Origin of the sequence: Burkholderia sp. BCC0322 (genome assembly GCF_902833045.1) — a bacterium.
GTDB lineage: Bacteria > Pseudomonadota > Gammaproteobacteria > Burkholderiales > Burkholderiaceae > Burkholderia.
In genome coordinates this window covers 1-56,562 of sequence record NZ_CADFDU010000020.1, presented here as the reverse complement: position 1 = coordinate 56,562, position 56,562 = coordinate 1, and the positions used below count along the sequence as shown (strand labels likewise).

At 67.5% G+C, this 56,562-nt stretch carries 54 protein-coding genes and 1 pseudogene (1 of these 55 only partly in view); 21 read left to right on the top strand and 34 right to left on the bottom strand.

The features are described from left to right. The 3 genes from HWX39_RS33440 to HWX39_RS33430 form a co-directional block, all read right to left on the bottom strand. Positions 1–476: the beginning of a sugar kinase gene (locus HWX39_RS33440; RefSeq protein ID WP_175971842.1), read on the bottom strand. 517 nt of this gene lie to the left of the window's left edge; 476 of the gene's 993 nt are visible here — the first part of the coding sequence; its start codon is at positions 474–476; its stop codon lies beyond the left edge, outside the window. A gap of 28 nt (positions 477–504) precedes the next feature. Then, complete coding sequence (locus HWX39_RS33435; RefSeq protein WP_175971841.1) at positions 505–1,269, bottom strand: TIM barrel protein; 765 nt, start codon at positions 1,267–1,269, stop codon at positions 505–507. A gap of 160 nt (positions 1,270–1,429) precedes the next feature. Continuing rightward, on the bottom strand, positions 1,430–2,323 hold the full coding sequence (locus HWX39_RS33430; RefSeq protein WP_175971840.1) for a LysR family transcriptional regulator: 894 nt from the start codon (positions 2,321–2,323) through the stop codon (positions 1,430–1,432). 112 nt (positions 2,324–2,435) lie between these two features. On the opposite strand from HWX39_RS33430, the gene HWX39_RS33425 reads away from it, so the two are divergent. Next, complete coding sequence (locus HWX39_RS33425; RefSeq protein ID WP_175971839.1) at positions 2,436–3,503, top strand: YeiH family protein; 1,068 nt, start codon at positions 2,436–2,438, stop codon at positions 3,501–3,503. Positions 3,504–3,611: 108 nt separating this feature from the next. Further along, positions 3,612–5,345 carry a ClcB-like voltage-gated chloride channel protein gene (locus tag HWX39_RS33420; protein WP_175971838.1) on the top strand — a complete coding sequence of 578 codons (1,734 nt, stop codon included), beginning with the start codon at positions 3,612–3,614 and terminating at the stop codon, positions 5,343–5,345. A 100-nt stretch (positions 5,346–5,445) separates the two neighbouring features. Here HWX39_RS33420 and HWX39_RS33415 read toward each other — a convergent pair whose 3' ends face one another. Continuing rightward, positions 5,446–6,066, bottom strand: a complete 621-nt coding sequence (locus HWX39_RS33415; protein WP_175956151.1) for a TetR family transcriptional regulator — start codon at positions 6,064–6,066, stop codon at positions 5,446–5,448. Between the two features lie 187 nt (positions 6,067–6,253). On the opposite strand from HWX39_RS33415, the gene HWX39_RS33410 reads away from it, so the two are divergent. From HWX39_RS33410 to HWX39_RS33395, 4 genes are all read left to right on the top strand, one after another. After that, a complete protein-coding gene (locus HWX39_RS33410) occupies positions 6,254–7,363 on the top strand; it encodes an efflux RND transporter periplasmic adaptor subunit (RefSeq protein ID WP_175971837.1) in 1,110 nt (369 codons plus the stop codon). Further along, the gene (locus tag HWX39_RS33405) at positions 7,360–10,509 is read left to right on the top strand and encodes an efflux RND transporter permease subunit (RefSeq protein ID WP_175971836.1); all 3,150 of its coding nucleotides are present in this window, start codon (positions 7,360–7,362) and stop codon (positions 10,507–10,509) included. The genes HWX39_RS33410 and HWX39_RS33405 overlap by 4 nt, the downstream gene beginning before the upstream one ends. Before the next feature lie 2 nt (positions 10,510–10,511). Continuing rightward, positions 10,512–12,086, top strand: coding sequence for an efflux transporter outer membrane subunit (locus tag HWX39_RS33400; RefSeq protein WP_175971835.1), 1,575 nt, complete (start codon positions 10,512–10,514; stop codon positions 12,084–12,086). Positions 12,087–12,206: 120 nt separating this feature from the next. Further along, positions 12,207–13,235, top strand: coding sequence for a MerR family transcriptional regulator (locus HWX39_RS33395; RefSeq protein ID WP_175971834.1), 1,029 nt, complete (start codon positions 12,207–12,209; stop codon positions 13,233–13,235). Between the two features lie 8 nt (positions 13,236–13,243). Here HWX39_RS33395 and HWX39_RS33390 read toward each other — a convergent pair whose 3' ends face one another. Then, positions 13,244–13,774 carry a DUF4124 domain-containing protein gene (locus tag HWX39_RS33390; RefSeq protein WP_175971833.1) on the bottom strand — a complete coding sequence of 177 codons (531 nt, stop codon included), beginning with the start codon at positions 13,772–13,774 and terminating at the stop codon, positions 13,244–13,246. A gap of 72 nt (positions 13,775–13,846) precedes the next feature. Further along, positions 13,847–15,244: a sigma 54-interacting transcriptional regulator gene (locus HWX39_RS33385; protein WP_175971832.1), complete on the bottom strand. Its 1,398-nt coding sequence runs from the start codon at positions 15,242–15,244 to the stop codon at positions 13,847–13,849. Between the two features lie 250 nt (positions 15,245–15,494). Between HWX39_RS33385 and HWX39_RS33380 the strand changes: the two genes are divergently transcribed. The 3 genes from HWX39_RS33380 to HWX39_RS33370 are packed head-to-tail and all read left to right on the top strand — an operon-like array spanning position 15,495 to position 18,905. Continuing rightward, on the top strand, positions 15,495–16,379 hold the full coding sequence (locus tag HWX39_RS33380; protein WP_175971831.1) for an MBL fold metallo-hydrolase: 885 nt from the start codon (positions 15,495–15,497) through the stop codon (positions 16,377–16,379). Between the two features lie 30 nt (positions 16,380–16,409). Continuing rightward, a complete protein-coding gene (locus HWX39_RS33375; protein ID WP_175971830.1) occupies positions 16,410–18,080 on the top strand; it encodes a bifunctional protein tyrosine phosphatase family protein/NAD(P)/FAD-dependent oxidoreductase in 1,671 nt (556 codons plus the stop codon). Between the two features lie 18 nt (positions 18,081–18,098). Then, complete coding sequence (locus tag HWX39_RS33370) at positions 18,099–18,905, top strand: sulfite exporter TauE/SafE family protein (RefSeq protein WP_175971829.1); 807 nt, start codon at positions 18,099–18,101, stop codon at positions 18,903–18,905. Between the two features lie 172 nt (positions 18,906–19,077). Here HWX39_RS33370 and HWX39_RS33365 read toward each other — a convergent pair whose 3' ends face one another. The 4 genes from HWX39_RS33365 to HWX39_RS33350 all read right to left on the bottom strand — a co-directional run bounded on the left by HWX39_RS33365 (position 19,078) and on the right by HWX39_RS33350 (position 23,159). Next, on the bottom strand, positions 19,078–19,899 hold the full coding sequence (locus tag HWX39_RS33365) for an ABC transporter permease subunit (protein ID WP_175971828.1): 822 nt from the start codon (positions 19,897–19,899) through the stop codon (positions 19,078–19,080). After that, the gene (locus HWX39_RS33360) at positions 19,896–20,822 is read right to left on the bottom strand and encodes an ABC transporter permease subunit (RefSeq protein ID WP_111016956.1); all 927 of its coding nucleotides are present in this window, start codon (positions 20,820–20,822) and stop codon (positions 19,896–19,898) included. The genes HWX39_RS33365 and HWX39_RS33360 overlap by 4 nt, the downstream gene beginning before the upstream one ends. After that, positions 20,819–21,979, bottom strand: a complete 1,161-nt coding sequence (potA, locus tag HWX39_RS33355; RefSeq protein ID WP_175971827.1) for a polyamine ABC transporter ATP-binding protein — start codon at positions 21,977–21,979, stop codon at positions 20,819–20,821. Before potA ends, HWX39_RS33360 begins: the two co-directional genes overlap by 4 nt. Positions 21,980–22,064: 85 nt before the next feature. After that, positions 22,065–23,159 carry a polyamine ABC transporter substrate-binding protein gene (locus tag HWX39_RS33350; protein WP_175971826.1) on the bottom strand — a complete coding sequence of 365 codons (1,095 nt, stop codon included), beginning with the start codon at positions 23,157–23,159 and terminating at the stop codon, positions 22,065–22,067. 424 nt (positions 23,160–23,583) lie between these two features. Between HWX39_RS33350 and HWX39_RS33345 the strand changes: the two genes are divergently transcribed. Beyond that, positions 23,584–23,787: a DUF1289 domain-containing protein gene (locus HWX39_RS33345; RefSeq protein WP_021159754.1), complete on the top strand. Its 204-nt coding sequence runs from the start codon at positions 23,584–23,586 to the stop codon at positions 23,785–23,787. Between the two features lie 75 nt (positions 23,788–23,862). On the opposite strand, the gene HWX39_RS33340 is transcribed toward HWX39_RS33345, so the two are convergent. From HWX39_RS33340 to HWX39_RS33330, 3 genes are all read right to left on the bottom strand, one after another. Beyond that, complete coding sequence (locus HWX39_RS33340; RefSeq protein WP_175971825.1) at positions 23,863–24,504, bottom strand: OmpW family outer membrane protein; 642 nt, start codon at positions 24,502–24,504, stop codon at positions 23,863–23,865. A gap of 65 nt (positions 24,505–24,569) precedes the next feature. Then, positions 24,570–25,760 (bottom strand): nitronate monooxygenase family protein, encoded by a 1,191-nt coding sequence (locus HWX39_RS33335; protein WP_175971824.1) that lies wholly within the window; start codon positions 25,758–25,760, stop codon positions 24,570–24,572. Positions 25,761–25,883: 123 nt separating this feature from the next. Beyond that, the gene (locus HWX39_RS33330; RefSeq protein ID WP_175971823.1) at positions 25,884–27,320 is read right to left on the bottom strand and encodes an aldehyde dehydrogenase family protein; all 1,437 of its coding nucleotides are present in this window, start codon (positions 27,318–27,320) and stop codon (positions 25,884–25,886) included. Between the two features lie 124 nt (positions 27,321–27,444). On the opposite strand from HWX39_RS33330, the gene HWX39_RS33325 reads away from it, so the two are divergent. Together HWX39_RS33325 and HWX39_RS33320 are read left to right on the top strand one after the other, a co-directional pair. After that, positions 27,445–28,206, top strand: a complete 762-nt coding sequence (locus tag HWX39_RS33325; protein WP_175971822.1) for a hypothetical protein — start codon at positions 27,445–27,447, stop codon at positions 28,204–28,206. Between the two features lie 313 nt (positions 28,207–28,519). Then, positions 28,520–28,885, top strand: a complete 366-nt coding sequence (locus HWX39_RS33320; RefSeq protein WP_059234078.1) for a hypothetical protein — start codon at positions 28,520–28,522, stop codon at positions 28,883–28,885. Positions 28,886–29,028: 143 nt separating this feature from the next. On the opposite strand, the gene HWX39_RS33315 is transcribed toward HWX39_RS33320, so the two are convergent. Continuing rightward, positions 29,029–29,508, bottom strand: coding sequence for a DUF2501 domain-containing protein (locus HWX39_RS33315; protein ID WP_175971821.1), 480 nt, complete (start codon positions 29,506–29,508; stop codon positions 29,029–29,031). A gap of 284 nt (positions 29,509–29,792) precedes the next feature. On the opposite strand from HWX39_RS33315, the gene HWX39_RS33310 reads away from it, so the two are divergent. Next, positions 29,793–30,341: a hypothetical protein gene (locus tag HWX39_RS33310; RefSeq protein ID WP_175971820.1), complete on the top strand. Its 549-nt coding sequence runs from the start codon at positions 29,793–29,795 to the stop codon at positions 30,339–30,341. Between the two features lie 85 nt (positions 30,342–30,426). Further along, on the top strand, positions 30,427–31,002 hold the full coding sequence (locus HWX39_RS33305) for a polysaccharide deacetylase family protein (protein ID WP_175971819.1): 576 nt from the start codon (positions 30,427–30,429) through the stop codon (positions 31,000–31,002). A 12-nt stretch (positions 31,003–31,014) separates the two neighbouring features. On the opposite strand, the gene HWX39_RS33300 is transcribed toward HWX39_RS33305, so the two are convergent. Then, positions 31,015–31,980: a phosphotransferase gene (locus tag HWX39_RS33300; protein ID WP_244135143.1), complete on the bottom strand. Its 966-nt coding sequence runs from the start codon at positions 31,978–31,980 to the stop codon at positions 31,015–31,017. Positions 31,981–32,005: 25 nt separating this feature from the next. Between HWX39_RS33300 and HWX39_RS33295 the strand changes: the two genes are divergently transcribed. Then, the gene (locus HWX39_RS33295) at positions 32,006–32,695 is read left to right on the top strand and encodes a CmcI family methyltransferase (protein ID WP_175971817.1); all 690 of its coding nucleotides are present in this window, start codon (positions 32,006–32,008) and stop codon (positions 32,693–32,695) included. Here HWX39_RS33295 and HWX39_RS33290 read toward each other — a convergent pair. From HWX39_RS33290 to HWX39_RS33265, 6 genes are all read right to left on the bottom strand, one after another. Beyond that, on the bottom strand, positions 32,652–33,860 hold the full coding sequence (locus HWX39_RS33290) for a glycosyltransferase (RefSeq protein WP_175971816.1): 1,209 nt from the start codon (positions 33,858–33,860) through the stop codon (positions 32,652–32,654). The two genes, HWX39_RS33295 and HWX39_RS33290, sit on opposite strands and share 44 nt — an antisense overlap. Before the next feature lie 7 nt (positions 33,861–33,867). After that, entirely contained in the window at positions 33,868–34,929 is a 1,062-nt protein-coding gene (locus HWX39_RS33285; protein WP_175971815.1) for an asparagine synthase-related protein, read from the bottom strand. Beyond that, positions 34,926–35,804: a 4Fe-4S cluster-binding domain-containing protein gene (locus HWX39_RS33280; RefSeq protein ID WP_175971814.1), complete on the bottom strand. Its 879-nt coding sequence runs from the start codon at positions 35,802–35,804 to the stop codon at positions 34,926–34,928. The genes HWX39_RS33285 and HWX39_RS33280 overlap by 4 nt, the downstream gene beginning before the upstream one ends. A 1-nt stretch (position 35,805) precedes the next feature. Beyond that, the gene (locus HWX39_RS33275; protein ID WP_175971813.1) at positions 35,806–36,798 is read right to left on the bottom strand and encodes a phosphotransferase; all 993 of its coding nucleotides are present in this window, start codon (positions 36,796–36,798) and stop codon (positions 35,806–35,808) included. Continuing rightward, positions 36,799–37,548: an FkbM family methyltransferase gene (locus HWX39_RS33270; protein ID WP_175971812.1), complete on the bottom strand. Its 750-nt coding sequence runs from the start codon at positions 37,546–37,548 to the stop codon at positions 36,799–36,801. A 244-nt stretch (positions 37,549–37,792) separates the two neighbouring features. Then, on the bottom strand, positions 37,793–39,385 hold the full coding sequence (locus tag HWX39_RS33265) for an ABC-F family ATPase (RefSeq protein ID WP_175956236.1): 1,593 nt from the start codon (positions 39,383–39,385) through the stop codon (positions 37,793–37,795). Positions 39,386–39,553: 168 nt separating this feature from the next. On the opposite strand from HWX39_RS33265, the gene HWX39_RS33260 reads away from it, so the two are divergent. After that, on the top strand, positions 39,554–40,012 hold the full coding sequence (locus HWX39_RS33260) for a lipocalin-like domain-containing protein (RefSeq protein WP_175971811.1): 459 nt from the start codon (positions 39,554–39,556) through the stop codon (positions 40,010–40,012). Positions 40,013–40,018: 6 nt separating this feature from the next. Here the strand turns inward: HWX39_RS33260 and HWX39_RS33255 are convergent, their stop codons facing one another. Continuing rightward, entirely contained in the window at positions 40,019–42,313 is a 2,295-nt protein-coding gene (locus HWX39_RS33255; protein ID WP_175971810.1) for an AsmA family protein, read from the bottom strand. 152 nt (positions 42,314–42,465) lie between these two features. On the opposite strand from HWX39_RS33255, the gene HWX39_RS33250 reads away from it, so the two are divergent. Both HWX39_RS33250 and fetB read left to right on the top strand, forming a co-directional pair. Then, positions 42,466–43,167, top strand: coding sequence for an ATP-binding cassette domain-containing protein (locus HWX39_RS33250; protein ID WP_175971809.1), 702 nt, complete (start codon positions 42,466–42,468; stop codon positions 43,165–43,167). Beyond that, the gene (gene fetB / locus HWX39_RS33245) at positions 43,164–43,967 is read left to right on the top strand and encodes an iron export ABC transporter permease subunit FetB (RefSeq protein WP_175971808.1); all 804 of its coding nucleotides are present in this window, start codon (positions 43,164–43,166) and stop codon (positions 43,965–43,967) included. Before HWX39_RS33250 ends, fetB begins: the two co-directional genes overlap by 4 nt. A 41-nt stretch (positions 43,968–44,008) precedes the next feature. On the opposite strand, the gene HWX39_RS33240 is transcribed toward fetB, so the two are convergent. The 3 genes from HWX39_RS33240 to HWX39_RS33230 form a co-directional block, all read right to left on the bottom strand. Beyond that, a complete protein-coding gene (locus tag HWX39_RS33240) occupies positions 44,009–44,482 on the bottom strand; it encodes a PliI family lysozyme inhibitor of I-type lysozyme (protein WP_175971807.1) in 474 nt (157 codons plus the stop codon). Positions 44,483–44,731: 249 nt separating this feature from the next. Then, the gene (locus tag HWX39_RS33235) at positions 44,732–45,337 is read right to left on the bottom strand and encodes a DUF6013 family protein (RefSeq protein WP_244135142.1); all 606 of its coding nucleotides are present in this window, start codon (positions 45,335–45,337) and stop codon (positions 44,732–44,734) included. A 105-nt stretch (positions 45,338–45,442) separates the two neighbouring features. Further along, positions 45,443–46,459 (bottom strand): zinc-binding alcohol dehydrogenase family protein, encoded by a 1,017-nt coding sequence (locus tag HWX39_RS33230; protein ID WP_175971805.1) that lies wholly within the window; start codon positions 46,457–46,459, stop codon positions 45,443–45,445. Positions 46,460–46,581: 122 nt separating this feature from the next. Here HWX39_RS33230 and HWX39_RS33225 point away from each other — a divergent pair, with 122 nt between their 5' ends. Together HWX39_RS33225 and serB are read left to right on the top strand one after the other, a co-directional pair. Further along, on the top strand, positions 46,582–47,523 hold the full coding sequence (locus HWX39_RS33225; protein ID WP_175971804.1) for a LysR family transcriptional regulator: 942 nt from the start codon (positions 46,582–46,584) through the stop codon (positions 47,521–47,523). Between the two features lie 167 nt (positions 47,524–47,690). Beyond that, positions 47,691–48,536 (top strand): phosphoserine phosphatase SerB, encoded by an 846-nt coding sequence (serB, locus tag HWX39_RS33220; protein ID WP_175971803.1) that lies wholly within the window; start codon positions 47,691–47,693, stop codon positions 48,534–48,536. Positions 48,537–48,623: 87 nt separating this feature from the next. On the opposite strand, the gene HWX39_RS33215 is transcribed toward serB, so the two are convergent. The 5 genes and pseudogenes from HWX39_RS33215 to rimO form a co-directional block, all read right to left on the bottom strand. Then, positions 48,624–49,805 carry a cystathionine beta-lyase gene (locus tag HWX39_RS33215; protein WP_175971802.1) on the bottom strand — a complete coding sequence of 394 codons (1,182 nt, stop codon included), beginning with the start codon at positions 49,803–49,805 and terminating at the stop codon, positions 48,624–48,626. Between the two features lie 113 nt (positions 49,806–49,918). Beyond that, a complete protein-coding gene (locus tag HWX39_RS33210; protein ID WP_175971801.1) occupies positions 49,919–50,461 on the bottom strand; it encodes a hypothetical protein in 543 nt (180 codons plus the stop codon). A gap of 18 nt (positions 50,462–50,479) precedes the next feature. Then, positions 50,480–50,608, bottom strand: a pseudogene (locus HWX39_RS33205) (acetyl-CoA C-acyltransferase); the annotation flags it as partial. Between the two features lie 96 nt (positions 50,609–50,704). Further along, positions 50,705–51,631, bottom strand: a complete 927-nt coding sequence (locus HWX39_RS33200) for a sugar kinase (RefSeq protein ID WP_175971800.1) — start codon at positions 51,629–51,631, stop codon at positions 50,705–50,707. Between the two features lie 3 nt (positions 51,632–51,634). Further along, the gene (gene rimO / locus HWX39_RS33195; RefSeq protein WP_175021131.1) at positions 51,635–52,996 is read right to left on the bottom strand and encodes a 30S ribosomal protein S12 methylthiotransferase RimO; all 1,362 of its coding nucleotides are present in this window, start codon (positions 52,994–52,996) and stop codon (positions 51,635–51,637) included. A gap of 284 nt (positions 52,997–53,280) precedes the next feature. On the opposite strand from rimO, the gene HWX39_RS33190 reads away from it, so the two are divergent. Further along, positions 53,281–53,517, top strand: a complete 237-nt coding sequence (locus HWX39_RS33190; protein ID WP_175971799.1) for a hypothetical protein — start codon at positions 53,281–53,283, stop codon at positions 53,515–53,517. A 141-nt stretch (positions 53,518–53,658) separates the two neighbouring features. Here the strand turns inward: HWX39_RS33190 and HWX39_RS33185 are convergent, their stop codons facing one another. From HWX39_RS33185 to HWX39_RS33170, 4 genes are all read right to left on the bottom strand, one after another. Next, positions 53,659–54,480, bottom strand: a complete 822-nt coding sequence (locus HWX39_RS33185; RefSeq protein ID WP_244135141.1) for a lysozyme inhibitor LprI family protein — start codon at positions 54,478–54,480, stop codon at positions 53,659–53,661. A gap of 431 nt (positions 54,481–54,911) precedes the next feature. Then, on the bottom strand, positions 54,912–55,478 hold the full coding sequence (phaR, locus tag HWX39_RS33180; protein WP_006485265.1) for a polyhydroxyalkanoate synthesis repressor PhaR: 567 nt from the start codon (positions 55,476–55,478) through the stop codon (positions 54,912–54,914). 119 nt (positions 55,479–55,597) lie between these two features. Next, complete coding sequence (locus HWX39_RS33175; protein WP_175956262.1) at positions 55,598–56,338, bottom strand: 3-ketoacyl-ACP reductase; 741 nt, start codon at positions 56,336–56,338, stop codon at positions 55,598–55,600. A gap of 121 nt (positions 56,339–56,459) precedes the next feature. Beyond that, a partial coding sequence (locus HWX39_RS33170; RefSeq protein WP_146229717.1) for a hypothetical protein occupies positions 56,460–56,562 on the bottom strand: 103 nt, incomplete at its 5' end.

The following is a 56,562-nucleotide window of genomic DNA, read 5'->3' as shown; positions in this document are numbered from 1 at the left end:
CGCATTTCGCGCGCGAGCTTGAACGCGAGCTCGCACGACGTCGCGGAGATCGCCGGCGCGACGCCCGTCAGGTGCAGGTGGCGCGCGCCGAGCACATAGTCGGCCACGTAGTCGTCGCACGACAGGTGGCTCGCGGCCGAGCCCTTGCGAAAATATTCGACGGTCGGGTCGCTGCCGTCGTCGTTGCGGGACTTCAGCTGGAAGCCGGTCAGATAACGCGGGTCGACCGTCACGCACGACGCGTCGATGCCCTCGCGCGCCAGCGTGTCGAGCACGTAGCCGCCGAACGAATCGCGACCGACACGGCTCATCCAGCCGACCCGGAAGCCGAGCCGCGACAGGCCGATCGCGACGTTCAGGTCGGCGCCCGCGATCCGCTTCGTGAATTGCGTCGCGTGCGCGAGATGGCCGGGCTCGGTCGCGACGAACATCGCCATCGCTTCGCCGTAGGTCACGACATCGAGTGCTGCTTTCATGAATGAACTCTCCAGGATCCTTCCGCCGTCACGCGGTCGCGAGCCACGCGACGCGCCGGCATGCGTCGCCCGCCAGGTCGGCCGCGTCGAACGGGAACTCGATACCGCGCGGCGCCTGCCGCGGCAGCGCCGCGAGCACGCCGGTCACGAGCGGGTCGTTCGGCGCTGGCGCGGCGGCGAAACGGCGCGCACCCTCGCCCGCGACCGCCTTGCAATGAATGTATTCCACATGCGGCGCGAGCACTTGCGCGCAGTCAAGCGGCGCTTCGCCCGGCCACTGCCAGTTGCCGATGTCGAAGGTCATCCCGAGCGCATCGGGCGTGCCCGCCGCGGCCAACGCCGCGAACAGCTCGCGGAACTGCGCGAGCGCGCCGCCCACCGGAAGCTGGCCGTTCTCGACCACCACACGGGCCCGCGCGCCGCGCGACAGCGCGACGATGTCCGCGGCGTGCGCGTCGCCGGCGAAGCCGCCGAGCTGGAATTTCACGAAGCGCGCACCGAGCGCGTCGGCTTCCGCAAGCGCGCTGCGCAACGCGTCCGCATCGAGCGCACCCGTTTCCGTGTACAGGTTGGCCGGCGTCGAATAGACCGACCACAGCCCGTGGCTCGCCAGTTGCGCGCCGAGCGCGGCCAGCGCGGCGGGTGCGGCTTCCGCTTCGGACGCGAACAGTTCGCGCCGCACCTCGAAGCCGGCCGCACCGGATGCCGCCGCGGTCGCGATGAATGCGCCGTGGCCCTCCTGACGCACGCGATCCATCCCGAATGCGCTCGCCACGATCACGATATCTGTCATTTTGCCCTTTTTCACCGGAATGGAACCGGTTCCATTTGCTTGAGACGGATGGTGCGCTTCGCGTCAGACCCACGCCATAGAGAAAATCCCTAAGATGGGGCATCACGAAATCGCGCACCTGACGGTTCGCATCGCGCGTTCCCGGGCCGGATCCGGCCGTTCACGCGATGTCGTGCGCGAGGCTCATTTCGAGGAATTGGGCGGCGACCCGCGACGGCGCGCCGCCATGCGGCACGAGGATGGAAAAGTGGCGTGTGAGCGACGCGGGCGCGAGCGAGCGCAGGACGAGCGCGGCATCGTCGTGACGCAGCGACATCGCCGATACGAACCCGACGCCCATCCCGGCCCGCACGGCTTCCTTCACCGCCTCGACGCCCGCGATCTCGAACGCGACGCGCATCGGCGCCGCGCCTTGCGCGAACGCGCGCTCGACGAGTTGCCGCACGGCGGAGCCCGCCTCGCGCAGTACGAGCGGATGGGCCGCCAGCGCGTCGAGCGTGACCCCCGGCGCATATTCGGGCGCGGCCAGCGGATGACCGGCCGGCACGATCGCCACGATCTCGTCCTCGCGCCACGCATGCACCACGGTGCCCGGCGGCAGTGCCTCGCCGGGCGGCCCTTCGATCATCGCGATATCGAGCGACGGCAGCGCCGCGACCACGTCGGCCGTGTTGCCGCTCATCGTATGGATCGCCACGCGTGGCGCGCGCGGCTGGAACGCCGCGATCAAGTACGGCAGCAGGTAGCTCGCGGGGGTCGTGCTCGCGCCGATGCGCAGCGTGCCGGCCTCGAGGCCGCGTACCGCGTCACGAAACGCGCGCGCCTGCGCAAAGGTGTCGCGCTGCGCCCTCGCGTACTGCGCGAGCTGTTCGCCGACCGGGGTCAGGCGGATGCCGCGGCCTTCGCGCTGGTACAGCGGCTCGCCGAATTCGTCCTGCAACAGCCGCAACTGGCCCGACACGGCCGGCTGCGACAGATGCAGCGACACGGCGGCGTGGCTGATGTTCAGGTGTTCGGCGACGGCGGCGAACGTTATCAGTTGATCCGGGGTCATGAGGAAGAATTATCGGCTTTCCGGATAGTTTACGTCACAAATCACAATTTTTCATATCGATATAACGAAATTAGGATTACAGCATCGCAACACGCTCCATCACGGTGCTCCCATGTCCACTGCCCCGACTCCCCATCTCAGCCCCGCCGCGCCGTCGATGCGCGGCCAATTGAACGGCGTGCTGTTCGTCGCGCTGTTCGCCGCCGCCGTCACGAGCCTGTCCCAGCTTCCCGCGATCGCGGGGCTCGGCCTGTCGCCGCTGATCGTCGGCATCGTCGCCGGTGCGCTGTACGGCAACGCGCTGCGCGACGGCATGCCGGCCAGCTGGGCGGCCGGCGTCAATTTCTCCGCGCGCAAGCTGCTGCGCATCGCGGTCGCGTTCTTCGGGTTGCGCGTGAGCCTGCAGGAAATCGCGCAGGTCGGGCTGCCGGGCCTGACGGTGTCGGTACTGGTCGTCGTCAGCACGCTCGTGATCGGCACCTGGGCCGGCATGAAGATCATGAAGCTCGACCGCGACTCCGCCTTGCTGACCGCCGCAGGCAGCGCGATCTGCGGCGCGGCCGCCGTGCTCGCGTTCGAGTCGACGCTGCAGTCGAAGCCGCACCAGAGCGCGATGGCCGTGGGCAGTGTCGTGCTGTTCGGCACGCTGTCGATGTTCCTGTACCCGCTCGCGTATCACGCCGGGCTGCTGAATCTCGATCCGGCCGGCCTCGGCCTGTTCTTCGGCGGCACGATCCACGAGGTCGCGCAGGTGGTCGGCGCGGCGAGCGACATCAGCCCGCAGGTCGCGCACGTCGCGACGATCGTCAAGATGACCCGCGTGATGCTGCTCGTGCCGGTGCTGCTGGTGCTCGGCTGGTGGCTCGCCCGCTCGGCGCATGCCACCGCCGGCGGCGCGCAAGGCAAGCGCAAGGTGGCCGTGCCCTGGTTCGCGCTCGGTTTCCTCGGCTTCGTGATCGTCAACTCGCTGAACGTGCTGCCCGCCGACGTCACGCACACGCTGAACGTGCTCGACACCTTCGCGCTGACGATGGCGATGACCGCGCTCGGCATCGAAACCCGCGTCGCGCAGATCCGCGCAGCCGGCCCCCGTGCGCTGATGACCGGCCTGATCCTGTACGTCTGGCTGATCGCCGGCGGCTACGGGATCACCTGGGCCGTGCAGCACTGGCTTGGCTGAGTTGCCCGCCCGTGACACTTCGCGCGCCGCGCCCGACGGGATGGTTCCGCGGGCGCGGCGCAGTGCTATGCTTCGCGTCGTTTTCCATCGCCTTCTTTCAGTTCAGCCGTGCTCTCGTTCCTGCTGAAGCTGCGCACTCGCGCCCAAACGCTGTTCCGCCTGTCGGACGCCCATACGATGCTGATCTGGTCGGCCATCGTCGGCGTCGGCGGCGCCTTTGCCACGATGGCGTTCCGCGAAGGCATCGACCTGATGCAGCGCATGATCTCCGGGCACAGCGGCAGCTTCGTGCAGATGGCGAAGAGCCTGCCGTGGTACGTGCGGTTCTGGATGCCGGCCGCGGGCGGCTTCCTCGCCGGCTGCGTGCTGCTGCTCGCGACGCGCGACGACAAGAAGGCCGGCAAGACCGACTACATGGAATCGGTCGCGCTCGGCAACGGCATCGTGCCGGTCCGCCAGAGCCTGTGGCGCAGCGTGTCGTCGCTGCTGACGATCGGCAGCGGCGGCTCGATCGGCCGCGAAGGCCCGATGGTGCAGCTCGCGGCGCTCGCCGCGTCGCTCGTCGGCCGCTTCGCGCACTTCGACCCGCCGCGCCTGCGCCTGCTGGTCGCCTGCGGGGCGGCGGCCGGCATCACGTCCGCCTACAACGCGCCGATCGCCGGCGCCTTCTTCGTATCTGAGATCGTGCTCGGCACGATCGCGATGGAGAGTTTCGGGCCGATGGTCGTCGCGTCGGTCGTCGCGAACATCGTGATGCGCGAATTCGTCGGCTACCGTCCGCCGTACGAGATGCCGGTGTTTCCGGCCGTCACCGGCCCCGAGGTGCTGCTGTTCGTCGTGCTCGGCGCGCTGTGCGGCGTGCTCGCGCCGCAGTTCCTGCACCTGCTCGACGCGTCGAAGAACCAGTTCAAGCGGCTGCCGGTGCCGTTGCCCGCGCGGCTCGCGCTCGGCGGCCTCGTCGTCGGCGTGATCTCGGTGTGGACTCCGGACGTGTGGGGCAACGGCTACAGCGTCGTGAACCATATCCTCCATTCGCCATGGACCTGGCAGGCGCTCGTCGCGGTGCTCGTGTTCAAGGTGATCGCCACCGCCGCGACCGCCGGCTCGGGCGCGATCGGCGGCGTCTTCACGCCGACGCTGTTCGTCGGCGCGGTGTTCGGTTCGTTGTTCGGGCTCGTGATGGAAGCGCTGTGGCCCGGCCATACGTCGGCGTACTTCGCGTATGCGATCGTCGGGATGGGCGCGTTCATGGCGGGCGCCACGCAGGCGCCGCTGATGGCGATCCTGATGATCTTCGAGATGACGCTGAGCTACCAGGTCGTGCTGCCGCTGCTGGTGTCGTGCGTGTTCGCGTATTTCGTCGCCCGTGCGACGGGCACGACGTCGATGTACGAGATCACGCTGCACCACTACCAGGACGCGCAGGAGCGGATGCGGCTGCGCACCACGCAGATGCGCGAGCTGATCCAGCCCGCGCAGACGGTCGTGCCGCTCTCGGCGAGCGTCGCGGACATGACGCGCGTGTTCCTCGAATATCCGGTGAAGTACCTGTACGTGACCGACGACGCCGGGCGCTTTCGCGGCGCGGTCGCGCTGAAGGACATCACGTCGGACCTGCTCGACAAGCGCGACACGACCGACAAGACGGCCGCACACTACGCGCACACGCCGTTTCCGCTCCTCACGCCCGACATGCCGCTGGCCACCGCGCTCGAACGCTTCATGGCGTTCCAGGGCGAACGGCTGCCGGTGATCGAGAGCGAGGCCGAGCCGACGCTCGCGGGGGTGGTCTACAAGACGTCGCTGCTCGACGCGTATCGGCGGATGACGGGCGAGCGCTGACGCGCGTGGCGCGGCGCGCGCCGCACCGCTTCATCGCATGCCGCCTGCCGTCTGCCGTCTGCCGCGGGCGAGCACGACGCCCGTGCACCCGCCGCCCCGCTCAGTCCGGCGCGCGGCCCAGCACGACCCGCGCGAAGAACCCGGCGAGCACCGCTTCGGCCGAGTCGGCCGACACATGCTGCGGATCGGCCGTGTAAAACGACTGCACACCGTCGCACAGGCACATCAGGCCGAACGCGAGCGTCTCGGCCGGCAAGAGCAGCGGCGTGCCCGCGCGCTCGGCGAAGCGCTGGATGAACTCGGCCATCTGCAGCCGCTTGGCGTGCAGGAACTGGTTGAAGCGCACGCGAAACTTCGCGTCGCGCGCCGCTTGCAGCTTCGCCTCGCCCCATAGCAGCGAATATTCGTCGTCGCGAAACAGCGTCCGGTAGTACGCGAGCGCCATCGACTCCATCTGCTCGCGCGGGCCGCCTTCCTCGAAGATCGCTTCGAAATCGGCCCGCACCGAATCATGGTCGCGCGCGAGCAGTTCGAGCAGCAGTTCCGACTTGCTGCGGAAATTCGAGTAGAACGCACCGCGCGTAAAGCCCGCCGCGGCCGCAATGTCCTCGACGCTCGCGGCCACAAAGCCTTTCTTCAGAAAAATACGATGCGCGGCATTCAGCAGACGTTCGCGCGTCTGGTCCCTGCTCTGCTCGCGGGTTAAGCGCTGAGGTTTCATGGCGCGCAGTCTAGCACCAATCCCCTTTCGGATTCATCTTTGCATTCAGATACAGGTGTGTATTAGAATTCGCCACAGTTTCTGAAAGATGGTGTCCGCGCGCCCGTGCCCGGCGCCGCTCGGGGCAAGCGCCCGCCGCGCTTGCCGGCTTCGTTCCGCTCTCGCTCTCACCTCATCTGGGGGTTTCGTGAATCGCTCCGGTTCCCGCGCCGCGCTGTTGGTCGGCGCCGCGCTCGTCCTCGCCGCCTGTCATCCGAAAGAATCCGCGCCGCCCGCGCCGCGCCCCGTCGTCGCACTGCCCGCCCATGCCGACGGCGCCGCCGTCGCCAGCACGCTCCCCGGCGAGATCCAGCCTCGCTATGCCACCCCGCTGTCGTTCCGCATCGCCGGCAAGATCATCGAGCGCAAGGTACGCCTCGGCGATACGGTCAAGGTCGGCCAGGTCGTCGCGCTGCTCGATCCGTCCGACGTCGAGAAGAACGCCGCGAGCGCGCAGGCGCAACTCGATGCCGCGACGCACAGCCTCGCGTTCGCGAAGCAGCAGCTCGACCGCGATCGCGCGCAGGCGCGCGAAAACCTGATCGCCACCGCGCAGCTCGAGCAGACCGAGAACAGCTACACGTCGGCGCTCGCGCAGCACGACCAGGCGCAGCAGCAGCTCGCGCTCGCGAAGAACCAGCTCCGCTACGCCACGCTCGTCGCCGATCACGCGGGCACCATCACCGCCGAACAGGCCGATACCGGCCAGAACGTGTCGGCCGGCCAGGCCGTCTACCAGCTCGCGTGGTCCGGCGACGTCGACGTGATCAGCGACGTGCCCGAGGCCGCGCTTGCGTCGCTCACGCCCGGCCACGCGGCTAGCGTCACACTGCCGTCGCTGCCGGGCCGCTCGTTCGCCGCGAAGGTGCGCGAAATCGCGCCGGCCGCCGATCCGCAAAGCCGCACCTATCGCGTGAAGCTCACGCTCGCCGCGCCCGATCCGGCAATCAAGCTCGGCATGACGGCCAGCGTCGCGTTCGACGGCGCGCCGGCCGCCGGCGCCGCGCCGTCGATCACGCTGCCCGCGACCGCGCTGTTCCACGATGGCCAGCAACCGGCCGTATGGGTCGTACGCACGAAGGACGACACGCTCGAGCTGCGCCGCGTCGACGTCGCGCGCTTCAACGAGCGCACGGTGACGGTGTCGCACGGGCTGCAGCCCGGCGAACGCGTGGTGCTGCAGGGTGTGCACACGGTCAGCGCGGGCGAGAAGGTACGCGCGATCGCGCCGCTGCATCCGGAGGACTTCGCATCGTGAGCGTTTCCTACGAAGAAGGCCGCTTCAACCTGTCGGCGTGGGCGCTGCGCCACCAGGCGCTGGTCGTCTACCTGATCGCGCTCGCGACGCTCGCGGGCATCCTCGCTTACACGCGCCTCGCGCAGTCCGAAGACCCGCCGTTCACGTTCCGCGTGATGGTGATCCGCACGTTCTGGCCCGGCGCGAGCGCGCGGCAGGTGCAGGAACAGGTGACCGACCGGATCGGCCGCAAGCTGCAGGAAACGCCGGCCATCGACTTCCTGCGCAGCTATTCGCGCCCCGGCGAATCGCTGATCTTCTTCACGATGAAGGATTCGGCGCTCGTGAAGGACGTGCCCGAGACCTGGTACCAGATCCGCAAGAAGGTCGGCGACATCGGCTATACGCTGCCGCCCGGCGTGCAGGGCCCGTTCTTCAACGATGAATTCGGCGACGTCTACACCAACATCTGGACCCTCGAGGGCGACGGCTTCACGCCCGCGCAGCTGCACGACTACGCCGACCAGCTCCGCACCGTGCTGCTGCGCGTGCCGGGCGTCGGCAAGGTCAACTATTTCGGCGACCCCGACCAGCGGATCTTCATCGAGGTCAACAACGCGCAGCTCACGCGCCTCGGCATCTCGCCGCAGCAGCTCGGGCAGGCGATCAACGCGCAGAACGACATCTCGTCGGCAGGCACGCTGACGACCGCCGACGACCGCGTGTTCGTGCGGCCGAGCGGCCAGTTCGACAACGTCGGCGCGATCGCCGACACGCTGATCCGCATCAACGGTCGCACGTTCCGGCTCGGCGATCTCGCGACGGTGACGCGCGGCTACGACGATCCGGCCGTCACGCAGATGCGCGCGAACGGCAAGGCAGTGCTCGGCATCGGCGTCACGATGCAGCCGGGCGGCGACGTGATCCGGCTCGGCAAGGCGCTCGACGAGGAATCGAAGGACCTGCAGGCGCAACTGCCGGCCGGCCTCAAGCTGACGCTGGTATCAAGCATGCCGCACGCGGTCGCGCATTCGGTCGACGACTTCCTCGAGGCCGTCGCGGAAGCGGTCGCGATCGTGCTGGTCGTGAGCCTCGTGTCGCTCGGCCTGCGCACCGGGATGGTGGTCGTGATCTCGATTCCCGTCGTGCTCGCGGTCACCGCCCTCTTCATGTACCTGTTCGACATCGGGCTGCACAAGGTGTCGCTCGGCACGCTCGTGCTCGCGCTCGGGCTGCTCGTCGACGATGCGATCATCGCGGTCGAGATGATGGCCGTGAAGCTCGAGCAGGGCTACACCCGCGCACGCGCCGCCGCGTTCGCCTATACGAGCACCGCGTTCCCGATGCTGACCGGCACGCTCGTTACCGTGTCGGGCTTTCTGCCGATCGCGCTCGCGAAATCGAGCACCGGCGAATACACGCGCTCGATCTTCGAGGTGTCGGCGATCGCGCTGATCGCGTCGTGGTTCGCGGCGGTCGTGCTGATCCCGCTGCTCGGCTTCCACCTGCTGCCCGAGCGCAAGCGGCAGGCGCACGAGGCGCACCTGCCCGACGACCACGAGCACGACATCTACGACACGCGTTTCTACCGGCGGCTGCGCGGCTGGATCGACTGGTGCATCGAGCGGCGCTTCGTCGTGCTGCTGATCACGGGCGCGCTCTTCGTCGTGGCGATGATGGGTTTCTCGCTCGTGCCGCAGCAGTTCTTCCCGAGTTCCGATCGCCCCGAACTGCTGGTCGACCTGCGGCTGCCCGAAGGCGCATCGTTCGCGGCGACGCTGCGCGAGACCGAACGCCTCGAGAAAGTGATCGACAAACGCCCCGAGATCGATCATTCGGTGAACTTCGTCGGCAGCGGCGCGCCGCGCTTCTACCTGCCGCTCGACCAGCAGCTTCAGTTGCCGAACTTCGCGCAGTTCGTGATCACCGCGCACTCGGTGAAGGACCGCGAGAAGCTCGCGACCTGGCTCGAAACCACGTTGCGCGAGCAGTTCCCGGCCGTGCGCTGGCGGCTGTCGCGGCTCGAGAACGGCCCGCCGGTCGGCTATCCGGTGCAGTTCCGCGTGAGCGGCGACAGCATCGCGACGGTCCGCTCGATCGCCGAGAAGGTCGCGGCGACGATGCGCGGCGACGCACGCACGGTCAACGTGCAGTTCGACTGGGACGAGCCGGCCGAGCGTTCGGTACGCTTCGAGATCGACCAGAAGAAGGCGCGCGAGCTGAACGTCACGTCGCAGGACGTCTCGAGCTTCCTCGCGATGACGCTGTCCGGCACGACCGTCACGCAATACCGCGAGCGCGACAAGCTGATCGCGGTCGACCTGCGCGCGCCAAAGGCCGACCGAGTCGATCCCGCGAAGCTCGCCGGCCTCGCGCTGCCGACCCCGAACGGCCCGGTGCCGCTCGGCTCGCTCGGCCGCTTCAAGCCGACGCTCGAATACGGCGTCGTGTGGGAACGCGACCGCCAGCCGACCATCACCGTGCAGTCGGACGTGCGCGCCGGCGCGCAGGGCATCGACGTCACGCATGCGGTCGACGCCAAGCTGAACACGTTGCGCGCGCAACTGCCGGTCGGCTATCAGATCAACATCGGCGGCTCGGTCGAGGAAAGCGCGAAGGCGCAGAAATCGATCAATGCGCAAATGCCGTTGATGGCGATCGCCGTGTTCACGCTGCTGATGATCCAGCTGCAGAGCTTCTCGCGCGTGCTGATGGTCGTGCTGACCGCACCGCTCGGGTTGATCGGTGTGGTTGCCACGCTGCTGCTGTTCGGCCAGCCGTTCGGCTTCGTCGCGATGCTCGGCGTGATCGCGATGTTCGGGATCATCATGCGCAACTCGGTGATCCTCGTCGACCAGATCGAACAGGACATCGCGGCCGGCCACCGGCGTATTGACGCGATCATCGGCGCGACCGTGCGGCGCTTCCGCCCGATCACGCTGACGGCCGCGGCCGCCGTGCTCGCGCTGATCCCGCTGTTGCGCTCGAACTTCTTCGGGCCGATGGCGACCGCGCTGATGGGCGGCATCACGAGTGCGACCGTGCTGACGCTGTTCTACCTGCCCGCGCTGTATGCGACGTGGTTCCGCGTGAAGCGCGACGAACGCGACCCGCAGGACGGCCCGCCGCCTCGCGGCGGCACGCCGGCGGCGCCGTCGGGAGCCTGACCATGGATCGATCGATGAACCTGAAAACCCAAGCCGTGCGGGCACTCGCCGTGGCGAGCCTCGCCGGCCCGCTCGCGGGCTGCGCCTGGTTCGCGCCGAGCGGCGAGCCGCCCGCGATGCCGTCGCCCGCGCATTACGGCACCACGCCGCAAGCCCAGCAGACCGTGTCCGCGCAAGGCGTCGCACAGCAGTTCGAGGTCGGCGCGCAACCGGTGCCCGACTGGTGGAAGCAGTACCGCTCCGACGCGCTGAACGCGCTCGTCGACGAAGGGCTGCGCAACAGCCCGACGTTGAGCGCGGCATCGCACTCGCTCGATGCCGCGCGCGAACAGTTGCGCGGGCAGATCGGCAGCTCGATGCTGCCGTCGATCGACGCGGGCGGCCAGGCCACGCGCCAGCGTGCGCTCGGCGTGCCGATTCCCGCGCTCGGCGCGCCGACGCTGTTGTACGACACGTTCGTCGGCCAACTGCAGGCGAGCTACACGATCGACCTGTTCGGCGCGTCGCGTTTCGCGAACCGTGCGCTGGCGCGGCGCGTCGACGTCAGCGCGTTCCAGCTCGAATCCGCGCGGCGCGCGCTGGCCGCGAACATCGTCACCGCGTCGATCACGGTATCGGTGCTCAACGCGCAGATCAGCACGACCGAGCGGCTCGTCGCGCTCGCGAACGACCAGGCGCACGATGCCGAACGCCGCTACGCGCTCGGTTCGGCCTCGCGCAGCGACGCGCTGAACGCACGGCAAAGCGCCGACACGTTCGCGGCGAGCCTGCCCGCGCTGCGCCAGCAGCGCGACTCGGCGCGCCATGCGCTCGCGGTGCTGATCGGCCGCACGCCCGACCAACCGCCGGCCGATCTCACGCTCGCCGACCTGCACCTGCCCGAGCAAGTGCCCGTCGTCGTGCCGTCCGACCTGCTGCAAAGCCGCCCGGACATCCAGGCAGCCGACGCGGGGCTGAAGGCCGCCGCGGCCGAAGTGGGGCTCGCGACCGCGCAGATGTTCCCGCAGCTGTCGCTGTCGGCCGCGATGGGCAAAGGCGGCTTCAGCTGGCCGGCGATGCTGTCGGGCGCCGGCGCGATCTGGAACGTCGGCGCGTCGCTGAGCCAGCCGATCTTCCATGGCGGCGCACTGCTCGCGCAGCGCCGCGCGGCGAAGGCGACCTACGAGGCCGCCGTCGACCAGTACAAGCAGGCCGTGCTCGGCGCGTTTCAGAACGTCGCCGATTCGCTCGCGGCGCTCGAGCATGACGCGGAGGCGCTCGACGCGTCGTCGCGTGCCGCACTGTCCGCGCGCGGCGCGTACGACGACGCGGCGGCCCGCGTGCGGCTCGGCGCGCTGCCACCGTCGGCCGCGCGCGCCAGCGAGCTGCAGTACCGCAACGCGCGGCTCGACGAGATCCGCGCGACCGGCGCGCGGTTCGCGGATACTGCGCGGCTTTACCAGGCGATGGGCACGCCGCCGGTCGACCAGGCCGGCCGGTCCGGCCGGTCCGGCAAGACCGACCCGGCAGCCGGCGACGCCGCAACCGGTCAGCAAGCGCGCGCCGCCACCGCGGGCGCCCCGCCTTCGCCGCAATAAGCCGGCCCTGCCGTCGGGTGCGCGCGGCATTTCCCCGCGCACCCGATTCCCGATCTTCCGCTTGACCCTCACGTAGCGTAACGTTCGAGACTCCAGTGTGCGACCCGAACGGAGGAACGAATGCGACTGAAAGTGGGAGAACTGGCGAAACGCAGCGGGCTGACCGTCCGCACGCTTCATCACTATCACGCGATCGGTCTGCTGACGCCTTCGGCGCGCGCCGACAACGGCTACCGGCTGTACGACCGCCACGACATCGCCCGGCTCCACCAGATCCAGGCGCTGCGTCGCTTCGGCCTGTCGCTCGCCGAAATCGGCGACCACCTGAACCAGCCCGACACCCCGCTCGTCGAGATCGTCGCGAAGCAGATCGCGCTGCTCGACCGTCAGCTCGCGCAGACCGCGCAGCTGCGCGAACGGCTCGTGAGCCTGCACGCGCAGCTCGCCGCGGGCACGGAGCCGGAGCTGGCCGATTGGCTCACCACACTGGAGTTGATGACCGTGTACGACAAATATTTTTCCGCGGAAGAACTCGCGCGCCTGCCGATGTACCAGAAGAGCCAGGCGGGCGACGCCGAATGGATCGCACTCGTCGACGAGGTGCGTGCGCTGCACGATGCGGGCGTACCCGCCGAGGACGAACGCACCCGTGCGCTCGCCAGCAGCTGGATGTCGCTGCTCGTGCGCGACACGAACAACGACCCGCGGCTGCTGGCGAAGCTGAACCTGATGCACGAGCACGAACCGGCGATGCAGTCGAAGATCGGCATTTCGACCGCGCTGCGCGACTATGTGCTGCGCGCGTCGTCGGAAACCAAGATGCGGATCTTCGAGAAGTATCTCGCGCCGGACGAGATTCGCTTCATGCGCGCCCACTACGGTGAAAGCGCGATGGCATGGCCGCAACTGATGGGCGACGTACGCGACGCGATCGATGCGGGCGCCAGGCCGGATTCACCGGAGGGCCGCGCGCTCGCGCAGCGCTGGCTCGCGCTGTTCTGCAGCTATGCCGGCAACGATCCGGCCACGCATGCGAAATTCCGCCAGGCGCTGATGAACGAGCCGTCGCTGACGCAGGATTCGTGGATCGACGACACGCTGATCGGCTTCGTGCGGGAGGCGATGGCGCAGCTCGCGCCTGCGCGTTGAGTGCGCGCCTATCGATAGTCGCGCACGCTGATCCCGTGCCAATGCTTCGTCATGTAGCGCAGAAACGCGGGTTGGGCTTTCAGGTCCGCATTCGGCACGGGCGCCGCGCCGCCGTCCATGAACTTGCCGTTGACCGTGACGGTTTCCTCGCCGCGGAGCACGTACTTCGTGCCCTGGTCGACCAGGAAGTACTTGACCTGGTCGGCACTGACGTCGCCGCGGCAGCCGATCTTGTACGCGAACAGGAACTGCTTGCGGCCGTTGCCGAGCAGGTCGCGCATTTCGATCGACGCGGGCACGACGTCGAGGATCACGTCGACCGGGCAGGCCTTCACGTAGTCGCGTACGGTCCAGTCGGGCCGGCCGTCGAGCGTCGCGGCCACCTTGAGTTCGACGTCGTCGCCGGATTCGGTCCTGGCGAGCGTCACCGCATGGGCGCCGGCCGCGTCGGTCCATGTGTATTGGGCGGCGGCTTGTGCCGGATTGCACAGCGCAGTGGCCGCAAGAAACAGACCGGGCGAAAGGAAGCGTGTCTTCATCGTTGACGTGGAGGCAGGATCGAACGCGCCATTATCGACAAAGCCGCCTGCCGCTGCCAGCCGCCCTCCCGTTCAGCGCTCGCGCGATCCGAGCCCGAGCGCTTTCATCCGCCGGTACAACGTCCGCTCGCTCATGCCGACCTGTTCGGCGAGCGCCTTGCGCGTGCCGTCGAACGTGTGCGCGATCCGCACCAGCTCCGCGTCCGACACGCCGCGCGCATCGGCCGTATGGTCCTGCGGCGCCGCCGATGCGGCGACCAGCTCCGCTGGCAGGTGCTCGATGCGGATCGTCCCGTCGTCCGCGAACAGGCACGCGCGCTCGAGCACGTTGCGCAGCTCGCGGATGTTGCCCGGCCATCCATACGCTTCGAGGCACGCCCGTGCGGGCTCGGTCAGCACGAACGGCCGGGCCGCGAACGGCCGGGCGCTCGCGTCGCCCGCGCCGGTACGCGCATTCGCGATCCGCCGCAGGATCGATTCGGCCAGCAGCGCGACGTCGCCGCGCCGGTCGCGCAGCGCCGGCAACGGAATCGGAAACGCGTTGATCCGGTAATAGAGATCCTGCCGGAACCGGCCGTCGTCGATCATCTCGCGCAGCGGCTTGTGCGTGGCCGCGACGAGCCGGAAATCCGCGCGCAGCGCCTCGACGCCGCCGACGCGCCGGAACGTGCCCGACTCGATCAGCCGCAGCAGCTTCACCTGCATCGGCAGCGGCACGTCGCCGATCTCGTCGAGAAACAGCGTGCCGCCCTGCGCGGTCTCGACGAGGCCCGGCTTGCGCTGGTTCGCGCCGGTGAACGCGCCCTTCTCGTAGCCGAACAGTTCGCTCTCGAACAGCGTCTCGGCGATCCCCGAGCAATCGACGACGACGAACGGCCCCATTGCGCGGTCGCTCGCCTCGTGCAGCGCGCGGGCGAACAGTTCCTTGCCGGTGCCCGATTCGCCGAGCAGCAGCACCGGCAGCATCGAGGGCGCGACGCGCTGCAATGCGCCGAGCGCCGCATTGAACGCGTCCGCGCCGCCGACGAGCCCTTCCGCACTCGGCTGCGCGGACGCGCTGCGCACCGTCGTCAGCCGCTCGACGTACGCGATCACGTTGCCCTGCGCATCGAAGATCGGCCGCAATTCGACGTCGACATGCTCGGGGCCGCGCGGCGTGTGGTGGATGTGCAGCACGCGGTTCAGCCCGCGCGATTCGAGCGCCTGCTTCATCGGGCAATGCTCGCCGGCCTGGTCGCACGGCACGTCGTAGTGATGCGAGACCTGGAAGCAGTGCCGGCCCACGTGCTCGACGCCCGCGACGCCGAACTGGCGCCGGTACGCATCGTTCGCCGCGAGGATGCGGTAGTCGGGATCGACGACGATCATCGGCTGCGGATCCTGCTCGAGATACGCGACGAGCGCGCGCACGTCGGGCATGACGTCGCGGCGCGGCGCGGGGACGATCGGGATGGTGTCGTGCGGATTCATGCGGACGCTCGGTGTAGGGGCTGCCTGACGAACTGCCACGCAGACTGCCAATTCTGCCACGGCACTGCCAGTTGTGGCAGTTCACCGTGGCGAACCGGTGCCGCCGACACCTGCGCATCGCCGCGGTTGCACCGAAAATCCGAGCCGAATCAAGTCCCTGGCAGATCGGCCGGTACCACGATGCAGGCTGGCACGCTTCTTGAGTTACCGATCCCGATTGCAGATGCAGAACCTGATCGAGGATACCCCCGTGAGCAACGCCCCCACGCTGTCGGTCGAAGGCTTTTTCGACCCGGCGACCCACACCGTCAGCTATCTGCTGCTCGATACCGCGAGCCGCGCATGCGCGCTGATCGACAGCGTGCTCGACTACGACCCTAAATCCGGCCGCACGCACACGGCGAGCGCCGACCGGCTGATCGCCCGCGTCGCCGAACTCGGCGCGGACGTTCACTGGCTGCTCGAAACCCATGTGCACGCCGACCACCTGTCGGCCGCACCGTACCTGAAGGAACACGTCGGCGGCCAGATCGCGATCGGTTCGCACGTGCGCCGCGTGCAGCACGTGTTCGGCACGCTGTTCAACGCAGGCCCCGGCTTCGCGCACGACGGCCGCCAGTTCGACCGGCTGCTCGACGACGGCGACACGCTCGCGCTCGGCGCGCTGACGATCCGCGCGCTGCATACGCCGGGCCATACGCCAGCATGCATGACCTACTGCGTCGACGATGCGACGCAGCACGCGGCATTCGTCGGCGACACGCTGTTCATGCCCGACTACGGCACGGCCCGCTGCGACTTCCCCGGCGGCGACGCGCGCACGCTGTACCGCTCGATCGCCCGCGTGCTCGCGCTGCCGCCCGACACGCGCCTGTACCTGTGCCACGACTACCAGCCGGGCGGCCGCGACGTGCGGTTCGAGACGACCGTGGCCGAGCAGCGCCGCGCGAACGTGCACGTGAAGGACGGCGTGACCGAGGACGATTTCGTCGCGATGCGCACCGCACGCGACGCCACGCTCGCGATGCCCGTGCTGATGCTGCCGTCCGTGCAGGTCAACATGCGCGCCGGCCACCTGCCCGAGCCCGAAAACAACGGCGTGCGCTACCTGAAGATCCCGCTCGACGCGATCTGAGCGCCGCCGCCCCCAACCGAGAACCCCGACATGACCACCATCCGCAAGCTGACCGACACGCTGTCGGTCTCGCCGCAGATCGCGGCGGCCGACCTGCCCGCGCTTCACGCAACCGGCATCCGCGCGATCATCTGCAACCGCCCCGACGGAGAAGGCCCCGACCAGCCGACCGTCACCGAGATCCGCGCGGCCGCCGTGCCGCTCGGCATCGACGTGCACTACCTGCCGGTCGATACGGGCAAGGTGACCGACGACCAGGCCGCGCAGTTCGGCGCGCTCCTCGCGTCGCTCGAAGGCCCGGTGCTCGCGTATTGCCGCAGCGGCACGCGCTCGGCCACGCTGTGGGCGCTGTCGCAAGCCGGCCTGCGGCCGCTGAACGACATCGTCGCGACGGCCGGCGCAGCCGGCTACGACCTGCGCGCGCTCGCCTCGCGTGTCGTGCAAGGCGGCAGGCAGGCGGCACCGGCCGTCGATGCGCGGCACGACATCGTGATCGTCGGCGCGGGCGCTGCCGGCATCGCGGTCGCGTCGAGCCTGCTCGCGCGCGATGCGTCGCTCGACATCGCGGTGATCGACCCGGCCGACGTCCACTACTACCAGCCCGGCTGGACGATGGTCGGCGCGGGCGTGTTCCGGCCCGAGACCACCGCACGCCGAATGACCGACGTGCTGCCGCGTGGCGTGCAGCGGATCCAGGCCGCCGTCGCGGGCTTCGAGCCCGACGCGCACACCGTCGTCCTCGACGGCTGTCGCCGCATCGGGTATCGCAAGCTCGTCGTGTGTCCGGGGCTCAAGCTCGACTGGCACGCGATCGAAGGGCTCGCCGACACGCTCGGCCGCAACGGCGTCACGTCCAACTACCGCTACGATCTCGCGCCGTACACGTGGGAGCTCGTGCGCGCGTTCCGCGGCGGCAACGCGCTCTTCACGCAACCGCCGATGCCGATCAAGTGCGCGGGCGCGCCACAGAAGGCGATGTACCTGTCGTGCGATCACTGGCGGCGCGCGGGCCGCCTCGAAGCCGCGAACGTCGAGTTCCTGAATGCGGGCGCCGCGCTGTTCGGTGTCGCCGACTACGTGCCCGCGCTGATGGAGTATGTGAAAAGCTATGACATCGCGCTGTCGTTCGGCCACAACCTCGTGTCGATCGACGGGCCCGCGCGCCGCGCGACGTTCGCGCGCGCGCTGCCGGACGGCGGCAAGGAAACCGTCGTGCGCGCGTTCGACATGATCCACGTCGTGCCGCCGCAGAAGGCGCCCGACTTCGTGCGTTCGAGCCCGCTCGCCGACGCGGCCGGCTGGATCGACGTCGATCCGGCGACACTGCGCCACAAGCAGTTTCCGGACATCTACGCGCTCGGCGACGCCACCAACACGACCAATGCGAAAACGGCCGCGGCCGCCCGCAAGCAGGCACCGGTGGTGGCACACAACCTGCTCGCGTCGCTCGGCCACGCACACGGCGACGCCGCGTACGACGGCTATGGCTCATGCCCGCTCACGGTTGAGCGCGGCAAGATCGTGCTCGCCGAATTCCTGTACGGCGGCAAGGTCGCACCGACCTTCCCCGCGTGGCTGATCGACGGCAAGCGTCCGTCGCGCCTCGCGTGGCTGCTCAAGGAACGCGTGCTGCCGCCGCTCTACTGGAAGGCGATGCTCAAGGGCCGCGAATGGCTCGCGAAGCCCGCGATCGCACGTTGACCGGAGCGCGATGACGTCATGCTGATTTCCCTCGTACTGGGCGGTTTCGTCGGCGCCGTGCTCGGCCTGACCGGCGCCGGCGGTGGCATCCTCGCGGTGCCCGCGCTCGTCGTCGGCATGGGCTGGCCGATGCAGCAGGCCACGCCCGTCGCGCTCGTCGCGGTGGCGGGCAGCGCCGCGCTCGGCGCGCTCGAAGGTTTCCGCCGCGGGCTCGTGCGCTACCGCGCGGCGCTGCTGATGGCCGTGGCCGGCGTGCCGCTGACCACGCTCGGCGTACGGCTCGCGCATGTGCTGCCGCAACGCCTGCTGCTCGCGCTGTTCGCGCTGACGATGCTGGTCGTCGCCGGCCGCCTGTTGTTGCAGGCGCTGCGGCACGCGCCGGTCGACGCGGCAGCGTCGCCGCTGTGCGTCGGCCGCGTGAATCCCGATACGGGCCGGCTCGTCTGGTCCTGGCCGGTCGGCGTCGCGCTTGCGTCGACCGGTGCGATGACGGGCCTGATGACGGGGCTGCTCGGCGTGGGCGGCGGCTTCGTGATCGTGCCGATGCTGCGCAAGTTCACGAACGTGTCGATGCACGGCGTCGTCGCGACGTCGCTGATGGTGATCGCGCTCGTCGGCACCGGCGGTGTCATCGCCACGCTCGTGTCGGGCACGCGCGCACCGCTCGACGTGACGTTGTGGTTCACCGTCGCGACCGCGCTCGGCATGGCCGCCGGTCGCGGCGCGTCACGCCACCTCGCCGCCCGGCACGTGCAGGCCGGATTCGCGGCCGTGCTCGTGTGCGTCGCGCTCGGGCTGCTGGCGAAGGCGGCGTTCCACGCATGAGGCGGCCACGGTCGGGCACGGACATCGAACCCATGCCGTGGCGCTGGCGCCCTTCGTCCGTCGCAATCGCATCCTGACCGGCGCCGATCCGCACGCAGCGCCACCCAACAAAACGCCCGGCCCGACTCGTCGTCGGCACCGGGCGTTTTCCATGGCGATCATGACCTGAACGTCAGGTCGCGAACCCCGCCATCCGCTTGCGCTCCTGCCGCAGCATCACGAAGTTCGCGATCACGACGCCGGCCGTCACCGCAACGATGAACAGCGTCGCGAGCGCGTTCATTTCCGGGTTCAGCCCGAGGCGCACGCGCGAGAACACGACGAGCGGCAGCGTCGTCGAGCCGGGGCCCGACAGGAACGCCGACAGCACGAGGTCGTCGATCGACAGCGTGAACGACAGCAGCCAGCCCGCGATCAGCGCCTGCGAGATCAGCGGCAGCGTGATCGTGAAGAACACTTTCAGCGGCGTCGCGCCGAGATCGAGCGCGGCCTCTTCCAGCGACGGATTCAGCTCGCGCACACGCGACTGCACGATGATCGCGACGTACGAGATGCACAGCATCACGTGGCCGAGCCAGATCGTGAAGATGCCGCGCTCGGCCGGCCAGCCGATCCACTTCGCCAGCTCGATGAACAGCAGCAGCAGCGAGATCCCCTGGATCACCTCGGGGATCACGAGCGGCGCGTTGATCATCCCGCTGAACAGCGCGAAACCGCGAAAGCGCCCCATCCGCGCGAGCACGAAGCCGGCCCACGTGCCGATGAACACCGACGCGAACGCGGTCAGCACGCCGATCTTCAGCGACAGCCACGCGGCGGTCAGCAACTCGTCGTCCTCGACGAGCGCCGAGTACCACTTGAACGAGAAACCCGACCACACGGTGACGAGCTTCGACTCGTTGAACGAATAGACGATCAGGCTGATGATCGGGATGTACAGGAACGCAAAGCCGGCAAACAGCGCCGCGAACTGCAGGTAACGATTCGGCTTCATCGACGGCCCCCCTGCTCCTTCGCCTGGAAGTGCTGGAACATCGCCATCGGCACGAGCAGCAGCAGCACCATTGCGCAGGTCACCGCCGACGCCATCGGCCAGTCTGCGTTGTTGAAGAACTCATTCCACATCACGCGGCCGATCATCAGCGTGTTCGCGCCGCCGAGCAGCTCGGGAATCACGTACTCGCCCACCGCCGGGATGAACACGAGCAGGCAGCCCGCGATGATCCCGTTCTTCGACAGCGGCAGCGTGATCTGCACGAACGCCTTCCAGGGCTTGGCGCCCAGGTCGTACGCGGCTTCGAGCAGGCGCAGGTCCATCTTCACGAGGTGCGCGTAGAGCGGCATCACGAGGAACGGCAGGTACGAATAGACCATCCCGATGTACACCGCGTAGTTGGTGCGATACAGCTCGATCGGCGTATGCGTGAGGCCGATCCACATCAGGAAGTTGTTCAGCAGCCCGTTGTTCTTCAGGATGCCGATCCACGCGTACACGCGGATCAGGAACGACGTCCAGAACGGCAGCATCACGCCCATCATCAGCAGGTTGCGGGTCGCCGGGTTCGAGCGCGCGATGTAGTACGCCATCGGATAGCCGATCAGCAGACACAGCAGCGTCGTCACGGCGGCCACCCACACCGAGTTCACGTAGGTCGCGAAATACAGGCTGTCGGTGAACAGGAACGCATAGTGCGACAGGTTCAGCGCGACGTGCACGACGCCGTCCGCGTACGACGCGAGCTCCGTGTACGGCGGGATGCCGAGCTGCAGTTCCGCGAAGCTGATCTTGACGACCAGCACGAACGGCACGAGGAAGAACAGCACGAGCCACGTGAACGGCCCGGCGACGACCGCCGTGGCGCCCGTCAGGTTGAAGCGCCGCACCGGCCACTCGAGCAGGGACTTGAACGCGCTCATGACGTCAGCACCACGCCGGCCGTCGCGCTCCAGCGCACGTAGATCTCGTCGCCGAGCGCCGGTGTGTCGAGCTCCGAAATCGCGAGGCTCGACACGTTCGCGATCACCGTCTTGCCCGCATCGAGCTTCACGTGATACAGCGAATAGCCGCCCATGTACGCGACGTTGCTGATCCGGCCGCGCGCCCAGTTGAACGCGCCTTCGGGCGGCTTGCGCGTCAGCGCGATCCGTTCGGGGCGCACCGACACCGTGACCGGCATCCCGAGCGGGCCCGAAATCCCGTGGCTCACGTACAGCCGGCTCGGCAGCTCCGGCGACTCGATATACACGTGGTCGGGTTCGTCCTCGACCGTCACGCCGTCGAACAGGTTCGTCGAGCCGATGAATTCGGCCGAGAAGCGGCTGTTCGGATATTCGTACACTTCGTTCGGCGAGCCGATCTGCACGATCTGCCCTTCGCTCATCACCGCGAGGCGATTGGCCATCGTCATCGCCTCTTCCTGGTCGTGCGTGACCATGATGCAGGTGACGCCGACCTTGTTCAGGATGTTGACGAGCTCGATCTGCGTGCGCTGGCGGATCTGCTTGTCGAGCGCGGACATCGGCTCGTCGAGCAGCAGCAGCTTCGGCCGCTTGACCAGCGAGCGCGCGAGCGCGACGCGCTGCTGCTGGCCGCCGGACAGCTGATGCGGCTTGCGCTTCGCGTACTTGCTCATCTGCACGAGTTCGAGCGCCGAAGCGACACGCTCCTTCAGCTCGGCCTTCGGCGTGCCTTCCTGCTTGAGACCGAACGCGACGTTCGACTCGACCGACATGTGCGGGAACAGCGCATACGACTGGAACATCATGTTCACGGGCCGCTTGTACGGCGGCATCTGCGCGAGGTCCTCGCCGTCGATCAGGATCTTGCCCGACGTGACCGTCTCGAGGCCCGCGAGCATCCGCAGCAACGTCGACTTGCCGCAGCCCGAGCTGCCGAGCAGCGCGAACAGCTCGCCCTGGCGCACGGTCAGGTTGACGCTGCGCACGGCTTCGGTGTCGCCGAACTTCTTGACGACGTCGACGATCTGGACAAAGTTCTCGGCGCGCGCATCGGCGCCGGAGGAGGAAACGGAGGACGATGCGCCCGCGACCGGCGCACCCGACTGGCTATTCATGATGTGCTGCTTCTCTCCTGCGTTGAACGAACAAAGCCCCCGGGGGCACCAGGGGCTTCATGACTGCTGGGAACATCGGCGCGTATCAGCGGCCCGACTTCAGCTCGGTCCACAGACGCGTCTGCAGACGCTGGACTTCCGGCGGCAACGGCTTGAGCAGGAACAACGTCTTCACGACGTCGGCCGGCGGATAGACGGCCGGGTCGTTCGCGACGTCGGGCCGCACGTACTTGCGAGCCTCGGCGTTGGCGCTCGGGTAGTACACCGCGTTCGTGATCGCCGCGTGGACCTTCGGGTCCTCGATGTAGTTGATCCACTCGAGGGCCGCTTCCTTGTTCTTCGCGTCCTTCGGAATCGCCATCACGTCGAACCAGACCGGCGCGCCGCCCTTCGGAATGTAGTACTCGATCTTGTACGGCTTCTTCGCCTCGATCGCGCGATGCTTCGCGATCACGACGTCGCCCGACCAGCCGAACGCGAAGCAGATGTCGCCGCCGACCAGGTCGTTGATGTAGCCCGACGAGTTGAATTGCGTGATGAACGGGCGGATCTTCTTCAGCACGTCCATCGCGGCCTTGTAGTCGGCCGGGTTCGTGCTCATCGGATCCTTGCCGATGTAGTGCAGCGCCGCCGCGAACATCTGGTCGGGCGCGTCGAGCACCGACACGCCGCAGCTCTTGAGCTTCGACAGGTTTTCCGGCTTGAACAGGATGTCCCAGTTGTCGAGCGGGACCTTGCCGAGCGCCTGCTGCGCCTTCGTCAGGTTGTAGGCGAGACCGGTCGTGCCGTATGCCCAGGGCACCGAGTACTTGTTGCCCGGGTCCGCGCCGGCGACGAGCGCCATCAGTTGCGGATCGAGGTACTTGAGGTTCGGCAGCTTCGACTTGTCGAGCGGCGCGAAGATGCCGGCGGCGATCTGCTTGCCCGCGTAGTTGCTGGTCGGCACGACGATGTCGTAGCCCGAGCTGCCCGTCAGCAGCTTCGCCTGCAGCGTGTCGTCGCTGTCGTAGTTGTCGTAGCGGACCTTGACCCCCGTCTGCTTCTCGAAGTTCGGGATCGTGTCCTTCGCAATGTAGTCCGACCAGTTATAGACATTGAGCTGCGTATCCTTCGCCGCTGCCGCCGATGCACCCACGCACAGCGCGAGCGCTGCGAACCGGCCCACTACCTTTGCTTTCATCCCGTTCTCCCTCCGGCCGGACCGTGTGTCCGGCTGCCGTCTGCCTCGTCATGGCGGCGCATTCTGGCGCGCCGCCCCTCGAAAACCCCGAAAACTACCATCATTCGCGCGCCGTCACAAAAAAATCATACCGATGTCGCGCAAACGGAACAGATTCCCGCCGCCGGCCAGGCTGGCCGCCCGTGCGGCGGGGTGTTCCCGGGGAATTCTATCGGGTAATCGGCGGCTGTCCACCGGGAAAAACGGGCGGCGGCGAAACCGCGTGCGCCGGCCGGCTGCGAACCGCCTGGCGGCTGTGCCCGAACCCGGCCGCACTGTCGAGTCACGGCACCGGTGCGGCATGCCGGCCGCACCCGTCCGACCGCCCGCCCGCCCGCGATGCATTAAAATGGCGGCTGACGATTCAACTGCGCGCACCCTTCCGATGGCCTCCAATCTCCACGACCTTCCCGACAGCCCCTGCATCGGCGTGTGCTCGACCCTCTTCGACGAAGTCTGCAAGGGCTGCGGCCGCACGGCCGCCGAGGTGTCGAACTGGGTGTTCCTGAGCGACGACGAAAAGCGCGCGGTGTGGGAGCGCATCCAGCGCGAAGGCACCGCGATGCGCTTCCAGTACGACAAGCTGTAAATCCGCCGCGCATAAAAAAAGCGGCATGCCGACCGCCATGCCGCCAACCCCAACTCTGTTCTTTTCCGAACGCGCCTAGAACTTCATCCCGACGCCCACCCCGACGATCAGCGGATCGATGTGCAGCGTGCCGATGCCCTTGTCGCCGAGCGTCGCATCGGTGCTCATCCAGATCTTCTTCACGTCGACGTTCATGAACACCTTCTTCGTCAACTGCACGTCAACGCCGAACTGCAGCGCCGGGCCGAAGCTGCTCTTGTTGATCGACACGCCCTCCCCGCCGACGTTGAGCCCGTTGTTGTAGAAGTACGTGTAGTTCACCCCCGCGCCGACGTACGGACGCACCTTGCCGGCGTGGTTGAAGTGGTACTGCAGCAGCAGCGTCGGCGGCAGCACGCCCACGCCGCCGAGATTGCCGAGGCTCGACGTCAGCTGGTGCCTCGACGTGCCGAGGATCAGCTCGACGCCGAGGTAGTCGCGGATCATGTACGTGAAGTCGAGCTCGGGCACGATCGCGTTGTTCACGCCGACGTTCAGCGCGCCCAGCGTATCGCTCGCGCGTTCGTTCGGCTGGATGCTGATCGCACGCAGCCGGACCAGGACGTCGCCCTGGTTGATGCCGTCGCCGGGAGAGGCCGCGTGCGACAGCGAAGGCATCGCGGCGAAAGCAGCCGCAACGGCGGCAGCGACAACACAAGTTCGAATCGTTTTATGCATGGTACGGACCCCCAAAGAATGGTTTCCATTCTCCTCGTAGGGTCTTTTCGTCATGTTGATATCCGTCAAGCCAGCGTAAACGTGGGACGGTTTGCCGCAGGCTCGGTCGCACAGCCCGTCAGCAGCAGATCGAGCAAATCGCGCACGCTGCGGATCGCACGACCGAACGGCAGCGCTTCGCGGCCACGGAAGAACAGCCCGTTCGCGACGTCGCCGCGCAATGCAGCCGCGAGCCGCGTATCGATGCAGAAATGGCCGAACTTCTCGATGCCGTCGCGCAAGCCGCATACGCTCAGGCATTCGAGCGCGGTCGGGCAACGCTGCTTCAGCGCACCGAGCTTGGTGCGGATGCGCGTCTCGTTGCGCAGGTAACGATCGAGCCACGGCGTCTTCACCGCACGTGCAGGCAGCCCCGTCACGCTGACGAATTCGACGATGTCGTCGGGCGTCGCATCAGCCAGCACGCGCTTGAAGTGCGGATGCGCATCGCCTTCTTCCGTCACCGCGAACGGTGTCCCGACCTGCACGCCGTTCGCGCCGGCCTCGAGCGCCGCGCGCACCGCGTCATGACTGTTGATTCCGCCCGCAACGATCAACGGAATCGTTTCGCGCGCGAGCCCGAGCGATGCCATCACCTGAGCGGTTTCGTCGAGCACGCGCGCGAAATCGAATCGAAGGTCGTGCATGTCGTCGATCTGCGTGACGCCGAGATGGCCGCCCGCATGCGCCGGATGCTCGATCACGATCGCGTCGGGCAGGCGCCCCTTCTTCATCCACTTCTTCAGCACGAGCGCGATCCCGCGGCTGTCCGACAGGATCGGGATCAGCGCGATGTCGTGTCCTTGCGTCAGGTCGGGCAGGTCGAGCGGCAGGCCCGCGCCCATCACGATCGCGTCCGCGCCCTCGTCACACGCCACCCGCACGTAGTCCGCATGCGCGCTCACGGCCTTCATCACGTTGACCGCGATCATCCCGCGCCCTTCGCTGTAGGTCTTCGCAAGGCGGATCTCGCGTGCGAGCGCCTCGAGGTTCGCGGCCTCGAGCGTCGCGCGATCGGGTTGCGCGCGGCAACGCGCGAGCAGGTCCGCATGATGGTGACGCAGGTCGATGCTCGCGATCGTGCCGACCGCGCCTTCGCGCGCGACGCTGCCCGCCAGCCGGTGCGCGGAGATACCGACGCCCATGCCGCCCTGCACGACGGGCAGCAAGGTGCGGCCGCGAATCGTCAGCGGCGGAAAGGAAGTGCGTACGGTCATCTGAAACCTCATCGGAACATCGGAACCGCGATGATCGACGATCCACCGACGCGCACCTTGACGGCCGTCAATAAAAAAACGGCACGCGAGCGTGCCATTTCCGGTTCGGGCCGTGAGAAACGCTCAGGCCGGCTTCGCGGGCTTGAGCTGCATCGACTTGTACTCGAGATATTCCTCGAGCCCGTACACGCCGTTCTCGCGGCCGTGCCCCGACTGCTTGTAGCCGCCGAACGGCGCGGCCATGTTCCACGTGCCGCCGTTGATGTCGACCTGCCCGGTACGGATGCGGCGCGCGATGCGCATCGCGCGTTCGTCGCTGCCGGCCCACACCGCGCCGCCGAGCCCGTACGGCGAATCGTTCGCGATTCGCACGGCCTCGTCTTCATCGCGATACGTGATGATCGACAGCACGGGCCCGAAGATTTCTTCCTGCGCGATCGTCGATTTCGGGTCGACCCGGCCGAACACGGTCGGCTTCACGAAGAAGCCCTTCGCGAGCCCTTCCGGCATGCCCGTGCCGCCCGTCACGAGTTCCGCGCCTTCGTCGATCCCGCGCTGGATGTAGTCCTGTACACGCTGCTGCTGGACAGCCGATGCAAGCGCCCCAAGGCGCGTCGCATCCTGCCGCGGATCACCGGCGACGTAGGTTTCGGCCGCCGCCTTTGCGATCTCGCGCGCCTCTTCGTAGCGCGCTTCCGGCACCAGCATCCGCGTGTGCGCCGAGCAGGTCTGCCCCGCGTTCAGGTAGCACGCGTTGACGGTGCCCTTCACCGCCGTCGCGAAATCGGCATCGTCGAGGATCACCGACGCCGACTTGCCGCCCAGTTCGAGCGCGACGCGCTTGACGCCCGCGGCCGCCAGCTCGGCCACGCGCTTGCCGGCGCGCGTCGAGCCGGTGAACGACACCATGTCGACGTCCGGGTCGGTGGCCAGCACCTCGCCGACCACCGGGCCGTAGCCGCACACGAGGTTGAACACGCCGGCCGGCAGCCCGGCTTCGTGAATCGCTTCGGCGAGCATGAACGCGTTGAGCGGCGCGACTTCGGACGGCTTCAGGACGACCGTGCAGCCGGCTGCGAGCGCCGGCGCGACCTTCAGCGTCACCTGGTTGAGCGGGTAGTTCCACGGCGTGATCGCCGCGACGACGCCAACCGGCTCGCGCACGACGAGCGAGTTGCCGACCTGTGCCTCGAACTCGAACGACTCCGCAAGCTTCGCGTACGCCTTCCAGTTGTAGATCGGGCCGCCGACTTGGATCGCACGCGACAGCTTGATCGGCATCCCGACTTCGCCGGTGATCGACTGCGCGAGTTCCTCGCTGCGCGCCTGCAGATGCTCGACGATCTTGCGCAGGTAGCCCGCGCGCGTCGCGGCGGGCGTGGCCGCCCAGGCATCGAAGGCTGCGCGCGCCGCGCGGATCGCGTCCTGCGCGTCGGACGCGACGCCTTCCGGAATCCGGCCGATCACGGCTTCGGTGCCCGAGTCGATCACGTCGATCGTGCCGGTGCCGGCCGGTTTGCGCCACGCGCCGTCGATATAGAACTGGTCGTAGATTTTCATCGCTTTCCGCCTCCAGGAAAGCCGACATTCTAGCGAGCGTTTCAGTCCGCCGGTGTGACGATTGACAGCCATTGGAAAGGTCTTTAGCCTCGGCGCCTCATTCATCATAAGAAAGGAGAATGCCTTGAGCATCCTGACCAAAATCGAGGGCGGCTATCTTCAGGTACTGCGCGTGATCGTGCTGTTGTTCGCGACCGCAGTCCTGATCGGCGGGGTCATTTTCGGCGCGATCGCACTCGATGCACGCCTCTCGAAACCGCCGAAGGTCGATTCGGCCATCCAGGTCGATCCAGCATCGTTCGCGTGGGAGAACGACGCACCCGCCAAGGCCACGCCGGCCGCCGACGGCGCGGCAGCCAAGGACGACGACGCGTCGCCCGCGCTGCGCCTGTCGACGCGCCTGTCGGGCATCGTGCAGAAGCACGGCCGGGCGGCCCTGTCGCCAGACTACGCGGTCGATCGCGACGCGTACGAGCCGTCGTTCCAGCGCGTGCTCGGCGACGACGACCATCCGGACGTCGCGTACTACGAGCAGCAGATCGCGTATCTCGACAAGGTGCTGTCGCGCGCGGACGTCGCGGCCAGCGTCAAGAAGAAGGTCTCCGGGCACGGCGACGAATATGCGCGCGAGCAGGCTTACACCGACGTCGTGTCGGCGGTCATGCGCGACTTCTCCGAGCGCTACGATGCGCGCCGGACCGCGATCGACAACGAGAAGAAGGCCGCGGAAGAAACGGCTGCCGAGAATGGCCAGACCGCGCGCTACGCGGGCGTCGCCGCGCTCGTCGCACTGTATTCGTTCGTGTCGCTCGCGGTGCTGATCATCCTGATCCGCGTCGAGCGCAGCATCCGCTCGATCGCGCGCGCCACGCACCCGACGGCCTGATCCCGCTCATCCGCAGCCCGCGCGCCGGGCTGCGGCGGGCACGGCCACCGGCCCGCGGCGCGGCGCAAGCGGCCGGTTCCGGGCCGCTTCTTCCCGCGCGGTTCCTCATGCGTTCGCGCGCTTCCCGTTCCCGCTCCCCCCTCGCTCTGCCGTCGGCCACCCACGCCGGCGCAGCGTCCACTTCGCCACCGCTATGTCAGCATCCGCCCGGGTGCGCGGCCGGGCCCGCGTCGTGCTATGTTTTTATTATCGGCACCGGCCCATTGCAACCAACCGGCGCCGCCCGGAATCGACGAATTTCGTGAGCGCTGCCATGTCCGACGCACCCCATACCCTCGGCTCGCAAGACCGCCTGGAACTGCTTTGCTGGCTCACCTGCGGCAATCTCGGCGCGTTTTACCTCAACGAATCGTGGCCGGACGCCACGTTCCAGGTCCAGGCCGCGCACCGCTGGCTCGACCGCCATCACCGCCAGGCCGACTGGCTGGCCGTTGCCAAGCTCGCGGCGCTCGCGCAGGACATCGCGAAGCGGCATGCCGGGTTCGTGGATGCGTCGTGGGCGCGCGACGCGGTCGAGGAAATCGTCGATACCGACGATCTCGACTATCGGGCGAAACTCGTGCAATGGGTGTACGAAGACTGCTGCAAGGCGCTCGCCGACAAGCGGCTGGCCGATTGAGTCCATGCGTGCGGGCCGCGGCATCGCGCGGCCGCCCGTCCGTTCGTCGATGTGCACGTGGCAGTCGCGATCGCCGACTGGCGCGGAACACCTCGCACCGCACCTCGTGTTGCGCAACGCGCAACCGCCACGCGCCGAGACGCTTACAACAGCGACTTCGCCTGCGTCAGCACCTTGTCGCAGATCTGCTTGGTGACCTGCTGCTTCAGCCCACCGCCGCTCAGGTCGAGCTTGCCGCCGTTGCCGGCATCGAGAATCCCGCTTGCGCCGCTGGTATACCCGCTGTCGGACGACGCGTTGCCGCCGAGCTTGCCCATCAGCGCGTCCTTCACCGACGACGCGCCGCCGGACGCCCCGCCGAGATAATTGTTCTGGATGCAGAACTGCAGGATGCCCGCGACGTTGCCGGTGCTGCCCGGCATCAGCGATGCACCGCCCCCGCCCGTCAGCGCACCGCCGAGGCCACCGAGATTGCCGAGCGCACCGCCCGCGCTGCCGCCTGAATCGCCACCGCCGCCGACCTGCTTCAGGACATCGCCAAGCTGCGCATGCGCCACCGAAAACGGTGCGAGCAATCCGATCAGCGCGCCGGCAACGGTCGCGCGGTATAGACGTGCATTCATGTGAAGCCTCCCGGTTGTGACTGCATGAGTACCGCGAATCGAATCCAAGGATACTCAATCAACCCGTGCAATACAGCCTTCGAATGCGCGCTGAAACGTCAGGTATCGTGAGATCGCCGCAATTTGACAAAGCTTGACGGCGGGCCGTGCGCGGAAGGCCGGGGATTGCACCCAATCGCGATCGCCGCTCCGGATCGCCGGCGCGCGAAGCGTCATAGAATCGTCGTCGCCGGCCGTTCGGATCCTCCGGCCCGATCCCCATCCCGAACATGAAGGATGCTCGCGTGACGCCTGCCCATCGATTTCTGCTGATCGCCGGCGCATCGGCCGCGCTGCTTTGCGGCGCAGGCGCCGCTCGCGCGGCGGCGGCCACATCCGCCGCCGCATGCCCGTCGCCTTCGTTCGACCGCTATCCGGCACCGTCGGCAAGCGCGCCGCGCAAGCCGGTCACGGCGCCACGCCTGACCAGCAAGGAAGCCCGCCTCTACCGCACCGTCATTCGCGACGAATTCACGCAACCGGCCAATTTTGCCGGCCACTACCGGGTCGCGATCTGGGGTTGCGGAACGGATTGCCGGAATTTCGCGATCGTCGACAAATACACGGGCGCGACGTATACGATGCCCGGCGTGCAGGCCATTGCGGGCGTGATGGGCAACGACGAGGAGCGCGTCGATTTCCGGCCCGGCAGCAGGCTGCTGATCGTCGCGGGCTGCTTCAACGACGATTGCGACGACAGCAACACGAAGGCCGCCCGGTTCTTCTATGAGTGGACCGGCACGCAATTGCGCCGGATCGGCACCTGTCCGCTGGCGGTCGAGCCGCTCCACTAGCAGGCCAACGGATGCGCGAGCCGCCGCTCGCCACGACTTGCGCTATTGTTCCTCCGGTACACCTCGAAAGGCGCTCCCACCCGCGATGTCCATTCGCCTCAGTTTCGACGACGGCCCCGGCCCTTCGACGCTCCCCTTGCTCGACGTCCTGCGCGCCGCCTCCTGCCACGCGACCTTCTTCCTCCTCGGCCAGAATCTCGCAGGCGCGCTCGACGTCGCCGCGAGAATGGCGAGTGACGGCCATCCACTCGGCAATCACACCCATTCGCACGCGAAGCCCGGCGTGCTGGCGGACGACGCGCTGATCGACGAGATCGAGACGACTGATACGCTGATCCGCGAAGCCTATCGCCGCGCCGGTGTTCCGGCTCCGGACACGATCCCGCTACGCCTGCCTTATGGACTGGTGCCGCAGGACAACCGCGCCGGCGTGCTGACGCGGCTGCAGCGCGAACACACGGGCTGGACCGCGATACTGGACGACTGGCAGCGACCCGCGCCGTCGCCGCAGGCGCTATTCGACGCGATGTGCGCGCATGTCGACGCCAGCGCGGCACGGCAGCGCGACGTGCTGTTTTGCCTGCACGACGGATCGCGGCACGGCGAGGCGCGGCCCAACACGGTCGAAGCGGTGCGCCTGTTCCTGAATCGGTCGCGTTGACGCAGCGGCCGGCTAGCGTCCGGGCGTCGCACCATCCAGCAACTGCCACCAGCCGCCGAGAAACCCGATGCCGGGCCCCGGCGTCCACAGGCCGCGCTGCGCGGCTTCGAGATGGATCAGCGTCTGGTCCACGCAAAACAGGGCCATCAGCGCATCGCGGCGCTCATGCATCCAGTCCGGTGCGGCATCGGGACGCGTCGCGGCATAGGCTTGCAGGCCGGCCTCCCAGCGCTGCGCATCGAATACGAAGCGATCGTCCCTGCCCGCATCGCGCGACAGCGCGAACAGCGCAAAGGCCGCTTCGAGCCACTGCGCGCCCTGCCCGACATCGTCGAAATCGAGCACGCCGTTCACCGCGTGCCCGACGTACAGCAAGTTGCCCGCGTGATAATCGCCGTGCAGCCAGTGCGCCGCCCCTGTCAGCCAGCGCGCGGCAGCGTCGAGATGTGCACCGATCCGGCGAATCATCGTCTCGTAGTGGCCGCTCAAGTCACCCGGCAACGACGGAGCGGCACGCGCCGCTACGCGTGCGTGGCGTGCCGACAGCCAGGCCAGCGGCGCCGATTCGGTCGTGGGTATCGCCGCCATCGCCGCATGCAGGTGCGCAAGCGCACGCATCGCATCGATCGCGCCCGCCTCCGCATCGTCCGGCAGGCCGGGGCTGCCGTCGATATGCTCGAACAAATGCAGCCAGCGCCCGTCGGGCAGTTGCACACCGGATTGCCCATCCACGGTCGGCCGCAGGCGCGGCAGCACGGGCAGCCTCGGCGCCGTGCGCGGGTGGCCGAGGTGGCCGAGTATCGCCGCCTCGCGATGCACCTGTTCGGCCGCCTTGCCGGACCACGACACGCGCAGCACCGCGCGCCTCGCATCACACTCGACGAGATACGTTTTGTTAGTATGGCCCGACGCCAGCGCCTGCAGGTGCGCCGGCCCGATGTTCCAGCACCGGTGAAGCCACGGTTCCAGCGTTTTCACGTCACTCCTACTCGTTGCATTGACCATGTCAGAGCGTCCCTCGGCCCGCATGCGGGACATCAATATCGATTGGCTGACGCGCGCCGCCGAATTCGACCATCTGTTCCAGACGCGCTGGCTCGGCGAGCGCTTCTTCCATCTGCCCGGCGACATGCTCGCGCTCCAGGAACTGATCTGGCGCGCGCGTCCCGACTGCATCGTGCAGACCGGCATCGCGGCGGGCGGCGGCGTCGTGTTCTCCGCGTCGATGCTGGAACTGGCGGGCGGCAGCGGCCGCGTCGTCGCGATCGAACCGCGCCTGCGCGACGAAGTCAGGCAGCGCCTGCAATCGCACCGGCTCGCCCATCGCATGACACTGCTCGAAGGCGAATCGTGCGCGGCCGACACGCTCGCGTCGGTGCGCGCACAGATCGGCGACGGCGCGCGCGTGATGGCGATCCTCGATCTCACGCATACGCACGCGCACGTGCTGCGCGAACTCGAATGCTATGCGCCGCTCGTGACGCCCGGCAGCTATGCGATCGTGATGGACACCATCATGGAGTACCTGCCCGCGTCGATGTTCGACGGCAAGCCGTACGGCAAAGGCAATAACCCGGCCACCGCCGCGCATGAATTCCTCGCCCGCGACGACCGGTTCGAGGTCGACTACGACATCGAGGACCGCGTCCTCATGACGCTGTCGCCCGGCGGTTTCCTGAAGCGAGTGCGCTGATCAGGCGCGCCGCCTCGGCCGAACCGTCGCGCGCAGCATAGCTCGCGCGGACCCGCGCCGCCTGCTCGCGCAACGATCCGGGCCGCAACAGCCGTTCGAGCGCGTCGGTGATGTCCGCCACGCCGGCCTGCTGCAGATCCAGCACGCACCCCGCACCGGCCCGCTCGACGAAGTGCGCCGAATGGAACTGGTCGTTGCAGAACGGCGACAGCAGCATCGGCACGCCGCAGGCAAGCGACTCCATCACCGAATTCGCGCCGCCATGACTGACGAACGCGTGCGTGCGACGCAGCAGCGCCAGTTGCGGCACGTAACGCACCGCGACCACGCGCTCGTCGCCGGCCGGCAGCAGATCCGAATCGACCAGCTCGCCCACCGACAGCACCAGTTGCGCCGACGTCGCGCGCGTCGCGTCGATGACCTTCGCAAACACGTCGGGATGGTAGTAGAGCTGGCTGCCGAGCGACATGTAGACGAGCGGACGACCGGCATCGAGGCGCTCCCACGGAAACGGCGCCTCATCGCCGCGCGGGCCGGACGGCATTGCCGGGCCGACCAGCTCGACGCCGGGCGGCGGCGCACCGACCAGCGCGTCGGTCGTGAATGCGAGCGTCAGGTGCGGCGACAGGACGTCGCAACCGCGAAAACGCGCATCGAGCCCGTAGCGCGCGAACAGCCGCGTGCGCTCCGGCGCGAGCCATCGCACCGTGCGCAGCAGTTCCGAATCGAGATCGTCCGGCAGCACCGGATTCAGCGAATTCGACATCGAAACCCACGGCAGCCCTTCCAGCTCCGCGGCGATCGCCGCCGCATAGAGCAGCGGGTCGATCACGACCACGTCGGGCTGCCAGTCGCGCAGCACCGCGCGAATGCCGTCTACCTGCGCGGGTGCAAGATCGATCAGCAGCGTGCGGATCCAGTGCCGCAGCCAGTCCGCGTCGCGAATGTTCGCGGCAAAGCTCGCGCCGCGCGACAGGTCGTGGCGCTCGGGCGTCTCGCGCGGCCCGACGAACGCGAAGCCGCCCGCGCCGTCGAGCTGGGCGCTGATATCGGCCGGCGCGTAGAACGCGACGTCGCAACCGGCGGCGCGCAGATGCTGGGCCGGGCCGATGCACGGATTGACGTGCCCTTTCTCGGGCACCACGCAGAACAGGATGCGTTTCATGAACGACTCAGGTTGGGCGATGCACGGCATCGCGTGGGTCGAAATGATCGAGGATCAGCGACAGCGTCGTCCACAGCACGCGTTCGTTGTCCGTCTGCAGCGCAGGTGCGGCCAGACCCAGTTTGTCGGCCAGCGCGTGCGTGCGGTCGCGATCGAGCAGCGCCGCGAGGTCCATCGCCGGGGCGAGCCGCCCACGCTTGGGGCCATGCACGAGCCGGTCCGGCAAATTCAGGCGCGCACCGAGATCGCGCAGGCATTGCTTGTCCGGATCGGGCGCGATGCTCGTCAAATGCGCGACGACGGCATCGTCGACGAACGGCGGATGCAGCTCGACCGACGCCGCGTCGAACAGCGCATGGCACAGCGGCAGGTAGTTGGCCGACCGGTCGCGACGCAGCACCTGGTCCGCGCCGTCGCCGGTAATGGCCACCTCGACGCCGTCCGCGGCCATCGCCTCGGCGAGCAACAGCTTCGCGACCGGATGCAGGTTGAACATCGGCTCCTCGACCGCATGCGTCGTTCTCGGCAGCGCCGCGACGAAATCGGCCTCGTTCGCGCGCACGATCTTCACGTTCGCCTGCATCTGCTCGGCAAGTTCGAGTGCGGCATCGCGTTCGCAATAGTCCGGCATGTCGGTCACGAGCACGTAGGACGTCACGTGCCGCTGCGCACCGAGTTCGCGCAGCAACGCGAGCAGCAGCGCCGAATCGAGCCCGCCGCTCAACGCCAGCGCGGCACGCTTGCCGCTGTCGAGCGCGCGCTGCAGCGATGCGCGCAGCACGGTTTCCAGATCGGCTTGCCGCGGCCGCTCGGGCGCCGGCTGCACGGTCAGCCCTTGCGGTGAGCGGACCAGCGCATGGCCGGGCGGCACCGCGCGCACGTCGCGCAGCACGGTGCGGCCGATCGGCCGATCGCCGCTCAGGTAGCCGGCGATGGCCGCCACGTCCGGCTCGCCGGCCGGTTGCCCCGCTGCGTGCAGGACGGCCCGGATGCCGGACGCCGTCGCACCGCTGCGTGGATGGTAGTGAAGCCGGTCGAAGCCGAACAGGTCGCGCGTGCCGACGATCATGGATAACGAGCCTTCAAGGCGTGTACTTCAATGCGTTTGAGGATGCGGTGCGGCGCCACCGGCGCGCTGCCGCCCTGGCAATGCAGGCACGCTTCGAGCGGCGCCTCGCGTTGCAGATAGGCGAGCATCGCGTCGAGCATGCCGGCGTCGTCGCGCAGCGGCAGGCCGTCGGCTTGAAAATCCTTCTCGCCCTTGTAGAGCGTATGGAAATGCGCCGGACGCGTGCATGTGTAGAACATGCCGTCGCGAATCATGTGGCAGCGCTCGCGTATCCAGCAATCGTGATAAAGGCGCTGCGCGGCGTCGCGATCGGTGCCGGGCTCCGCGCGGTTCATCGTCGTGAACACATCCTGCACCTTCCAGTTCAGGCGCACGTCGAAGCGCGCGGCCTGGCGCTCGATGTGCGCGACCAGGTCGGGCGACAGCGCCGGCTTCGGATAGCGCGAGATCGTCAGCGCATCCACCGCCTGCCAGAACGCGTCCGTCATCTCGCCGAGCTTCAGGCCGTTCGTCGTGACGGAGATCACCGGCGCGATGCCCGTGGCACGCACCCGCTGGACAAGTTCGACGAGCGCCGGATGCAGCAGCGGCTCGCCGCCGACCAGCTTGAACAGGCGCGGGCGCAGCACCTTCGCCGCCTTGCGCAGATCGGCCTCGAGCGATTCGGGGCGCGCGTACCACTCGGGCAGCAACGGCGACAGCGAGCAGCATTCCGCGCAGGTCAGGTTGCAGTGATCGACGACATGCGCTTCCAGCGAGCGCGTCAGCACGCGCCCGTCTTCGACGCGGTAATCGCGATCCAGCGGCGGCGGAAACACATGCTGCCGCTCGGCCGGCGGCGTCGGATTCGACATCCGGTTCAGATTCGCATTCACTTCAGCGTCCTGTTTCCACACAACGGGAAAAGAAATCGACCAGATGGTCGCGCGCATCCACCATCGCGGACGCCATCGTCACCGCGCCGTTCAGATGCGATGCAAAGCGCGACGGATCGTCGAGCCAGCCTTGCACGATCCAGAGCTTGAGCGCGTGCTGCAGACACGCGGCATCGACCGCCCATGCGATACGTGCGGGATCCACCGGCCGGGTCCGCCGGTATGCCAGCACGAACGCTGCCGCCAGATGCGGCGCCTCCAGCGGCAGATGGTTCAGGCAACGCACCAGTTCGTATTCGCGCGGTGCGCCGATCGACGCTTCCCAGTCGAGAATGAGCGGTGGCAGGGTGCCGGTGAACAGATAGTTGAACTGGTTGTAGTCGTTGTGGATCGGGCATTGCGGATCGCCGGCGGGAAACGCGTCGATGCTGCCCGGATAGTAGCGCTCGAGCAGGCGCAGCGCGAGATCGACGTAGCGGCGCAGGTTCTCCGCGCCGTCGTTCGAGCGGCCGCGATCCAGCGCGTCGAGCAGGCTGCTGCGCACCGCGTCCGCGTCGATCGCGGTCAGCCGTGCGCGGATCGTGTCGACCTGCGGTAGATGAAGCTGCTCGAGGCTCAGATGCAACGCCGCCAGACTCTCGCCGAGCGCATCCCATTCGGCCGGTGAAAACGTGTCGTAGGTTCTGCACTGCCCGGTTTCCCAACGCGTCAGCATCGCGTGGGCAGTCGACCCCGTCCAGAGCGGTGCGCCGGCTGCCGTGCGTTTCAGCGCCTGCACATGGAAACGCGCATCGCCGTGCGTCTCGAAGTGCGCAAGGACGGCCGCTTCCTTGGCCGCACGCGCATGGTGTTCGGACGCGTAGAGCTTGACCGCTACGCCGCCGTCATCGGTCGGCAGGCGCCACACGCGTTCGCCGACCTGGCGCGGCTGCCCGCTTCGGCCCAATGCATAGGCCTCGCGGATCTCGTCGAAGGTCGCGGCGAGCGGGCCCATTCAGATGTGCTCGGCCGGCCCGTATCGATACGGATGGCCGCTCAGGAACGTGTTGTGCCCGACATAGCGCACCTTGTACATCGCCGGGCGGAACAGCACCGACGAAGCGTTGTTCGCGATGCCGAGCAGCGGATACAGGTCCTGCCGCACGAAGAACGCGTTGTTGCCCATGTCGTCGCAGCAGACGAGTTCATAGCCCTTCTGCCTGCCGAGATGGACGAGCGATTCGAGGCTCGCGCCGTAGTACGTCGAACCGTCCCATTCGTGGTCCGGGTTGAAGCACATGACCCAACGCTCGGGCGGTGTGTAGTACGGGTTGTATTCGATCACGACGATGCGCGGCTGGAATGCCTGCAGGCCGCGCCAGACCCAGTAGTCGTTGCCGTCGATGTCGATCGACAGCAGGTCGAAGTCGGTTGGCGTGTTCGCATCGGCGAGCAACGTGTCGATCGTGTCGGGCTGAACGCGGTCATGGTGCAAGCGGACGCGATCCGCGCCCGCGTAGTGGGCCGCCAGCTTGCCGAAACGGTATGCGCTGCCTTCCACCAGCACGCCGGACCAATCCTGTTCGCGAAGCAACCGCGCGGTGTTGCTGTTGCGCAGGCCGTCGCTTGCACCGATATCGACGCAGAAGCGGTGGGTCGGCGCGATCCGCTCCATCAGGCGCGACAGGATGCCTTCCTCGGTGCCCTGCGCGTACAGGCTTTGCGCAAGGCCGGACAGGTCGAGCGGGAGAGGATGGTCCTGCATCGAGGGGGCGGCTCCGGGTCGGAATTGAGATAAGTATTCGGAGCGTAATTTACCCGAAGTCGATCGAGGGAAGGAAACGAGAATGCGGAAGACTGCCGTGCTGCACCGGCATGGAAATGAAAAAGCCCGCATCGACAATGCGGTCGATGCGGGCCCGATGCGTTTGCGGCGGCTTCGCGCTGCTAGGCGCGCCGGCTTCGTACTGCTGCCTGGCCGCGACACATGAACGGAAGCGTCAGGGCAATTATTCCTGCCCCTGGCTCGTCAGGAACTCCTCGTAATTGCCGCCGAAGTCGAACAGCGTGCCGTCCGTGCGCACTTCGATGATCCGGTTCGCCAGCCCGCTCACGAACTCACGGTCGTGCGACACGAAGATCAGCGTGCCTTCGAACTGCTCGAGCGCAATCTGCAGCGACTCGATGGATTCCATGTCCATGTGGTTGGTCGGCTCGTCCATCAGCAGCACGTTGTGGCGGCCGAGCATCAGCTTGCCCCAGATCATGCGGCCCTTCTCGCCGCCCGACAGCACCTTCACCGACTTCTTGATGTCGTCCGACGAGAACAGCAGGCGGCCCAGCGTGCCGCGCACCATCGTTTCGTCGTCGCCGTCCTTGCGGTACTGGTCGATCCAGTCCATCAGCGTGATGTCGTTCGGGAACTCCTCGTACGTGTCCTGCGGCATGTAGCCGACATTCGCGTTCTCCGACCACTTCACCGTGCCGTGATCAAGCTCGAGCGCGCCGAGCAGCGAACGCAGCAGCGTCGTCTTGCCCGCGCCGTTCTCGCCGATGATCGCAATCCGCTCGCCCGGCTGCACCGACAGGTTGAAGTTCTGGAAGATCGTGCGCTCGTACTTCTTCGTGATCTCTTCAGCCACCACCGCGACGTTGTGCAGCTTCTTCTCGAACTCGAAACGAATGAACGGGTTCTGGCGCGACGACGGCTTGAATTCCTCGATCTTGATCTTGTCGATCTGCTTCGCGCGGCTCGTCGCCTGGCGGGCCTTCGACTTGTTTGCCGAGAAGCGGCGCACGAAGTCCTGCAGCTCGGCCACGCGCTCCTTCGCACGTGCGTTCGCCGCGGCCTGGCGCTCGCGCGCCTGTGCCGATGCGAGCATGTAGTCGTCGTAGTTGCCCGGCCAGACCTTCAGCGTGCCGAAGTCCATGTCGGCCATGTGCGTGCACACCGAGTTCAGGAAGTGACGATCGTGCGAGATGATGATCATCGTCGAGTTGTACTCGTTGAGCGTGTGCTCGAGCCAACGGATCGAGTTGATGTCGAGGTTGTTGGTCGGTTCGTCGAGCAGCAGCACGTCCGGCTTCGAGAACAGCGCCTGTGCGAGCAGCACCCGCAGCTTCCAGCCCGGCGCGACGTCGGCCATCGTGCCGTTGTGGAACTTCTCCTCGATGCCGATGCCGAGCAGCAGCGCGCCCGCGCGCGCCTCGGCGTCGTAGCCGCCGTATTCGGCGAACTTGCCTTCGAGCTCGGCGGCATGCATGTAGTCGTCGTCGGTGGCTTCCGGGTTCGCGTAGATCGCGTCACGCTCGGTCATGGCGGCCCACATCTCGGTGTGGCCCATCATCACGACGTCGAGCACGCGCACGTCTTCGTACGCGAACTGGTCCTGGCGCAGCTTGCCCAGGCGGACGTTCGGCTCCAGCGCGACGTTGCCGGCGCTCGGCTCGAGGTCGCCGCCGAGGATCTTCATGAAGGTCGACTTGCCGCAGCCGTTTGCGCCGATCAGACCATAGCGGTTGCCCTCGCCGAATTTGACCGAGATGTTCTCGAACAAGGGCTTCGGCCCGAATTGCATCGTGATGTTGGCAGTAGAAAGCACGGCAGGTCCCGAAAGGATAAATCGACGGAAAACCGTGTATTTTAGCAGGTGTCGGAGAAACTGCCGACCACGCCGTTCCGGCAGCGTATTTCAAGCCCCCTGGCCCGGCGCCCGGCAGCCCGCCAACACGGCGGCACGCGCCCCACCGCCGCCTTACCGGAATCCCGCATGCTTGCCAGCCAGCTTCGCGAACAACTCGTCGGCGCGTGGCGCCTCGTGTCCTACGAAATCCGCCCGCGCGACGGCAGCGCGGTCACCTACCCGCTCGGCCGCGACGCGCGCGGCTGGATCCTCTACACGCCTGACGGCTACATGTCTGCCCAACTGATGGCCGCCGGCCGGCCGCCCTACGCGGACGGCGACCTGCAGGGCGGCACCGCCGACGAACGCGCGGCGGCGGCCGGCGGCTACATCGCCTATTCCGGCCCCTTTCACGTCGCCGACGACGGCACGCTGACCCACGAAATGGACGTCAGCCTGTTCCCGAACTGGATCGGCAACGTCCAGCCGCGCGCGGTCAGGCTCGACGGCGGCGGCGATCGCCTGCAGCTCGGCACCGCCGCCCCGGTACGGATCGACGGCCGGGAAGTCGATGCCGTGCTGCTCTGGGTGCGCGCGGGCCGCTGACGCCCGTCACTTGCCGGCCTTCGCGGCCGCCCGCTGCGCCGCCTTCGCATTCATCTGACCGAACAGTTCCGAGCAAGGCACATCCCTGTTGTTGCTCGGTGCGATCAGCGGAATCAGGGCCGCGAACGGGTTGATCAGCCCGAGGCCGACCATCGCACCGGCACGCAACGCGAGCGCGCCGGCATCGACGCCGACGTCCGGGTTCTTGAACGTACCCTTCGCGTACAGCGGCGAGCGCAGCGAGAAGATCCGGAACCCCTTCGTGTGCGGGTGGATCTTCAGGTTCAACGTTTCGTCGCGCAGGCTGATCGGGCCGTCGACGTTGATCAGCGCGTCGTCCGTATCGAGCGCGAACACCTTAGGGTCGAGGATGCCGTTGGTCGCGACGAAGTCGATCGCTGCGCAGTTGATCTTCACGTCGTTGTTGCCGAACAGCTTCTCGTAGACGACGTTCGCGACGTTCAGCCCCGCCGCTTCCATCAGCAGGCGGCTGATACGGCCGTCCGTCACGAGCGCCTTCACCTCGCCGGTCGACGTCGCGGCCAGCGCGGCCGGCGAATTGCCGGTCGCCGATAGCGACGCATCGCCGTTGATCTCGCCGAGCGCCGACTGCATGACCTTCTGCGCCGGGAACAGTTGCTTGAGCTTCAGATGCCGCGCGGCCACCGTGAAGCGGCCCTTCAGCGGCGCACCGCTGCCGTCCAGATGCGCGGTCGTTGCGAGCGTGCCGCCCGCGACGCCGAACTGCAGCGGCTCGAGCGACAGCACCCCGTCCGTCATCACGATGTGCGTGTACAGGTTGGTGATCGGCAGGTCCGAACTCTTGACCAGCTTGCGGCCCGTGAACTTGACGTCCGCGTCGAGTGCGCGCCAGCGGTCGGTGCGGAAGGTTTCAACCGGCAGCACGCGGCTCGACGGCTGTTTCGTCGTGTCGCCGCGCCTGGCCTTGCTCGCGGCCGTATCCGCGCCGATCACCGGAGCGAGATCGGAGAACTGCAGCAGGTTCGACACGAGCTCGCCCGACAGCTTCGGGCGCGGTTCGCGCTGCTCGTAGACCAGCGTGCCGCCGAGATCGCTGCCGCCGACGCGGCCGTTGAAATTCTCGTAGCGGAACGTGCTGGCCTTCCGCTTGAAGTTGCCGATCAGCCGACCTTCGGTCGCGTAAGGCGGCGTATCGGGCAGCGTGATGCCGCTGAGCTGATAGAGATGCGACATCGACGTGCCCTGCAGCCACAGCCGCAGGTCGATGGCCGCGAGATGCATCGGATCGGTCAGCGTGCCGACGATCGCGAGTCGCGTGTCGCCGGCCTTCACGTCGGCCTGCAGCGGGAACGGCCGCGACGCGTCCTGGATCGCGAGCACGCCGCCCAGCTTGCCGGTACCGCTGATCGGCACGTTCTTGTAGCGGCCGTCGACCTTCAGCCCGAACGCATAGGTCGGGCCGGACGGCTTCGCGGGCGCCGCGACGCCGCTTGCACTGGATGCGGCGGCGGCGGCAGCCGCCGATGCCGAAGAGGTGGCCGAAGAAGACGAAGCCGCCGCCACGGCAGACGCGGCCGACGCGCCCGTTGCCGACGCCGCACTCGCAGCCTGCGCGGCGGAAGCGCTCGACGCGGCCTCCGCATTGGCCTTCGCGCTCAGTTGCGCGGCGCCGTGCTTGCCGACACGCTGCGCCGATGCCGCGCGCGAGGTCTGCTCCTGCTCCTTCAGCACGTCGCCGAGCGGAATCGGCTGCCCGAGCGTATCGATCGCGACGGTCAGGTCGGCCTTCGTGATCGCGTCGCGATACGTGACGGTACCCGTCGCGAAGCCGAAGCTGTCGAGCCGCACTTTCCACGGCGACGGCTGCGACGATTGCTTGAACTGGAAGGTCCACGTGTTACGGCCGTCGGCAAGGCGCTCGAGGTCGACGGCCGGATTCACGACGTCGATCGACGGGATCACGATTTCATGCGCGAGCAGCGGCAGGATCGCGAGATCGAAGTGCGCGGCGTCGAGCGTGACGAACTTGGGCGACTTCGCCCAGTCGGGGTTGCCGATCTCGAGCTGGGTGGCCGTAAAGCTCGGCCAGGGCACCCACGCGCGCCAGCCGGTTTCGCCGTCGGGGCGGCGCCAGCCGATCTTCAGGTCGCCGTTGATCGCGAATGGGCGGCCGAGTGCGGCTGTGACCTGTTCGTTGACCCACGGTTTCGCGCGGTTCCAGTCGAAGGCGAAGAGAAAGACGCCGGCCGCCGCGATGAGCACCGCGACGATACCGACGATCCATGCAGCCGATTTGCCGATGGCTCGGGTTAGCGTCATGGCGGTTCCGTAGTTGTTCTGAAATGATGCCGCGCCATGCCGGGCCGCTTGCGTGGACGAACGGCGCACGACACCCGCGGCTTTTCAATCGGTATTATGACGCACGCCGTAGTGACGTTTCGGCGCCATTAACGCTTTTTTTCATTTGTGACATGACAGCCCCCACCGGCCTCATCGATGCACAGCGCATCACGCGACGCGATGCCAGCAGCGGCAAGACCCTGCTCGCCCCGACCGATTTCAGCCTCGCCGCGGGATCGCGCATTGCTATCACCGGGCCGTCCGGGTCGGGCAAGAGCGTGCTGCTGCGCGCGCTCGCGCTGCTCGATCCGCTCGACGGCGGCCACATCCTGTGGCGCGGCAAACCGATCCGGCGCAATGCGATCCCGCGTTACCGTCGCAGCGTCGCCTATGTACGCCAGCGTCCCGCGCAGATGGACGGCACCGTCGAATCGCAGTTGCGCTATCCGTATTCGCTCGCGATCTATCGCGACGTTGCGTTCGATCGCGCGCGGGCCGAAGCGCTCGCCGCGCAGGCCGGCCGCGGCCCCGACTTTCTCGACAAGCGCGCGAGCGACCTGTCGGGCGGCGAAGCGCAGATCGCCGCGCTGCTGCGCGTGCTGCAGCTCGATCCCGACGTGCTGCTGCTCGACGAACCGACGTCCGCGCTCGACCCCGAGTCGGCGCGCGCGATCGAGGCGCTCGTCGGCGCATGGTTCGACGCGGCGCCCGGCGCCCGCGCGTACATGTGGATCTCGCACGATCCGGCCCAGGCCGCGCGGATCGGCACGAGGCGGCTCGTGATGCAGGCCGGCGTGATGCAGGTCGCCAACCCGACGGAGGCCACGCAATGAGCCCCGCACTGCAGGACCTGAGCCTCGTCGACGTCGGCATCGCCGCCGCGCTCGTCGCGGTCAACGGCGCGATCTCGATGGCCCTGTCGCTCGGCCTCGGCCGCAAGCTCGCGCTCGCGGCCGTGCGCACCGTCGTGCAGTTGCTCGCGATCGGCTACGTGCTCGGCTGGGTGTTCGGTCATCCTCACTGGACCGTCGTGCTGCCGCTCACCGCGCTGATGACGCTGATCGCCGGGTTCGCCGGCGCGGGGCGCGGCAAGCGCACGTATCGCGGCCAGCGCATCGACAGCATCGCGTCGATCTGGTTCAGCAGCTGGTTCGTCGCGGCGGTCGGCCTGTTCGTCGTGATCCGCATCCATCCGTGGTACGCACCGCAATACGCGATTCCGATCCTCGGGATGATTCTCGGCAATACGCTCACGGGCGTGTCGCTCGGCGTCGAGCGGATGATGGAAGAGCTCACGGCGCGCCGCGATCGCGTCGAAACCGCACTCGCGCTCGGCGCGACGCGCTGGGAAGCCGCGCAGGACGCTGCGCGCCAGGCCGTGCGCGCCGGTATGCTGCCGACGCTGAACCAGATGGCCGTCGTTGGCGTCGTGAGCCTGCCGGGGATGATGACGGGCCAGGTGCTGGCCGGCCAGTCGCCGCTGCAGGCCGTGCGCTACCAGATCGTGATCATGTTCCTGATCGCCGCGGCCTCGGCGCTCGGCACGGTCGGCGCGGTGCTGATGACCTATCGCCGACTGTTCTCGGCCGATCACCGCTTTCTCGCGGCGCGGCTCGAAGAACGCGCGCACTGACACGCGGCGCCAACGCGCGATGCGTTCGCGCGGTTCGCCGGTCAGCGCACGCTGCGGCGCTTGCCGACCGCCCGCCGCAACGCGGCCGCGATGTCCGCGTCCGGCGCGAGGCCGTCGACCGACGCGACGAGCCTCACCGCGCGCGGCGTCGTCACATAGGCCTGCGCGCCGACATAGCCGCCGCTGCCGGCCGAGCGCATCGTCACGACGAGCGCCTGCGGCGCACGTGCGCCGAGGTCGGCCGTGAACGCATCGGTGACCGTACCGTCACGCGCATGCAGCACGCCCGTTACGTAATCGTCGGTATCGAAGCCGGGGGCGGCATGCGCGGTCGAATACACGCGCACCGCGTAGCTGCCGGTCGAGCACGGTTCGAGCACGCCGCTCGACACGACCGCCACCTGCTGCCGCGACGGCAGCTCGACCTTCTTCACGAAACTGCAATCGTCGGCCGCATGCGCGTGCGCGGCGACGAACGCAAAGGCACACAGCAACGCGCGCATTCGGCATTTCATCGGGATGTCGTGACAGGAAGGTGATGATGCGGGCGAGCATAGCGCGCCATTCGCATGACGTCACGCAGGTCGCCACGCGACGCTGTCGGACGTCAAACGACTACCCTGCCGTTGCAGCAACACGGTACCGCGCAGCAGGTAGCGGGAAACACCGTGACGGCGACACGAAACGGCCACATGTCGCCGGGCCGGCCCGCCGGTCGAATCGTTGCGCGCACACCGGCTCCGGCGCCGGCCGGCGCTCGCCGCTCAGCGCTTGATCGACACGGTCACTTTCGTGCCGTCGCTCATCGTGACGGACTTCGACCCGCCGTTGGTCGGGATCGACACCCACTTCACCTGGCTCACCGACACGACGTCCGGGCACTGCAGCGACTTGCCGCCGGCCGTCACGCTGCGCGTGCCCTTCGGTGCGGCCGCCTGGAAGCTCATCTGCACGTTGGCGATCCCCTTTGCGTCGATCGACGGCGCGAGCCGCACCTGGGTCTGGCGCACCATCGCGCCGTTCTCGTCGCGCGGCAGGCTGTCGGCGTTCGGGCAACCGTCGGGCATCGCGACCGCGCCGCTCGGCGGCACCGACTTCCAGTTGAAGTCGTCCGTCTCGCCCGAACGGATCTTGCGGGTCTCCTGCGTATTGCCGAAGGTCTTCGAGTCGACCTTGACGGTGTATTCGAGCTGGCCGGTACCGCCGCCCTTCAGGCTGCCCTTGACCGGCGGCGCCGCGAATACGCTCGCGCTGACGCACGCCGCCGCGAACACGACCGACCACGATGCGGCGACTGACAAGCTGTGCTGGCTCATGCTGACCTCCTTGGTATGCGGCGGCACGCGCGTGCCGCGCGGTTTTCGATGCATGATGCGCTGCCAGTCTACCGCCAAGCCGCATGCAGTGCGCCTCGAACGCATCGGGTGTTACCCCGCTTGCGTTCGCGGCGCCGCAACCTTACGCGCGCTACCTGCTCAGAAGCCGCTCAGCACGAGCTTGCCGATCGAACGCCCGGCCTCGAGCAACTGGTGCGCGCGTCGCACGTTCGCCGCATTGATCGTGCCGAGCTGCTCGCCGAGCGTGGTGCGCAGCGTGCCGCCGTCGACGAGCCGAGCGACTTCGCCGAGAATCCGGTGCTGTTCGATCATGTCCGGTGTCTCGAACATTGCGCGCGTGAACATGAATTCCCAGTGAAACGCGGCGCTCTTCGCCTTCAGCAGTTCGACCGGCACCGGCTTGTCGTTCTCGACGATCGTGCAAATGCCGCCCTGCGGCCGGATTACCTCCGCAGCGGCGGGAAAGTGACGATCCGTGTCGTTGAAAATCAGCACGTAGTCGACGTTCGGATGCCCGGCTTCGCGCAACTGCGCAGGCAGATCGCCGAAATGGTCGACCACGGCGTCCGCACCGAGCGCGCGCACCCATTCGGCCGACGCCGGCCGCGACGCGGTTGCGATCACGTGCAGCTTGCCGAGCTGTTTCGCGAGCTGGATCGCGATCGAACCCACGCCACCCGCGCCGCCGATGATCAGCACCGACCGGCCGGCGTCGGCGCCCTGCGGCGACACGTGCAGCCGGTCGAACAGCGCTTCCCACGCGGTCAGCGTGGTCAGCGGCAGCGCGGCGGATGCGGCGAAATCCAGCGTGCGCGGCTTCAGCGCGGCGATCCGCTCGTCGACCGTATGGAATTCGCTGTTCGCGCCCGGCCGCGTGATGCTGCCCGCGTAGAACACTTCGTCGCCGGGCCGAAACAGCGTGACGTCGGCGCCGACCGCGATTACCGTGCCGGCGGCATCCCAGCCGAGCACGCGCGGCTTGTCCTCGACCTGCGGCTTCGGCGCGCGCACCTTGGTGTCCACCGGGTTCACGGAAATCGCCTCGACCTTCACGAGCAGATCGCGCGGGCCCGGCACGGGCTGCGGCAGCTCCACGTCGAGCAGGGCTTGCGGATCGTCGATCGGCAGATAACGGGTCAGTCCAACGGCTTTCATCACGACACTCCTTCAGGAAATCCTCCGGGCCGCGGCGCAGCCCCATGAACGTCATCGTAGGCAACCCGATCATTCGATAAAACCGCTATATTTCCTGAAACATTTTCAGGAATTTCAGAATAATGACCTCCGATCCGATTCCGGCCCCCGACAAGCCGCTCGACCTGCTCAACGTCGCGCTGTTCGTGCGCGCGGCGCGACTCGCGAACGTCACCGCGGCCGGACGCGAGTTCGGCGTGTCGGCCGCGGTCGCGAGCGCGCGCATCGCGCAGCTCGAGCGCCAGCTCGGCGCACGGCTGCTGCACCGCACCACGCGCCGCATCAGCCTCACGCAGGACGGCGACGTCTTCATGGCGCACGCCGACACGCTGCTGTCGGCCGCCGACGCCGCCCGCGCGTCGGTCGGGCACGGCCGCACCGAGCCGTACGGGCGGCTGAAGGTGTCGATGTCGTCGTCGTTCGGCCGCCAGCATGTCGCGCCGGTGATTCCCGCGTTCCTGCGCCGCTATCCGTCCGTGTCGCTCGACCTGCGGCTGTCGGACGAGATCGTCGACCTCGTCGACGACGGCTACGACGTCGCGATCCGCCTCGGCGCACTGAAGGATTCGACGCTCGTCGCGCGCAAGCTTGCCGTGAATCGTCGCGTGCTGTGCTGCTCGCCCGCGTATCTCGCCGAACACGGCACGCCGCGCCATCCCGCCGACCTTGCGCAGCACGAATGCGTGATCCTTGGCGACCAGCGCGACTGGTCGTTCGCCACGCCGCAAGGCCCGCTCACGGTGCGGGTCGACGGCCGGCTCGTCGCGAGCAATGGCGAGGCGATCCGCGAGGCGCTCGTCGACGGCTTCGGGATCGCGATCAAGTCCACCTGGGACGTCGGCCCGCTGCTCGCGAGCGGCGCGCTCGTCACCGTGCTCGACGACTATCCTTTCGCGGAAGACATCGCGATCTGGGCCGTCTACCCGAGCCGCGCGCATGTGCCGCTGAAGACACTCGCCTTCATCGCGTTCCTGGCCGAGCATTTCGGCGATCCGCCGTACTGGGATCGCGCGGACGGGCAATGACCGCGGCGCCGCGCACGGTCTGGATCCGCCGCCGACCGCCGCACGCGGCCAACCGGCTACAATGACGCGTTCGCCACGCAAGGGCCCGACGCCGGACGGGGCCCGCATCGGCAGGCGGCTGCCCGTTGGCCGCATACGCATTTCACTCGCTTTCCAACCATCCCGTCATGACCCACAACCTCGTCATCCAGAGTCTTGCGCCGCTGTCGGACGCCCATCACAAACCGTTGCTCGCGCTGTCCCGAGGCACCCGCATCGTGCAAACCGACGATCACGCGCTGCGGATCGACAACGCGAATCCGGCGCAGCGCCTCGACATCGATGCTTACTGCGGCACGCACGCGCTCGACTTCGCGTTCGTCGAGGCCGGCCTCTCGCTTGGCGATTTCGGGCTCGCCGTGATGGACATGGATTCGACGCTGATCACGATCGAGTGCATCGACGAGATCGCCGATTTCTGCGGGCTGAAAACGCAGGTCGCCGAGATCACCGAAGCGTCGATGCGCGGCGAGATCCGAGACTTCAACGAAAGCCTGACGCGCCGCGTCGCACTGCTGGCCGGGCTCGACGCGCACGCACTCGAACGCGTGTACGACGAACGTCTGCAACTGTCGCCGGGCGCCGAGAAGATGCTCGCCGGCGTGAAGGCCGCCGGCATGAAGACGCTGCTCGTGTCGGGCGGCTTCACGTTCTTCACCGAACGGCTGAAGGCCCGCCTCGGCCTCGACTACGCGCATGCGAACACGCTCGAGATCGTCGACGGCAAGCTGACCGGCAAGGTGCTCGGCGAGATCGTCAACGCCGACGTGAAGGCACGCCTGCTGCGCGAGACGTGCGCGTCGCTCGGCCTCGAGCCGCGCCGTGCGATCGCGATGGGCGACGGGTCGAACGACCTGAAGATGATGGCCGAAGCCGGGCTGTCGGTCGCGTACCACGCGAAGCCAGTCGTGCGCGACGCGGCGACGGTCGCGTTCGACCACATCGGCCTCGACGGGCTGCTGCGGCTGTTCTGATCCCGCAGGATCCAAATGAAAAACGCCGGCGCGATGCAACATCGCGCCGGCGTTTTGTTTTGGCCGACGAACGTTATCGGCTGGCGATCAGCCCAGCGTGGCCTGCATCGCGCGTTCGATATCCGCACGCAGGTCGGACTCGTCTTCCAGGCCGACATAGAAACGCACCAGCGTGCCGCGATGGGGCCAGTCCGGACGCATCGACGCGACGTCGTAAGGCATCGCGAGGCTGCACGCACCGCCCCAGCTCCAGCCGATCGCGAACAGCTCGAGCGACTCGACGAAGCGGTCGACCTGCTCCGCGCTGTAGCGCTCGTCGAACACCACCGAGAACAACCCGCCCGCGCCGGTGAAATCGCGCATGAACGACGCGTGCCCCGGGCAATCGGCAATTTGCGGGTGCAGCACCGCCGAAATCTCCGGCCGCGCCTTCAGCCATTGCGCGAGCGCGAGCGCGCTCTTGCTGTGCGCGTCGAAACGCACCTGCATGCTTGGCAGGCTGCGCAGCACGAGCGAGCAATCGTCGACCGACACCCCGACGCCGCAGCGCATCCGCGCGAGCTTCAGCTTCGCGTGCAGTTCCGCGTTCGCGGTGATCGTCGCCCCCATCAGCACGTCGCTGCCACCCGACTGGTACTTGGTCAGCGCCTGCACCGAAATGTCGACGCCGTGTTCGAACGGCTTGAACGCGAGCCCGGCCGAGAAGGTGTTGTCGATCGCGGTAACGATGCCGCGCGCCTTCGCGGCCGCCGTGATCGCCTGTACGTCCGGCACTTCCATCGTCACCGAGCCGGGCGCCTCGATCCAGATCAGCCGCGTGTTCGGCTGGATCAGGTCGGCGATGCCGGCGCCGATCAGCGGATCGTAGAAGCGCGCGGCAACGCCGAAATCCTTCGCGAGCCAGTTGCCGAAATCGGCGTTCGGCCCGTACACGTTGTGCGGGATCAGCACGTCGTCGCCGGCCTTCACGAGCCCGAAGTAGACGTTCATGATGGCCGCGAGACCCGACGGCTGCAGCAACGCATGCGTGCCGCCCTCGATCTCGGCGAGCCGCTGCGCGAGCGCGAGCGACGTCGGCGTCGCATGCAGGCCATAGCGCCACTGGTTGTCGTTGTGCCAGACGAGCGCACGCATCGTCGCGAGATCGGGGAACACGACCGTCGACGCGCGCGCGACCGGCGGCACGAATGAACGGAAGCCTTCCGGGATCGCGTCGTCGGGTTGAACGATGCGGGTTTGCAGTGCGCGCTTGGGGGTGGATGCAGTCATGACAGGAAGCCGGGCACGAGGCCGTTCGGTTGCGGAATATGCAGTTAGATTAGCCAAAATCGGCGCAATTGGCCCGGTACAATGCGCGCCGCGCGCACCGAGCCAGCGCGGGTTCAGTCGTCGGTGCGCAGATTGACGACGCCGCCCACCGTCTCGATTTCCTGCACGCGGCCGTCGCGCACCTGCAGCGCCGCGCGCTTGCCCGGCGCGAGACGCAGCACGACTGGCTGCGGATCCGACTCGTCCGAATTCATCCGGTCGGCCTTCAGGTCGCCCGTCGCGTCGAAGCGGCCGATCCACACGCCGGTGATGTTCGTGCCGTCGTTCGATTCCTCGATTTCGAGCGTGTCGCCGTCGCGATCGCCCGCGAGCAGCACGACCTCGCCCGTATCGACGAACTGGTATTCGCCGTGCACGCCCTCCTCGTCCGTCTTCGGGCCGAGATGCACGACGATCGGCCGGTCGCCGAGCGTGCCTTCGTAGCGCGGCAGGCGGGCGAACTCGGGATTCGGCTTCAGCGGCCGCGCCAGTGCCGGTTCATCCTGCTGCATGCCCGGCGCGACGGCCTGCGCCGCGACGACGCCCGGCATCGCCATGCCCGCCGCCAGCGCACCCGCGACGACGAGCGCCCGTTGCCATTGCGAATATCGACCCACCTTGCGTTGCTCCTTGCTTCAGATTCGCTCGAAAATCGCGGCGATGCCCTGCCCGCCGCCGATGCACATCGTCACGAGCGCATATCGGCCGCCGACGCGCCGCAACTCGTACAGCGCCTTGACGGTGATCTGCGCGCCCGTCGTGCCGCTCACCACCACCGCTTCACGTTGCACGTCGCCTCCTCATCCTGCTGATCGCATGAATCGTCCGCGCGATGCCGTGGCCGGCGTGCGCATCCCGCATCAGCGTTGCATCAGGCGCTCCACCGCATCGCGCTGCGGAATCGGCGCGACCGCGCCGTAGCCCGTCGTCGACAGCGCCGCCGCGGCGTTTGCATATCGCGCCGCCGCGAACGGATCGTCGCCCGCGACGATCCGCGCGACGAACGCACCGCCGAAGCAGTCGCCCGCGCCGGTCGCGTCGACAGCTTCGACCGCGAAGCCCGGCACGACGCGCCGCTCGTTCGGCGTCGCCACGTAGGCGCCTTCCTTGCCCAGCTTCAGCGCGACGACCTGCGGCCCATGTTCGAGCATCGCATCGACGATCGCGTCGCGATCGTTCGCACCCGTGAGTGCCGTCACGTCGTCCCAGCTCGGCAGACAGATGTCCGTCTGGCGCAGCGCCTCGCGCATCACCGCGCGAGCACGCGGCAGCGGCCACAGCTTCAGCCGCAGGTTCGTGTCGAAGCTGACCTTCGCGCCGTTGCGGCGCGCATGGTCGATCCCCGCGAACGCGGCGTCGCACGCGGTCGTGCTGATCGCAAGGCTGATGCCCGACAGGTGCACGGCCTTCGCGGCGGCCAGCGCGTCGAGCGGCAGGTCGCCCGTTGCATAACGGCTCGCCGCCGAGCCTGCACGCAGGTAGTCGAACTGGTGACCGTCGGCGCCATGCGTGACGAAATACACGCCGGTCGGCGCCGCACGGTCGACCCGAACGTACGTCGTGTCGACGTGCTCCGCGCGCCACATGTCGGTCAGCAGCCGGCCGAACGGATCGTCGCCGATCGCCGACACGAAGCCCGTCGACGCGCCCTGACGCGCCGCGGCGATGCAGAAGTTCGACGTGTCGCCGCCGAAGCCCTGCAGGAATTCAGGCCGGCCCGGCTGCGACTGGTTGAATTCGACCATCGCCTCGCCGAGCGCGAGGATCTCCGGAAACGCGGCGGCCATCGCTTACACCTCGCCCCACAGATCGTGGCCATCGGCGCCCGTGATCTTCACGGACACGAAATCGCCGACCTTGTAGCGCTTCGATGCCTTCGCTGCCGGCTCGACGTAGACGACCCCGTCGATCTCCGGTGCATCGGCCGCCGTGCGGCCGATCCCGCCTTCTTCGCTGACTTCGTCGATCAGCACCTTGAGGGTCTTGCCGACCTTGCGCTGGATGCGGTTCGCCGACACTTCCTCGGCGACTTCCATGAAGCGCGCGCGGCGAGCCTCGCGGACTTCATCCGGCAGCGCGCCGTCGAGTTCGTTCGCGGTCGCGCCTTCGACCGGCGAATACGCGAAGCAGCCGACGCGATCGAGTTCCGCCTCGCGGATGAAGTCGAGCAGCGTTTCGAACTGCTCTTCCGTCTCACCGGGGAAGCCTGCGATGAACGTGCTGCGGATCGTCAGGTCCGGGCAGATCTCGCGCCACTTCTGCACACGCTCGAGCACCTTCTCGGCGTTCGCCGGACGCTTCATGCGCTTCAGCACTTCCGGATGCGCGTGCTGGAACGGCACGTCGAGGTACGGCAGCACGTGCCCCTTGAACGGGCCTTCGGCCATCAGCGGAATCACTTCGTCGACGCTCGGATACGGATACACGTAGTGCAGGCGCACCCATGCGCCGTACTGCGCGGCGAGTTCGCCGAGCGCGGCGACCAGGTCGGTCATGCGCGTCTTGATCGGCTTGCCGTTCCAGAAGCCCGTGCGGTACTTCACGTCGACGCCGTACGCGCTCGTGTCCTGCGAGATCACGAGCAGTTCCTTCACGCCCGACTTGAACAGGTTCTCCGCTTCCAGCATCACTTCGGCGACCGGGCGCGACACGAGGTCGCCGCGCATCGACGGGATGATGCAGAACGTGCAGCGGTGGTTGCAGCCTTCGGAAATCTTCAGGTATGCGTAGTGGCGCGGCGTGAGCTTGATGCCGGCCGCGGGCACGAGATCGGTGAACGGGTCGTGCGGCTTCGGCAGGTGCGAATGCACGGCCTGCATCACTTCGCCCACCGCGTGCGGGCCGGTGACGGCGAGCACCTTCGGGTGGACTTCCTCGATCAGGTTCGAGCCGCTGGCGCTCGACTTGGCGCCGAGACAGCCGGTGACGATCACCTTGCCGTTCTCGGTCAGCGCTTCGCCGATCGCGTCGAGGCTTTCCTGCACGGCTTCGTCGATGAAGCCGCAGGTGTTCACGACGACGAGGTCGGCACCGTCGTACGTGCCGGAGATTTCATAACCTTCGGCGCGCAGTTGCGTGATGATCTGTTCGGAGTCGACGAGCGCCTTCGGGCACCCGAGGGATACGAACCCTACTTTGGGGGATTGGGACATCTGGATGTGTGGGGGCGTGGCAGCAAAAGCGAGAGTTTACAGCGATTTAGTGTCCGGCGACCCAAAAACGAGCGGTTGACGACGATGTGGATCGCCCGCTCGAATGCCCGGTGCGTTTCGGGTCTGCCGTCGAGCCGTATTGGATATGCCCCTTCATTTCGCGCGAAGCCGCGTTCTGGCTCTGTCCCCAACGCCCCTCATCAAGCAACAATCGTCCCGACACCGCTACCCGCTATGCGAAAATCCCGGCATCCACCCTTTTCAATCGACCCAACGGGGTTCGCATGACCACCCACATCACGATCGAATTCACCGAACATGCGGCAGACGCCATCGGCGAGCAAACCAGCACCAGCTTTTCGTATGACCAGGGCGCGCACGTGCCGCAACCGGGCGATTTCGTCGAACTCGAGCATTCGCGCCAGACGTTTCTCGTGATCGGCCGCGTGTTCTCGCTCAAGGCCAACTACAGCGCCGTCAAGCTCGTGCTCGACCTTCCTCCGCACGACGACGCGCAATAATTCCCGGCGCTGCGAAACAATTCGGACCGGCCCCGTCGGCATTGCCGCCGGCAATCGCACACGCCCGGCCCGGGTTGCATGAAATCACTCGAGCGACGAAATCGTAAAAAAGCCCGCCGAAGCGGGCTTCCAGTCCTGCACTCACGGAAACTTCGACGCCGTCAAGCACCGATCGAACCACACCGCATCGTCTCCATCGCCGATCGGCCACATTTCCGCATCGAGGTGCGGCAACCCGGCGACCGGCGCCGACGCGCGGTTATCGTCACCGGACGCCCCCGCACGCATCCACGCCGATTGCTTTCCGCCGTTGTCGCACGCACTCCCATGCGCCTGCGCTTCACAGAACGCCACCGGTCGCACCTTCGCGCCATCGGCCGCGCTCACCGACCGGTACTGATAAACCGCGCCGGTCGCCCAGTCCTCGCTCTGGCTGCAGACCCGCGCATGATGCTGCACGTGGACCGCGCCGAAACATGCATAGGAAACGTGCGCGCCACGTGCATCGTCGGGAATGAAATCGCAGTTCGCATCGAAACCGGTGAGCGGGCCGCCGATGTATTTCGCGAGCCACTGGCGCTCGGCCTGTGCGCGCGCGATCAATCCTTTAGCCGATCGATCGGCCAGTACGGCGGTACGCCGATCGATTGCCTTGCGCACTTCGTCGACGGCCAGCGGGCGGCCTTCGTAATCGGCATCGAGACGGTTGTTGCGCGCGTCGATCCAGCGGCGCTGACTACGCACCAGCATGTCGCGGATGGCCGTGTCCGGCGCGGCCTTCAGCACGCCCGCGTAGGCCGAATTCATGCGCGCGTCGGCCGCACGCAGTACAGGGCTCGCGCAGATACGCTTCTCGATCGGCTGCACGGCTTTCGCGCAATCCATCGCAAAGGCCGGCACCGCCACGCCAATGCCCATCGCGAACAGCGACGCAAGACCCGCCAGCCTGCGGGCCCCTACCATTCGAATCCCTCGCATGCTCTCTCTCAATTGGTTTTTTTCGTGATCATGCTGCGTCGGTGCAGCATCGCCCATCATGGCCCGTGATGCGCGGTACCGGTATCGCCTTTGGCCGAAGGCAGCAATCACGCATCACCCTGCAGCGCCGCATATCGGTACGCGTGCCTGCACGAATGCACACCGCCAGGCGTGATGCGCGCCGGGATCATTCACGGGTGACTGGATCTCGATCGACCGGACAACGGTCATGCACGCCCGTACCCGGCACGCGCATTCGGTGCCGACGGTCATGAACGACCGTCGGCGAGAGGATCCGGCAGGCGGCGGTCGCCCATCGTCGCGCACGGATGCGCGATCGGCCGACCCGCACCGCGTTGCTTCACGGCACCGACGCCCGACCGGTTGCCCACCGCGGTCGGCCTGCCGCGAAACCGTTACTTCTTTTCCGGCTCCGACGCGCCCGGCTGCTTGAACGGGAACGTGCTGAACATCGACTTCGCCTGGTTCTGCATCTGCTCCTGCATCTGCACGAACATGTTCTTCGACTGCTCGATGTAGCTGGTCATCATCCCCTGCATCATCGGCGCCTGCATGTTCATGAACTGCGACCAGACTTCCGGATTCATCGCATTGCCTTCGTACAGGTTCTTCGACTGATCCGCGAGCTTGTTCTGGATGTCGATGAACGCCTGGATGTTCTTTTCCAGGTACGTGCCCATCATGCCCTGCATCGCATGCCCGTAGAAACGGATGATCTGCGACAGCATCGACGACGAGAACATCGGCACGCCGCCGCTTTCCTCTTCGAGGATGATCTGCAGAAGGATGCTGCGCGTCAGGTCTTCGTTGGATTTCGCATCGACGACCTTGAAGTCCTCCTGCTCGAGCACGAGCTGCTTCACGTCGGTCAGCGTAATGTACGTGCTTGTCTCGGTATCGTAGAGCCGACGGTTCGGGTACTTCTTGATGAGCCGTTCGGCCGTCTTCTTTGTAGTGGTCATGTAACGCCTTTGAGTGCAGCGTAGCGGAAGTGACGAATCCCCGCCGCCCGAATCCGGGAGGCGGGGGCCTTCGGAAAACGCCCGGCTGCGCGGCCGCCCGGCCCGCGCAGCGCGGACGCTCAGCCCATGTGCAGGCCGCCGTTCAGCGAGAAGTCGGCGCCCGTCGCGAAGCCGGAATCATTCGACGCGAGCCACGCGACGATCGAACCGATTTCCTCCGGCGCGCCGAGACGCCGCACCGGGATCGTCGCGACGATCTTTTCCAGCACGTCCGGACGAATCGCCTTCACCATGTCCGTGCCGATGTAGCCCGGCGACACCGTGTTGACCGTCACGCCCTTCGTCGCGACTTCCTGTGCGAGCGACATCGTGAAACCGTGGATACCAGCTTTCGCGGTCGAGTAGTTGGTCTGGCCGAACTGCCCCTTCTGGCCGTTCACCGACGAAATGTTGATGATCCGGCCCCAGCCGCGTTCGACCATCCCGTCGATCACCTGTTTCGTCACGTTGAACAGGCTCGTCAGGTTCGTGTCGATCACGGCGGTCCAGTCTTCGTGCGTCATCTTGCGGAACACGACGTCGCGGGTGATGCCCGCGTTGTTGACCAGCACGTCGATCTCGCCGACTTCGGCTTTCACCTTGTCGAACGCTTCCTTGGTCGAGTCCCAGTCGCCGACGTTGCCTTCCGACGCGATGAAATCGTACCCGAGCGCCTTCTGTTCCTCGAGCCATTTCACACGGCGCGGCGAGTTGGGGCCGCAGCCCGCGACGACCTTGAAGCCGTCTTTCGACAGACGCTGGCAAATGCTGGTGCCGATGCCGCCCATCCCGCCCGTTACGTACGCAATTCGCTGAGACATATATCTCACTCCATTCTTTTGGTTTCGAGGGCAGCCGAAGGCCCCTCTGACTTCACGTGACGCCGGCCGAAGCCGCAATCGGCCAGCGCACGGATTCGGTTCGCTGGTCGAGACCGGCCGGTTACGGACGCTCGACCGCGAGCGCGACGCCCATCCCGCCGCCGATGCACAGCGACGCCAGCCCGCGCTTTGCGTCACGCTTGGCCATCTCGTGCAGCAGCGTC

Coding starts and splice junctions, on each gene's coding strand:
- HWX39_RS33435 (WP_175971841.1), bottom strand. CDS start 1,269: ATGACAGATATCGTGATCGTGGCGAGCGCATTCGGGATGGATCGCGTG.
- HWX39_RS33430 (WP_175971840.1), bottom strand. CDS start 2,323: ATGACCCCGGATCAACTGATAACGTTCGCCGCCGTCGCCGAACACCTG.
- HWX39_RS33425 (WP_175971839.1), top strand. CDS start 2,436: ATGTCCACTGCCCCGACTCCCCATCTCAGCCCCGCCGCGCCGTCGATG.
- HWX39_RS33415 (WP_175956151.1), bottom strand. CDS start 6,066: ATGAAACCTCAGCGCTTAACCCGCGAGCAGAGCAGGGACCAGACGCGC.
- HWX39_RS33400 (WP_175971835.1), top strand. CDS start 10,512: ATGGATCGATCGATGAACCTGAAAACCCAAGCCGTGCGGGCACTCGCC.
- HWX39_RS33395 (WP_175971834.1), top strand. CDS start 12,207: ATGCGACTGAAAGTGGGAGAACTGGCGAAACGCAGCGGGCTGACCGTC.
- HWX39_RS33390 (WP_175971833.1), bottom strand. CDS start 13,774: ATGAAGACACGCTTCCTTTCGCCCGGTCTGTTTCTTGCGGCCACTGCG.
- HWX39_RS33385 (WP_175971832.1), bottom strand. CDS start 15,244: ATGAATCCGCACGACACCATCCCGATCGTCCCCGCGCCGCGCCGCGAC.
- HWX39_RS33375 (WP_175971830.1), top strand. CDS start 16,410: ATGACCACCATCCGCAAGCTGACCGACACGCTGTCGGTCTCGCCGCAG.
- HWX39_RS33370 (WP_175971829.1), top strand. CDS start 18,099: ATGCTGATTTCCCTCGTACTGGGCGGTTTCGTCGGCGCCGTGCTCGGC.
- HWX39_RS33365 (WP_175971828.1), bottom strand. CDS start 19,899: ATGAAGCCGAATCGTTACCTGCAGTTCGCGGCGCTGTTTGCCGGCTTT.
- HWX39_RS33360 (WP_111016956.1), bottom strand. CDS start 20,822: ATGAGCGCGTTCAAGTCCCTGCTCGAGTGGCCGGTGCGGCGCTTCAAC.
- potA (WP_175971827.1), bottom strand. CDS start 21,979: ATGAATAGCCAGTCGGGTGCGCCGGTCGCGGGCGCATCGTCCTCCGTT.
- HWX39_RS33350 (WP_175971826.1), bottom strand. CDS start 23,159: ATGAAAGCAAAGGTAGTGGGCCGGTTCGCAGCGCTCGCGCTGTGCGTG.
- HWX39_RS33345 (WP_021159754.1), top strand. CDS start 23,584: ATGGCCTCCAATCTCCACGACCTTCCCGACAGCCCCTGCATCGGCGTG.
- HWX39_RS33340 (WP_175971825.1), bottom strand. CDS start 24,504: ATGCATAAAACGATTCGAACTTGTGTTGTCGCTGCCGCCGTTGCGGCT.
- HWX39_RS33335 (WP_175971824.1), bottom strand. CDS start 25,760: ATGACCGTACGCACTTCCTTTCCGCCGCTGACGATTCGCGGCCGCACC.
- HWX39_RS33330 (WP_175971823.1), bottom strand. CDS start 27,320: ATGAAAATCTACGACCAGTTCTATATCGACGGCGCGTGGCGCAAACCG.
- HWX39_RS33320 (WP_059234078.1), top strand. CDS start 28,520: ATGTCCGACGCACCCCATACCCTCGGCTCGCAAGACCGCCTGGAACTG.
- HWX39_RS33315 (WP_175971821.1), bottom strand. CDS start 29,508: ATGAATGCACGTCTATACCGCGCGACCGTTGCCGGCGCGCTGATCGGA.
- HWX39_RS33305 (WP_175971819.1), top strand. CDS start 30,427: ATGTCCATTCGCCTCAGTTTCGACGACGGCCCCGGCCCTTCGACGCTC.
- HWX39_RS33295 (WP_175971817.1), top strand. CDS start 32,006: ATGTCAGAGCGTCCCTCGGCCCGCATGCGGGACATCAATATCGATTGG.
- HWX39_RS33290 (WP_175971816.1), bottom strand. CDS start 33,860: ATGAAACGCATCCTGTTCTGCGTGGTGCCCGAGAAAGGGCACGTCAAT.
- HWX39_RS33285 (WP_175971815.1), bottom strand. CDS start 34,929: ATGATCGTCGGCACGCGCGACCTGTTCGGCTTCGACCGGCTTCACTAC.
- HWX39_RS33275 (WP_175971813.1), bottom strand. CDS start 36,798: ATGGGCCCGCTCGCCGCGACCTTCGACGAGATCCGCGAGGCCTATGCA.
- HWX39_RS33270 (WP_175971812.1), bottom strand. CDS start 37,548: ATGCAGGACCATCCTCTCCCGCTCGACCTGTCCGGCCTTGCGCAAAGC.
- HWX39_RS33260 (WP_175971811.1), top strand. CDS start 39,554: ATGCTTGCCAGCCAGCTTCGCGAACAACTCGTCGGCGCGTGGCGCCTC.
- HWX39_RS33255 (WP_175971810.1), bottom strand. CDS start 42,313: ATGACGCTAACCCGAGCCATCGGCAAATCGGCTGCATGGATCGTCGGT.
- HWX39_RS33250 (WP_175971809.1), top strand. CDS start 42,466: ATGACAGCCCCCACCGGCCTCATCGATGCACAGCGCATCACGCGACGC.
- fetB (WP_175971808.1), top strand. CDS start 43,164: ATGAGCCCCGCACTGCAGGACCTGAGCCTCGTCGACGTCGGCATCGCC.
- HWX39_RS33240 (WP_175971807.1), bottom strand. CDS start 44,482: ATGAAATGCCGAATGCGCGCGTTGCTGTGTGCCTTTGCGTTCGTCGCC.
- HWX39_RS33235 (WP_244135142.1), bottom strand. CDS start 45,337: ATGCATCGAAAACCGCGCGGCACGCGCGTGCCGCCGCATACCAAGGAG.
- HWX39_RS33230 (WP_175971805.1), bottom strand. CDS start 46,459: ATGAAAGCCGTTGGACTGACCCGTTATCTGCCGATCGACGATCCGCAA.
- HWX39_RS33225 (WP_175971804.1), top strand. CDS start 46,582: ATGACCTCCGATCCGATTCCGGCCCCCGACAAGCCGCTCGACCTGCTC.
- serB (WP_175971803.1), top strand. CDS start 47,691: ATGACCCACAACCTCGTCATCCAGAGTCTTGCGCCGCTGTCGGACGCC.
- HWX39_RS33215 (WP_175971802.1), bottom strand. CDS start 49,805: ATGACTGCATCCACCCCCAAGCGCGCACTGCAAACCCGCATCGTTCAA.
- HWX39_RS33200 (WP_175971800.1), bottom strand. CDS start 51,631: ATGGCCGCCGCGTTTCCGGAGATCCTCGCGCTCGGCGAGGCGATGGTC.
- rimO (WP_175021131.1), bottom strand. CDS start 52,996: ATGTCCCAATCCCCCAAAGTAGGGTTCGTATCCCTCGGGTGCCCGAAG.
- HWX39_RS33190 (WP_175971799.1), top strand. CDS start 53,281: ATGACCACCCACATCACGATCGAATTCACCGAACATGCGGCAGACGCC.
- HWX39_RS33185 (WP_244135141.1), bottom strand. CDS start 54,480: ATGGTAGGGGCCCGCAGGCTGGCGGGTCTTGCGTCGCTGTTCGCGATG.
- phaR (WP_006485265.1), bottom strand. CDS start 55,478: ATGACCACTACAAAGAAGACGGCCGAACGGCTCATCAAGAAGTACCCG.
- HWX39_RS33175 (WP_175956262.1), bottom strand. CDS start 56,338: ATGTCTCAGCGAATTGCGTACGTAACGGGCGGGATGGGCGGCATCGGC.